The sequence below is a fragment of the Pseudoalteromonas sp. DSM 26666 genome (assembly GCF_900116475.1).
Taxonomy (GTDB): Bacteria; Pseudomonadota; Gammaproteobacteria; order Enterobacterales; family Alteromonadaceae; genus Pseudoalteromonas; species Pseudoalteromonas tetraodonis.
In genome coordinates, this window is record NZ_FPAR01000003.1 from 296,702 (window position 1) to 354,372 (window position 57,671).

The following is a 57,671-nucleotide window of genomic DNA, read 5'->3' on the forward strand; positions in this document are numbered from 1 at the left end:
AAAGTGGGCGCATAGCTCAGCTGGATAGAGTACCTGGCTACGAACCAGGCGGTCGGAGGTTCGAATCCTCCTGCGCCCACCACTTTCTATTACTATTAAAGTTAATAGAAAAGAAACCGACGAAAGTCGGTTTTTTTATGTCTGAAATTTGAGAAAGCTTTCAGATATCAGTTAAACCTAATGATACATACTGCCAAATCTTCCATTCAGTCACTTCTCTAAAAGCGCAGCGCCTCTTAACCTCTTTGTGAATAACCCCCTTAAAAACTTAAATGCACAAAGAGAAATGAAAGAGGAGTAAATGAGAAGTTCAAAATCACCATTTAAAAGCCTGTAAGCTGCGGTCTATAAATAATATCACCGCAACTTTTTATGTAGACGTAGAGCTTGCGACTTATAAAGTTTTAATTACTTCTCTAAAAGCGCAGCGCCTCTTAACCACTTTGTGAATAACGCCCTTAAAAACCTAAATGCACAAAGAGAAATGAAAGAGGGGTAAATGAGAAGTTCAAAATCACCATGAGTATTTAAACGCCTGTAAGCTACGGTCTATAAATAATATCACCACAACGTTTTAATGTAGACGAAGAGCTTGCTTGCTCACGTAGATGTGCCGTTTCCTCTAGCTACGAACAGGCTATCATAGGTTAACCCTTACAAGAGATATCCTGCGTCTACCGCTTTTATAAATAAGCCGACACTAAGTCGGTTTTTTTGTGTCTGAAATAGAATCAAAAGGCTAAACTACGAGGAAAATACTTGAGGTTTATCTGGCTTTAGCTTCAAAAATTAGAAGGTGATTTCGGTTTGTATTATATCTAACTCGTCTTGGCGTATTTGACTAGTAATAAAAATAATCGATATGGATACTATGAGACTGTTAAATAAAAGTAACAAAGTTTAACGTTTACACACACATCCAAAAGGTCAAACATGCACACAATAAATAAAACAGCACTATCAATAGCCGTTGCGTTGGCTTGTTCAATGCCATTGAATGCTCAAGAAGCTTCTACGGATAAAGAGCAAGCGTCAGAAAAAGAAACAGTTTCATTAGAAATCATTTCGGTAACAGCAACTAAGCGAAAAACAAGATTAATGGAAACACCTGTTGCCATTACAGCATTAACTGAAGCCGAGCTGAAAAGAAACGGTGTTAATAGCGTTAAGGATATTGCTAACTTAGTCCCTGGCTTAGATATTTCAACTGCAACAGATCAAGCTGCGCCGGTTATTTCAATGCGAGGTGTACGCTCTACTAATATTACTGAGCTTGGCGATCCGGCTGTGGGTGTTCACCTTGATGGTATTTACTCACCACGTATGCAAGGTGCCCTTGCATTGATGTACGACATAGACAGAGTTGAAGCTCTAAGGGGTCCACAAGGCACTCTATTTGGTCGTAACTCAACGGTGGGTAGTATTAATGTTATTTCAGCAAAACCAGAGTTTACCGGTTTATATGGCAACGTCAGTATTGAAGCGGGAAACTTTAATAGTAAAAATATTGATGCAGTCTTAAATATTCCTATTAATGATGAATTTGCCGTTAGGTTTTCAGGAAAAGGCTTGAAACGGGATTCTTATTTAGAAGGGTATTACGATCCTAACCAATATGACTCAAGACGCTTAAGCGACGATATTCTTAATGCGCCAGTAATCTCTGAAGATTCTTATCAAGGCGTGGGTCAAACAATTACCCAACGAGAAAACTGGTGGATAGATGGCGCTGGCACAGATCCAGAAGCGCAAAAAGTTCGCGCGCTAACACCGGCTGATAAAAGCAATTTTTACAATAATGCTGATGAATATTCATTTAGAATTAGCACATTGTGGGAGCCTTTGGACGGCAATTTTTCAAACCACACTGTTTTTCAAAAGTATGTAAATGACAGCAATAACAACCTAGATTTAGTTAACTGCGATAAAATTCGCGGCAGAAGTGCTGAACTAGGGGGAGACTGCACTAACTTTTTACCCAGCGATAATACTTATCAGGCGGTTGTAAATGTGCCCGGTAAGCTTAATTTAGATATCACGTACTTAAGAAACACCCTTAATTACAACATAAACGATGAATATTCACTTGTCTGGTTATTGGGCTATGAAGATATGGAACGCTCTTCAGCACAAGATAGTGAAGTAGGTTTAGACCCTTGGGATGGCGCAACTTACTTTTTAGACGGCACTGGCGCAGAGTCTTTTTCAACTGAGCTGCAAATACAATCTGATGAATATGGCGACTTTATCTGGATTGCAGGTATTAATTACTTTCATGAAAGAACAAAAACCTTAGGTTATTACGATAATCCTATGGATGACAAAGCGTTTTGGGATCAACCCGATCGTTCTACCGACGCCCTCGCATTATTTGGTCAAGGTACATACAACTTAACTGAAAAGTTACACCTAACACTTGGCTATCGATTTAGTGATGAAACAAAAGAAGATAAAGGCGGAAAAACCTATCGCTGTTCTAATGCTGATGGCTGCGCCGTAGGTTGGTTAAATAGAACTGATTTAAATAACCTTCCTGTTGACTACTACGAAGATCCTTCTATTTATGCGTCATACTTTGAAAACGACAATAAGGGAGGTTGGAAACACCATGATTTTCGTGTTGGTTTAGATTATGACATTTCACCTGAAACCATGGTTTATACCTATCTTGCCAGTGGCTTTAAAGCCGGTGGTATTGGTGATGTTTACGAAGTGGTAAATGACAGAACCGGTGACGTTACTCGTTTTGAAACCAAGTTCGACCCAGAAGAAGTACTAACATGGGAATTGGGTGCTAAATCGAGCTTTTTTGATAACTCATTAAACCTAAAAGCCGCATTTTTCTACACAGATTACACCGACATGCAATACGCATCAGTGGGCTCTATTGGTAACGTAGAGCGTTTATCTGTGGTAGAAGATGAAGATGGCTCTCCCGTTTTAGACGGTAATGGCGAGCCTGTACTCGATTTTCAAAACAAGCCAGTTATAGCTTACTACACACAAAATGTCCCTGGCTCAACAATAAAAGGGATTGAGCTTGAGTTTGATTGGAAGCCGTATCCAAATGGTCGAATTAGTGGTTACGTAACGTGGACTGATGCAAAAGTTACTGAAGATTGGAATACTAAATGGGATTACGACGCGGAGTATCTGTTTGATATTTCTTATGAAGAATCAAAAAATCCTGAAAATACCCTGTTAGCTACCAATCTTAAGGGGAATAATTTAGCAATGACCCCTGAGTTTACCGCCAATATCAGTTACACACATACACTCAACTTAGGAGAGTATGGTTTTGTTCACGCATGGTTAAATGCCAGTTGGAAAGATGAGTCGTACTCAACGGTATGGAATGTTGATAAACATTTAGATGACATGGATTTTCAAGTGCCAGATGAAGCAACAAAATATATCGATGATAGCCGCGATGCGTTTGCCGTATTTAACGCCTCTATTAAGTATGAGCCGCAAGGACAAAACTGGTTTGCAGAAGTGTTTGTTAATAATGCTTCAGATGAAACTATTCAATACTGGAATAATACTGGTAAGGGGATCCCAAAAGGCAGCTTTGGTATGCCGAGATACTACGGTATGAGAGCGGGTTTTTCATTCTAAACAACCGAGTAAAAGTTACCCTCCTACAGGCTAAAGTACTGTAGGAGGTGCTTGATTAAATAAGGATTTAATAATGAAAACGAAGTTAATTTCAACCTTAGTTGCTGGCCTTATAGTTATTTCACCCGCCACATACGCTAACTATTTTAAAGACGATTTTTCGTGGGGATTTGACACGACTCTTTGGAGTGCACGTAGTGGCGATAATGGCTCACCTTTTGGCTGCGAATTTGTCCCAAGAATGATTAACCCAAGTCAACACGGCATCACCCTTTCTCTATCACAAGGTGCATGTGCTGAGCTGCAAAGTAATCACTTTTATAGTTTTGGTAAGGTACAAGGCAGTGTTAAGTCGGGCAATATCGCCGGTACCGTGTCTTCTATTTTTACTTATACCTCATGGTGGGATTCGCCAGGACGCGCATGGCAAGAAATAGATATCGAACTATTACCTTCTTTAGGCAATGTTGTTCATACCAATGTGATTTACCAGCCCCAAGGAGGCACGTATCAAAGTTGGGAAAAGGATATCGATTTAAGCCAGTTTGGGCTTGATTACAGAGAAAACTTATTAACCATTGGCTTTGATTGGTCAAGCTCATCAATTCGTTGGTATCTGTACGACTCACAAGGAAACGAGAAAACAATTAGAGTGATGTACAAAGACAATGGGGATGGCGTAATAGCCGATAATGAAATTCCCGGCTATGCATGGCCAATTGATAAAACAAAAATAATGATTAACCAGTGGAATGGTGACAACTCGACTCAAGGGAATTACTTTCCGGGTCAATACTACGACAGCCCTTCATGGGCATATTATGATTTTATTGAATATATTCCACACTAAATTAATCAGTCCGTATTTTATAAAACAGTATTTAATCTCGAAGGTTTTAAATGTCGAAAATAAAACACCCTAAATTATTACTTTGCTTATTGCCTGTTTTTGGCATGTTCAACTGTCAAAATGTATTGAGTGCAGACAATCAGCAAGTTAACTGGCCTTATGTGAATACGCAACTTAAGCGTGATCCAGCCGTTGAAAAACAGATTGATAAACTGCTCGCAACAATGACTTTAGAGCAAAAAGTGGCGCAAATGATCCAGCCAGAAATTGGTTATTTAAGTGTAGAGCAAATGAAAAAGTATGGATTTGGCTCTTATCTAAATGGCGGAAATACTGCCCCTTACGGAAATAAACGAGCGGATCAAGCTACTTGGTTAAAATACGCAGATGAAATGTACCTAGCCTCTATGGATTCGACCATAGATGGTATTGCGATCCCGACGGTATGGGGAACCGATGCCATGCATGGGCATAGTAATGTGTATGGCGCTACGTTATTTCCGCACAATATTGGCTTAGGAGCTGCGCATGATGCTGATTTAATTAAACGCATAGGCCAAGCAACAGCAAAGGAAGTATCTGCTACAGGGATTGAATGGAGTTTTGCGCCTACTGTTGCTGTAGTTAGAGATGATCGCTGGGGCAGAACTTATGAAAGTTACTCAGAAGACCCTGAATTAGTTAGGTTGTATGCAGGTAGTATGGTGACCGGTATTCAAGGTGACATAGGCGCTGACTTTTTAAAAGGCAGTAACCGTATTGCCACCGCTAAGCACTTTGTGGGTGATGGTGGCACTGAGCGAGGCGTTGATCGCGGAAATACGCTTATCGATGAAAAAGGATTAAGAGATATTCACAGCGCAGGTTATTTTTCTGCTATTAATGAAGGCGTGCAATCAGTGATGGCATCCTTTAATAGTTGGAATGGCAAACGTGTACATGGCGATAAGCATTTATTAACGGATGTACTTAAAAACCAACTTGGCTTTGATGGGTTTGTAGTTAGTGATTGGAATGCGCATAAGTTTGTAGAAGGCTGCGATTTAGAGCAATGCGCCCAAGCCATAAACGCAGGTGTTGATGTAATCATGGTGCCAGAGCATTTTGAAGCCTTTTATCATAATACTGTTAAGCAAGTGAAAGAGGGGGTAATAGCCGAATCAAGAATAAACGATGCGGTTAGACGCTTTTTAAGGGCTAAAATCCGCTGGGGGGTGTTTACAAAGGGTAAACCATCAGCACGACCTGAATCACAACACCCGCAGTGGTTAGGCGCTAATGAGCATCGTACTTTGGCAAGAGAAGCGGTTCGCAAGTCACTCGTTCTATTAAAAAACAACGAAAACGTTTTGCCAATTAAAGCGCATAGTCGCATCTTAGTTGCCGGTAAAGGCGCCAATGCAATCAATATGCAAGCAGGTGGCTGGAGCGTTTCTTGGCAGGGCACAGACAATACTAATAGCGACTTTCCAAATGCGACCTCTATTTATGCAGGTTTAAAGTCACAAGTATTAAAAGCAGGCGGTGAAATAAGCTTAAGTGAGTCTGGTGACTATAAAACCAAGCCAGATGTAGCCATTGTTGTTATTGGTGAAGAACCTTATGCTGAGTGGTTTGGTGATATAGAAATGCTAGAGTTTCAGCATGAAAGCAAACACGCTCTTGCACTGCTGAAAAAACTTAAGGCAGACAATATTCCGGTAGTTACCGTATTTTTAAGTGGTCGCCCGCTTTGGGTCAATAAAGAACTCAATGCATCAGATGCCTTTGTTGCTGCATGGTTACCAGGCTCTGAGGGTGAGGGAGTTGCAGACGTATTACTAACAGATAAAAACGGTAACAGCCAGTTTGATTTTAGCGGTAAGTTGAGTTTTTCGTGGCCTAAATACGACGATCAATTTAGCCTTAACTTAGGCGATGTAAATTACGACCCGCTCTTTGCCTATGGCTACGGGCTAACTTATCAAGACACAGTAAACATACCTGTTGTGAGTGAAACTACAAGCCCTAAAAAAATCGTTAAAAGCGATGCACACCCATTGTTCGTAAAAAGTTTAGCTAAAAATCTCACTTGGGCGTTAGCTGATACAACAGCAAAGGTTTTAACTAGTGGTTCATCGGCCACCAGTGGCGATAAAAAAAGTTTGTTAATGCAATCGGTTAATTTATCGTATCAAGAGGATGCAAGGCAGTTTAAGTGGCAATCTCAATCCTCAGATGCAACGCTTAGCCTAAGTTACTTAAAACCTACGCTACTCGAACGCAAATTTAAATCAGGTTACCTTGAACTAAAGATGCGATTAGATAAAGCTCCAGAGCAAGGTGCTCAGTTACAAGTAATGTGTAATTTAGATAACTGTTTAAGAAGTATTGATTTTTCATCGTTTGAAAAAACAATGGCAGATAAGCGCTGGCATACTTTATCAATCGCACTCAATTGCGCCGATAGCGAACTGATTGAACAATCTATGTCAGATGTAATTCGTATTTCAGCTCAGCGTTTAAGTTTAGCAGTTGCAGATATCGCGTTGACTGCAAAACCTAATAATGACGCATTATCAATCACGTGCTCAAAATAAATAAGGCAAAGGCAGTTGATAATAAGTAAGCTATTCAACTGCCTTTAAAGTTGGACGTATTAATTTGAATTCCAAAAATCCCAGAAGTCATCTTTTCTGGTTGTTTCAGAGCTGCGGTTGGATTGTGTATGCAATGCTGACCGAGCTAATGATAAAAATACCAAGCGACGAGCCATGGTCGATACATATTCCGCATTTAGTTATTGATGTAGCGTGTGGCTTTTTAATCACCTTACTTTTAAGAAGGGCTTATAACTGCTCAAATAGGCAAGGGATTAAAGTTAAAATAGCACTGCATCTGGTGCTACTGTTAACTGCCACATTAATTTGGACACAAATTAAATGGGCGTCTTTACAGTGGTTATATGGCAATTGGTGGCTTTCCATGTCGTGGTTTGACTTTGGTACATGGACGTCTGCATCGTTAACTATGCTCTCAACATGGACTGCTTTTTATTACGGGATCAAAATATATCTCGACAATTTAGAGCAAACTCAAAAAGCCGCCGAAGCAACACACCTTGCTAAAGAATCACAGCTTAAAATGCTTCGATATCAGCTTAATCCGCACTTTATGTTTAACAGCATTAATGCTATTTGCACCTTAATCTTAAAAAAAGAAAGTGTGCAGGCAGTGAATATGCTCGAAAAGCTTTGTGATCTTCTGCGCCATAGTTTGTATACCGATCCGCTTGAAAAAGTAGCGATTAAAGAAGAAATTGCCATTTTAAAAACTTACTTAGATATAGAGCAATGTCGATTTACTGACCGGTTAGAGGTTAATATTAACGTTGATGAACCATGCAACGATTTATTAATACCTTCTTTATTAATTCAACCATTGGTAGAAAACGCGTTAAAACATGGTATGCGAGCAGATCAAAAAATGGTGATCACAATTAAAGTTGAAAAAACAAAAACCGCATTGCTCATTAAAGTTGCAGATACTGGTAAAGGGTTTGACGATAATAAAAAATCGAAAAGGGGCATTGGCTTGGCTAATTGCGAGCAACGCTTAAAATTAATGTATGGAAATAGCCATCGCATTGAGAAAGGCAATGGCAAATCAGGCGGCGCATGGCTTTGTATTTCTCTTCCTATTAATGGTTTGCAATAATGATTCAATTAAAAACATTACTTGTTGACGATGAATACAGCGCTATTGAAGGGTTGCGTATTCGTTTAGAGGCCTTTGCTGAAATTGAAGTGATTGGCAGTGCACAAAGTGTTGATGACGCTATTAACGTACTTAACAAACATGACGTTGATTTAGTGTTTCTAGATATAGAAATGCCAACAAAATCAGGCTTTGAACTAATTAAATATTTTCAACCAGAAAGCTGTCCAGCGGTTATTTTTGTTACTGCGTTTCACCAGCATGCCGTTAAAGCATTTGAGGTAAGAGCCCTTGACTACTTACTCAAGCCCGTTAAGTTAGCTCGCCTTGCAGAAGCCATAGAAAGGGTAGTAAAAACAGAGCAACTCCACAGAAAAAACACATTGATTGAAGTACACCAATCGCTGATAGAAAACGAACATCAAGAATTAGAAAGCTCAAAAAACTCAGAATATAAATTTGAAGCCGAAAACTTAGTCATCCAAGATGCTAAAAACCCAATTCAAATAATTCCGTTTAAAGATATTTTATGGATTGATGCCGCAGGCGATTATATGTGTGTTCATACACTGGCTGAAACCCATGTAATGCGTGCGCGTTTAAAAGATCTTGAAAAAAATACCCTGCCAGAAGACTTCTTACGCATACATAAATCAACCATTGTTAATTTAAGCCACATTAAACAGCTCAACCCATTACGTAATTCTGAATATATGGCGGTGTTAGATAACGAAAAAACACTCAAGGTAAGCAGAACGTACAGTAAAAACTTAAAGAGCTTAATAAAACAATAACGGTGGTTTTTTGGTAACACCACCGCCAACATTATCAATGTGGACGGAGAGCTTGCTTAAGTTAGAGGCGCAGCTTCTGATTTATAATGTTTTAATCACTTCTCTAAAAGCGCAGCGCCTCTTAATCTCTTTGTGAATAACGCCCTTACAAACTTAAATGCACAAAGAGAAGTGAATGAGGAGTAAATGAGACGTTCAAAATCACCATGAGTATTTAAACACCAGCAAGCTACATTCTACAAATAATATCACCGCAATTTTTCAATGTGGACGTAGAGCTTACTCACGTTAGAAACACAGTTTCTCATTGCTAAAACCTGCGCGAGGTAAACTCCCGCCTACAATATAAAAATTGCGCTTGCAAAAGGCTCGGTGTTTTATTTTTATTACCTGACCGCTGACCGCTGACCGCTGACCGCTGACCGCTGACCGCTGACCGCTGACCGCTGACCGCTGACCGCTGACCGCTGACCGCTGACCGCTGACCGCTAATTCTTAAAACCTAAGCTGCTCTTTAAACTTAGCTGTGTTATTTTAAATGCCTTGTTTAAAAGGATCTTGCTGTATGTTTAAAACCGTGTTTTTTACCTTCTTTTTTATACTAAGTGCACTTTTTACCGTTGCTACACATGCAAATGAGGCTAAACATGCAATCGCCGTTGGTGCAGAGCAATTTGCTTTGTATGCACCCCAATTAAAAAACAAACGTGTAGGGCTGGTGGTTAACCAAACCTCTCTTGTGGGGCAAACGCATTTAGTTGATAGCTTGCTGGCTAAAAACATCAACATCACTAAAATTTTTGCACCTGAGCATGGCTTTCGAGGCGATCACGATGCCGGTGCTCATGTACAAAACGCCGTTGATAGCAAAACCGGTATTGCGCTTATTTCTATTTACGGTAAAAACAAAAAGCCAACCCCCGAGTCATTGCAAAATGTAGATGTAATTATTTTTGATATTCAAGACGTGGGCGTACGCTTTTATACCTACATAAGCTCTATGCATTACATGATGGAAGCCGCGGCCGAGCAGGGTGTTGAATTTATAGTACTCGATAGGCCAAACCCAAATATTGCTTATGTTGACGGCCCATTATTAGAAGCAGAATTTAAATCGTTTGTGGGTATGCACCCAATCCCTGTACTGCATGGTATGACGGTAGGCGAGCTTGCTAACATGATCAAAGGTGAGGGGTGGATCAATCAGGCTCGTGATCTAAAGCTAAACGTGATCCCTGTTGCAGACTACACCCGCACAACGCCATACAGTTTGCCGGTAAAGCCAAGCCCTAATTTACCCAACGATCAATCAATTGCGCTTTATCCATCACTTTGCTTTTTTGAAGCCACTCCTATTAGTATAGGTAGGGGAACTGACTTTGCCTTTCAGGTTATTGGTTACTCGCCAGTGGCGCTTGGAGAATTTAGTTTTACCCCGCGTTCAATAAAAGGCGCAGCGCTTAATCCAAAGTTTAAAAACCAAATGGTGAAAGGGATTGATTTACGCCATAGTAATATCACAGGCTTAAACTTAAATTATTTAATTAATGCTTACCAGCAGCTTACACAGGCTAAACAGCTGTTTTTTGAACGTGCCGATTTTATGGATAAGCTCGCAGGAACTGATAAATTAAGGCTCGCCATAGAAGCAGGGCACTCAGTTGAGGAAATTAAACAAAGTTGGCAAGCCGGGCTTAAACAGTTTAAACAGCAAAGAGCGCCTTATTTGCTGTATTAATAAAAGGGATGCGTGCATTGGGCTTTAAAAATGATAAACAATAAAACGTACTATAAAGTAGTTATATTGCTGCTGAGCATTATTATTGCAGGCTGTAGTCGCTCTACAGCAATTAAATCAGAGCGCCCTTTAACGGCTAATCATATTAACGCGTTAGCTAATGCGCAGGTGATTGCTACCTTTCCTGAGCCAAATCCCAGCAGCAGAGAATATGTAAATAACCGCGGCACTTTTAAAGCCTACCGGGGCCGTGGACAACTATTGCTACAAAATGTCAGTGCGGTTAGCGCCGATATATACATCAATAATAAAAAGCTCTCTCTTAATGAGCCTTTACGCGCTGACACCGAGTACGACTTTAATTTAGGGCACTATACGCATAACGGCGTGAACACCTTTAAGGTAGAGAATATTCAACCTGCTGGCGGCAGTTTAACTCTGCGCTTTGCATTTGCTACCTTAGAAAATACCGCCACAAAAGAAATCGATTTTAGCCAAGTTGATACCTTAATTGAAAACGATATAAAAGCAGGCTTTCCAGGAGCAGTATTAGCGGTTGTTAAAGCGGGTAAGGTATTAAAATTAACCGCGTATGGCGATGCAAAACAATATCAGCAAAGTGATTTAATGCTTCTGCGCCCAGAGCCTATGCAAACCAATACCTTATTTGACTTAGCCTCAAATACTAAAATATTTGCTACTAACTTTGCATTAATGAAGTTGGTCAGCGAGGGACAGTTAAACATAAATCATACGGTGCATTCATACCTAAAAGAGTATCAGGGTAATGGCCGAGAGCACCGCCAAGTAAAAGACTTACTAACTCATAGTGCCGGTTATCCGCCAGTGTTTGATTTTCATCGAAAAGACACCGCTTACGGCGATGCGTTTTTCTCACAAACAAGCGAAACCACTAAACAGCTATTATTAACAAGCGTGCCATTAACCGCTGAACCTACAGCACCGCATGTTTACTCTGATATTGATTACATGATTTTAGGTGTTTTAATTGAGCGAATTAGCGGCCAACCACTCGATGAATACCTAGAGCAGCATATTTACGCGCCTTTAAAACTCAATAACACCTTATTTAATCCGCTTAAAAAAGGTTTTAATCGTCAGCAGTTTGCTGCCACGGAGCTTAGCGGTAATACTCGAGATGGGCGTATTCATTTTGTTAATATTCGCACCAATGTACTGCAAGGGCAGGTGCATGACGAACGTGCTTATTATTCGCTCGATGGTGTTGCAGGCCATGCGGGATTATTTAGTAACGCTCCCGATTTAGCTGTGCTGTGCCAAGTGCTGCTTAACAAAGGTGGTTATGGCGATACGCAAATTTTTAACGCTAGTAGCTTAGCGCAATTTTTAACGCCACAAAGCAGTGATGAAACCTACGGGTTAGGCTTTCGACTTGCTGGAAATAACCAAGCGCGGCGTTGGCACTTTGGCCCTTATGCCAGCGCTCAGGCCTATGGCCACACAGGGTGGACAGGCACAGTCACCGTGATTGATCCGGCTTACGATTTGGCCATTATTTTACTCACTAATGCGCGGCATACTCCTATTAAAGGCACTGAAAAGCGCTATCAATTCGTAGGGAAAAATTTTGAAACAGCGCAATACGGCTCTATTGTGTCGCTTGTTTATGAGGCATTATTAAATCAATAAGCGTTAGTAAGTGACTTAAGTGCTTATATCTATTAAGTTAAGTAAAGCGTCGTCATTATAAAAATAAATAAGGTTTGTTTATGCATTGGTATTCTATTTTACCGCCACTGATTGCCATTGCTATCGTGTTTTGGCGTAAAGAAGTGATTATGGCTCTTTTGGTGGCAGTGGCTTCATCAGAGTTTTTACTGGCCATTCAGGGCGAAGGAAATAGCGTATTTAATACATTTTTAAATACCATAGAGCGCATTATTTCGGTAGCAAGTTCGCCAGGTAATACCCGTATACTCATATTTAGTATTTTAATAGGCGCATTACTGGCTTATATTCGCGAATCTGGCGGTGTTGCTGCTACCGTTAATTTGCTAATGAACAAAGGTGTTGCTAAAAGTAAGCGCCAAGTGGGCTTTTTAACTATGTTTACCGGCGTAGCGGTATTTATAGAGTCAAACTTAAGTGTGCTTACCTCGGGTATTTTATCTCGCGGTCTGTTCGACAAATTTAAAATGAGCCGCGCGCGTTTAGCCTACATAATCGATAGCACCAGCGCCCCTGTGTGTATTTTAATATTACTAAACGGCTGGGGGGCATTCGTACTGGGCTTGCTAGGTAATTACGAATTAGGCGAGTCGGCCGTATCGGTGCTGTGGGGCAGTGTAGGCTATAACTTTTACGCCATAATCACCTTGGTTATTGTTTTTTATACCATTGCGTTCGATAAAGTACATGGCCCAATGAAAGTGGCTGAACAAAAACTAGAGCTACAAACAACCGAACTAAAAGAAGAAGTAAAAGGCTCTAAAGCACGTTTTATGCTAGTGCCACTGTTAACGCTAATTGTTAGCATGGTTGGCTTTATGTTTTACACCGGTAACGGGGTACTTGCCGAGGGTAGCGGTTCAAAATCAGTATTGTACGCCACGGTACTGGCTATTGTTGTGGCCTATTGCTTAATGATTAGTTCGCGTCAATTTACCCACCACCAACTTGTTGATACCGGCTTTAAAGGCATGGGCGAATTAATGCCGTTAGTGGCCATAGTGCTGTTGTCGCTTACACTGGGTGCAAGCTTAAAAGAGCTAGGTACAGGCGTGTTCGTGGCATCTTTGGTTGGCGATTACTTACCAATATATTTAATAGTGCCAGTACTGTTTTTAACCGGTGCGGTTATGTCGTTTACTACAGGCACCTCGTGGGGCACATTTGCCATACTTATCCCCATTGGCGTGCCGCTTATTCAAGCACTTGGTTTACCGCCATCGCTGGTGGTGGGCGCTATTTTAGGTGGCGGGATATTTGGCGATCACTGCTCGCCTATATCCGACACCAGCGCAGTATCGGCCATCGCCTCAGGTTGTGATTTACTCACCCACGTTAAAACTCAATTACCCTATGCATTAGTAGGCGGTGGCCTAACGTTTGTAGCTTACTTAGTAACGAGCTTAATTGTGTTGTAAATACATTTCAGAGCAAGACAGTTCCAAACACTCAAAAGCCTGCTTATTCGCAGGCTTTTTTGTTTACACGTAGGTTGGGTTGAGTGACATTAAACCTAACGGATCGCCAATCCACTTTGCAGCTTTAACGTTAAATATATGCATTATTTTTGTAGGCGCTTAGCTTGCTAGCGCGTCGGGCGTTAGCCCGAAATAAATTCAATATATAATTACTTAAAGTTGAGCCTAAATTTATGTTGTGTTGAGTAGTCTTTAAAATCAACTTCATGAAAATAAAATTTTTCACTTTCAGATCTTGCAGGAATAGTTTTGAATTTAGCTTTTTCTGTAGTAACAAATGAAAAAGGGAGTAAAATAAATAAGTTATTAAATTTACCGCTTAACATGTACCTCAACTTATCTTTAGAGCTCTCTTTAAATAACGTCACGCTCAACAGCTCCTTATTGTCACAACTCGGTAAACGGTACCCTATATTCGCCACAGCAGTATAATCAAAATCTCTAAATCCTTTATTAGATATAAGCCATTTAATTACGTCATCAAATATTGCTACGTCTTGATCTGGTAATAAAGATATTAAGCACTTAAGGAGTGCTTTGTAGACTTTAACATTTGAGAATTTTTGATTTGATATAATTACTTCTTTTGAAAATATGTCTGGCTCATCTTTTACCTCTATGAAATTACTTGTAGCAAATATTTTTCCGCCACCCTTAACATAAGAATTACTGTAACCCTTTTTACCTTTGATCTGTGTTATGAAAGAAGGAGGGATAAAGCGGCTTAAATGATTTTCAAAGTCAGAGAAAATAGAGTTACATTTATCACACTCATTTATTGTGAAGATACTTTTATTTCCTAAAAGCTCAGGCAGAGAGTGAGATAGGTTATTGTACGTTGCAGATCTTGACTTGCAAAACCTACACTCTGATGTATTTTTACCAATCTCTAAACGAGGATAAATACAATAATTTTTTTGGTTATGATCTAGTAAAATCTCTTTCATATTAAATTCATTTTATTTGAATATGATACTTTATATTAAGTGTTTTACTCGCTGGTTTGCGAGTGATAATTGTAGTTTTTAATTATAATTTGTAAGTTTAATTACATAGCTTTTTAAATTAAAAACTTAGTTTTAAGCGTAGATGTTACTACTACTTTTATGCCCCACACTGCCTAACTCCAACCCCCGCATGTTTAAGCCCTACAATCTGCCCTTTGCCGTTATGTGCCATAGCGAGCATGTCGCCGGTATTGATATTACTTTCAACTGCATGCTTTCCTTTTAAATCACTGAGCAGTGATTGTTTAATGTGTACCAGTACCTCGTCATTGCAGCTGGCTATGTACCAGTCATTATCGACCTTTACGAGCGTGCCGTATTCTATGTGGTGTTGCTGGTGTAGGCGTAAGTCGTTTGCTAGTTGGGTGTCGAGCGCGCGTTTTTGTTGCGTTATGGTACTTGCGTAGTTACCTGTTTGATCTATTTCATGCGTTGTTATAAACGAGTAGTTGTGTATGTCTATGGTGTTTAATACGGTTTTAGGGGAAGTGTTTATCACGTCGTTACTGTCGAGCACTATAAAAGCCAGTAAGCCCAATGCGCAGGTAAGGCTTGTGAGTTGCAGGGCAAAGCCAATCTTTTTAGGTTTTTTTTGAGCTACGCTGTGTTTTAACGCCTGTTGTTGAGCATGCGAAAGAGTGGTACATGCTTTTCGCTCGTTATAATGTTGTGTGAGCTTTTCATTAAACTGCTCATCAGGCTTGTTCATTACGGTCTCCTAATAATTGTTTTAGGTTTTGTTTGGCGTAGCGTAGCCTTGTTTTTATGGTTTGGGCGTTGCTTTGCGTTATAAGCTCTATGTCGGCAAGGCTAAAGCCTTCTTGTTGTAAGGTGATGGCTTCGCGCTGCACAAAGCTAAGTTGCTTGAGCGCAGTGTTAAATGCTTCGTAACTTATGTGTGTGTCGCCTATATGCGAATCACTACTTGTTAATTCACTTTGATTGTTATTTTGTGCAAGCCGTTGGCTGTTTTCGTCAAGCTCGACAAAGTGTTGCTGTTTGCGGTATTCGTCTATCAGAGTGTTACGTGCGAGTCGAAATAACCAGGCTTTAGGCGTGGTTTGTGCTTGGTAAAGGTGGCGCTTTTCAATAACCTTTAGCCATGTTTGTTGGCTTACGTCGTATGCTAAATGTGTATTAGATTGTGTAACTAGGTAGTGATATAAATCGTTACTGTATAAGGTAATAAGCTGCTCTAAGTGGCGGTTGTCGCCACTTTTTGCATACCGCGCCATGCAGTCTTTGCTTGGCGCTTCAAATAACCATGACTTAATACTCAATAGCATAGGCGCTTATTCCTTTACTGCGAACTGTCTAATTTAAAATCAAGCTGTACGGTTTGACCTGTTTGTAATTGTGCCACACCTTCAATTATTTTTGGACGATATTTCCAGCGTTTAATAGCGCGAAGTGCTTCGCGATCAAATATGCGTTTTGGTTCGGCATTTACTACTGTGGCATCAATGACTTCACCTGTGGGTGAAATATTAAAGCTAAGTTGCACCCAGCCTTCTATACCATCACGTGCTGCGCTAGTTGGGTATTTAGGATTTATGCGCACAATGGGTGAAGCATCTCCCGTAGGGCGGGCAAGTGTTTGCTTCATATCGTCACCAAGTCTGTCAATTACTATGGGTGGTGCTGTGCTTACTGCTGTTATTGGATCATTACTAGGTGTTACACGTGGTGGTGCTTTAGGCGGCATTTTAGGTGTGGGTGGAGGCGGTATTCTTTTAATATGCGTGGTTTGTTTATCTTCTGGTGCTTGAAAAATCTCAACAGTAATATCATCACCCAATTTGATAGGCGCTCTTTGCTCGCCACTAATTAAGTATTGCATAAAGGCAAATGCGATAAAGGTCATCGCAGCACCGCCAATAACAGCTGTTGATGTTTTGAACATGGGGTTTTTAGGGAATTCAAGTGTGTGCATAAGCCGCTCCAAATTAACTTATTATGTTGTTTCAGAGCTATAACGGCTGGCAAATAGAAAAGGGGTTAAATAGTTTTAAAATTTAATTTATTAAAAAGCCGAGTTAGTATTTAACTCGGCTTTTGTATATTTAATTACAAACTACTGTTTCTTTTCACTTAGCGCGGGCTGGCCGTAGTTTGGCGAGCGTGGGCCATACAATAAACCATTGTATGCATCTGATGAAAGCAAACGATTAGAAGTAATTGCAGCAATTTCAAAGCCTTTATCACTCACTGTTTCAGCAATTTGATTAATAGCTGCAACAACTAGCATTCCGACTAAACCACCACCAGTGTTGTTGTTTTGTTGCTCAGCAGACGATGCTCTTGCCTTATCCTGCCATAGGACTTCGCCAGTGCGTAAATCAACAAGTTTTGCTGATACAGTGACCGCTGTTTCACTTGAAATAACGACGTAGCTAGTACCGTATTCTTCAATGTTGATATATAAGGCTGAATCAGCACCAAAAATATCATGTAGCTTTTTAACGGGCACTTGGTGGATATCGTTTGCAACCGTTAAGCCATTACCTTTAAAGGTTTGATCAACAACCGCAACAGGAAATACATAAAAACCAGATTCAGCGATAGGAGTCATCATTTGTGTCATTACGCTATATGGCGCGATTACTTCTGGTGTGTTGTTTAAAGGAGGCAACACAAGAATTGAATGAGGATCTGCTTGTCTAAATGCACTGTAATCATGGCTCGGTGGCGGTGATACACAGCCTGCGAGTGCTGTTAATAATGTTGCGATAGAGATTATCTTTAAATAACGCATATTAAGCACCCTTTGCCGATTTTAGAAGAAAGTCGATGTACTGAACTGATTCAGGAAATAATTGTTTTTCTGTTTCAAAATGAGCAATACCTTTCACAGCATTGCCTGTATCAAAATACAGCATACCTAAATGAGCATGTAATCCTGGTGCTATTGCTTTACTGTTATTAGCTGCATCAGCAATAACCTGCTCTAGAATGGTTATTTGCTCTTCAACCGAAACTTCATCTGCTTTTAAATAAGCATAAACGGCGCTGTTGTAGTCACCGTAATAATAAAGAGGCTCTTTGGTGTTATTACATCCAGTAAGCGCAACGCATACTATAGCGGTAGCGATTAGCTTTTTCATGCTTTACTACCCCATTGACCCGATTCAAGACCAGTAACGAGCTTGTTTACCACTTCACGAATCGCTAAATCGAGTACTTTTCCGTTTAATGTTGCATCGTATGAAGCTGTGCTACCAAAGCCAACTACTTCACGCTCTGATAAGCTGTACTCACCAGCACCTTGTACTGAGTAAATAACTTCTGATGTTGTTACATCAACAATGTTAAGTGTTACTTTGGCGTATGCAATTTGCGACTTGCCTTTTCCTAATAAACCGAATAATTGGCGATCACCTATGGCTTTACGGCCAAATTCAGTTACATCGCCAGTTACTACAAACTTTGCACCGCTAATTACTTGCTTTGCGCCCGTTAATTTAGCTTCTTCTGCAAGTGCTTGCATATTGTCGCGGTCTAGCACACTAAAACGATTAGTTTGTTGTAAGTGGCTCATTAAGGTTGTTTTTGCTTGGCTACCTAAACGATCTTGGCCTGATGAAAAAATACCATTTTGAAAACTTGAGCGATTTACAAACTGACCCACAACCAATTTACTCTTGGTGCCAGAGTAAGTGGTGTTGTAAGTTGCTACTGTTGGTGTGTCTATTGCTTTTGAAGATGTTGTAGCACAACCAGATAAAGTAGCAGCTGCAAGTGCAGCAATAAGAGTTGTTGCAAGATGTTTTTTATTTTTTAACATGAATTTTCCAATGTTCGTAGAGGATATAGTTAAACGAACGCTTGGAGATGTGTTTACACTGATAAGCTTATGACATTGTTCAAGAATCCGTTCCGAGATCATTTATAAACAAAAAGTGGTTAATATGCAATTATTATTGTTTTTAATTGTAAACAACGTTAATTGTTAGGTGTTTGTTATTGCTATTATTAGCTTAAAAATTATTGATATTTTCTCTAATTTTGTTGGCTAACTTTTGAGACGCTTCATTTAATTGAAGCTGAAAGTGAAGCGCTATGCACTTTTTTGCTCGTTTTCTAGATCTTTAAACAGCTCCCCTTGAGGATGTTCAAAAAACTCATCATCTATTTCTTCGTCATCCACAACCAACATTTGATCTTGTGCGGTAGTTTCTTCAATACGGGGATCCATAGTGGCTGCCAGTGGCGAGTTAGTTACATCGGACGTACCGACCACATAATCACTGGGTTCAGGCTGCTCTACTTTTTGTTTAGAATTAATAAACGTGAGTAATAAATACATGGTTACGGTTAATAGCGAAATAGACGCATACAATGCTTGGTGACCAAAGTAGCTCATGATCTGTGCGTTAACTGTTGAGCCTATTGCTGCACCGGCGCCAAAAGCAACCAATAACGCTGATGACACGCCCACGCGCTCTTCGTCTTCAACTCGCGAATTGGCCAGTGCCGAACAAAGCGGATATAAAGTAAAGGCAAACAAACCAAATATAAAGGTGAGTATGTAAGCAATTAACTGTGAGCTTGGTAATAAAAACAATGCCAAACTCACAATGCCTATGGCTATGGCATTAGTACGAATTAATAAACTACGGCGAATACGGTCAGAAAGCATGCCCATTGGCCACTGTGCTAGCAGGCCGGCTAAAATAGTTAGCGACATAAAAATAGCAACTTCAGCGGCGTTAAAGCCTGATAACTTGGCAAAAATAGGTGCTAGACCATAAAAGCTACCATTAATAATGCCTGCAAAGTGCACCGCAGTAAGCGATTGTGGCACTTTTTTAGCGTAATCAAATAGGCTCATTTTTATCGGTTTTAAGGGTTTTGGGTGAATTCTACGGGTGATAGAAATAGGAATAATACCGATTGCTAACGCCATGCACACCAAAAATAGCGGCGCATAACCTAGCTCAGGAAATTGTGCGAGCGCTAATTGCCCTAAAATCATCCCCAAGTATGAAGTGATCATATAAAACGAGAATACGCGGCCGCGTGATTCGGGGGCTGACTGTTCATTCAGCCAGCTTTCTAGCACCATGTAATTACACATCATACCTAAGCCAACAAAAAGCCTAAGGCCTAACCATATATAAAGATTATCACTCACGCCGTGAGCAGCCACACAGGCTGTCACTGCAGCAGTACTGGCGGCAAAGGTTCTGATGTGACCTACCGATTTAATAAGATGATAGCCAAGTTTTGAACCCAGTAATAAGCCAAGGTAATAACACGAGGTCATTAAGCCTATCCAAAACGTAGACGTGCCTTGTTTACCTAAATAAAGCGCTAAATAGGTAGTAAGTAAACCGGTACCAATAATTAAAAATAAATTGGCAAAGTACAGTGACGGAAATGATTTCATTAAAATGCAAATTATGAGCTAAGACAACTAGATACTAGAGCAAGCGAGAAGGTTTTCCAAGCTGTAAAAGGGAGTTTTATATGGCGCAACCCTATGCAGGCTTTAAATAGAGGTTAATGAATAAAATAATCATTTAATAATATTTTCATTTCACCGTTTTGCAGATATTCGGTAATTTTTTTGTTTATTTTTTCAAAGTCTTTTTTATAGCTTGGGTGGCAAATAATATTATCGTTAATGCTCACCGGTGAGTAGTTATTACTATAGGGTAGATGGGGGTGTATATTTAACGCTTTATAGGCAAAGTTAATATCGGGGTAAAACGCTAATATTAAGTCTACTCGCCCGAGTAATAAAAGTTGTAAGCTTTCCATTTCGCTATTTACTTCAATTACTATTTTGGCTTTTTCTTTTATTCTATCTAGCTCACGACTACTGGGCACCCCTCGAACAATGCTAATAATATCGCTGTTATTAATTTGGCCTACGTTTGAAATAACTCGCTTTGGGTTATTAGAAACCACTTTGATCAGTGCTTTGTTAAAAGGTGTGCTGTGTAAAATGTTTTTAGGTAATGTAATCCCTTCTGAGCCATCAAAGGTGTCCTCACCTGGTGCATAGCAAGCAACAGTTTGTTTTAAAAACTCAAGCTTAGCGCGTTTCATTGGCATGACTTCAATTATGTATTGATCACTCAGTTTTGTATCTGCGAGTGCTTTGGTTAATAACGCATGATAAACCCCTTGGTGTTGATTATTAGCAGCGTGTTGAAACAGTCCACTTAATTCGGCAACAGCAATAATTTGTTTGGCAGCGGCCTTTTGATGCACACAAACCATCAATAAAAATAACCAAAAGTACGATGTAGATAAATACTTACTACTGAGCATGACTTTAAACTAATTTATTTTTTGTAGCTTTAATATAGTCTTTGAGGGCTGAAAATACGACTGGTGATTTAATTAACGCCTCAATTTATACCTATATTACTGCAGAGTAAGCGCTACATAATAAAATAATATGACTAAGTGCCATGCTAGAATAGCGGGCTTATTGCGGGTATTATGCAAAGAAGCAATATTTAGCATTATTTATTCCACATTAGGGGAAATTAATGGCAGCAGTAATATTTTTTGGAACTAAAAATGACCAGTAATAATCAAGCCACAAATAAGCGTAAAAAAAATAATCCGCTTATCGAAATAGTCTTTAATATCATCATCCCTTCAGTCATTTTAATGAAGTTTTCTGGCCCTGAATATTTAGGCAGTGTGACTGGTTTAATTGTCGCGCTTATATTCCCTATTAGTTACGGTATTTATGATTTTATAAAAGCGGGCTCATTAAACTTCATCTCGCTATTAGGCTTTTTAAGTACTTTGCTTACCGGTGGTATTGCCTTGTTTGAGCTAAACGTTGAGTGGTTAGCTATTAAAGAAGCAGCTATTCCGGCAATCATTGGTTTTACCGTGCTGATGTCGGGCTTTTTTGGTAAACCCCTGCTAGCCAAACTTTTATTAAACTCACTTTTATTTAAGCTAGATACTATTTATGATGCCTTAGATGCACGAGGCAATACACAAAGCTTTAAACAAAAAATCACCAATGCTAATTACCTCTTAGCGCTGACCTTTGTGTTTTCATCTACGATGAATTACATCCTTGCTAAATGGATTGTTACCAGCCCTGCAGGCTCCATTGAATTTAACGAACAGCTTGGTGAAATGACGCTATTGAGTTATCCGGTAATTGCTATTCCGTCTATGCTCATGCTCATTGGTATTTTTGTTTATGTAATTAAAGTACTGACTAAGTTAACCGGTATGAAGTTTGAAGACATGGTTAATGCTGAATAGGGTTATCCATAATCTATAATAAAAAGCCGTTGTTTAATAACGGCTTTTTTGTTGATGTTTACTTATAAGTATTTATTTGTAATCTGAGTACTTCGTTCTGTGATAAGGAATAAGTTTATAATTTGGTTGTAAAAAGGTCACTAAATCAGTGAGTTCAGAAACGGTCATGGTGTCGTTAAATACCGTCATTTTAGATGCTCCATCGGGGGTTCTAGCATCAGCTCTGTAAGGCCTCGAAAAGCGGTGCGAAGGGTTAATAACCGATGTAACTAACTCAGCATAAGTGACTATTTTGGTTTTATTTCCGCCTAGTCTGATAGAAATATCGTCATGTTTTTTTATACTGTCATCTTCTACACCTGCAAGCGTATGGCATGCCAAACACTCATACTTAATAAAAACGGCTTTACCTTTTTCAGCATTTCCCTCTGGTAAGCTAAACCCCCTTGGAGAATCAACGCCTTTATCGCAACCTGCAAGTGCAATTAAGCATAAAATTATTAATGTATATTTCATGGTAGCTCCTTTGTCTTTCATTGGGTTTAGTGAGCGGCAATTGATAAACCATAGCCATAAACAACTTATGGCTAATTAGCTAAAACTAAAAGCGACCGCATTAGCGACTAAACTATGTATTTACTGCGCTGTATGATATTTGCATCTGGCTATTGTTTGTATTTTTAAGGCTTAGTAAGTAGCAAGAAAAGGTAATAAGGCTACGCTTATTATCAAGTGTTGATTTATTAAAATGCTTGAACACTCTATTGTTTTTATAAAGAGTCATTCACAATAAATGACTCATCTAGGGTCTGTTGACCTTTCAAGGTTAAATTTGCAGCAGTCTGTTTGGTATTTAGGCAAGACAGAGCCTATGTGGTGTGGTTATTCCCCATAAATAGGCGATAACGTAGCATCAATGCCAAACAGGCGCTGCCCGAAGGGTTCTGCCTAGGGACGATTTACTCTTTGTTACTCGGTTTTTACTTAGCCCACTAGGTTACAAACCTCGCGCCGCGATTAAACCGCCCCTAGTTTGAACAAATTTTAATCCACAAAGGTCAACAGACCCTAGTGTAGTTGAGGAAAAATAATAACCCTAATTATTACCTGCATTTATCTCTTCGGAGTTTTGCGATTGAAACATCGTAACCTCGTCGACATGCTGACTGACGCTGTTTTTTTGTAAGGCAATGTATAAGTCTGAATGAATATAAATACCGTCTTTACCTGAGGCGATACCAGCGGTTTTAAACCAAGAAAGTAGCTGGCGTTTTCTTCCTGCTAGCTCTAATCGAATACCTCGTTTTTTAAATATCACATCTAGGTCTGCGAGCATGGCCATAACGCTTAAATCAAGATGAGTGAAGCAGGGCACAGCATCAATAATGACACATTGTGTGTCGTCTTTTTGTCTTGCATATTGCTCTAACAAGCGGCGTTTAAAATAACTGGCATTAAAATAGGTTAAAGGAGAATTAAAACGATATATAAAAACCCCTTGTACTGCTTTGGCTTTATCTGTTTCGTCTAAGCTTCTTACTACGCCTTTTATATCCACACCTAAAATGGTGTCTGATGGGCGCATAACAGTTCGAATAAATTGAAATAACCCTAGTAATACAGCAAGGGTAATTCCTGGTATAACACCAATAAACAGCACAGCAAAAAGTGTGGCTGAGGCTAAGTAAAATGCCTGCTTATCTTTAAATTTTAATTGCCAGACTGCCTTTAAATCAAGCAGGTGAACAGAGGCAATTATTAATACAATCCCGAGTGCAGCACTGGGAATAAATTCAAGCGGCGCCGTTAAAAAAAGAGCGATAACGCCAATAATAGCGGCAGCTATAATCGAAACTAATTGGGTTTTTCCGCCAGAGTCGTCGTTTACGGCTGTGCGTGAGTCGGCACCACTAACGGCAAAGCCTTGTGATAATGCTGACGCTAAATTAGCGATGCCCAAGGCTCTAAATTCTTTATCGGCATCGATGTCGTAGCCATTCTTTGCTGCAAAGCTTCGCGCCGTTAGCATCATGCTGACAAAGCTAACTATGGCTAAGTTGAGTGCCGGTACAACAAGTTCTCGAATAATACCCACGTCAAATACTGGAGTGTTAAACACAGGCAAACCACCGGTTACTGTGCCTATGGTTTTTATTTCAAACTGCTCTAAATTAAACAACCAAACGAATACCGCACCTAGTGCAATGGCAAACATAGAGGCTGGCCATGTAGGTTTTAAGCGCTTTAACACAAAGTAAACGCCGAGGGTAAATAAAGCCATTAGCAAGGTGGGAATATGAGTTTGCGATAAATACGTAGGGACGCCACCTAAACGCTCAAGCAAGTAGCGCTCATCAAAGGTAAAGCCAAATACTTTAGAAAACTGACCAACAATAATGGTAATAGCCACACCGTTTAATAACCCCATTAAAATTGGTTTAGATAAAAAGTCGGCTAATACACCTAGCTTAAAGCGGCTGGCAATAAAGCACCAAAAACCGGTCATTGCGGTCATGGTGATCACTAATTGCCAATGTTTAAAGCTATCGCCTGCAGCAAGTGGAGTAACAACGGCTGCAATAACCGCACATGTTGCGGCATCAGGGCCAATAATAAGCTGTTTAGAGGTACCAAAAAGTGCATAAAGCATCATAGGTAATACGCAAGAATACAGGCCAACTGCAGCATTAACGCCTGTAAGTTGCGCATAAGCTATAGCAACAGGTAAAGCAACGGCTGCAACCGATAATGCCGCTCTAACATCATCTGCAAACCATTGGCGTTGATAATTAAATAAGGTGTGTAAACCTGGCATAAAGCTATATAGACGCGACAACACTTCAAATTCCCTGCTAATAATTAGGAGTCGATAGTAAGTTCTCTTTAATAATAAGTATAGTAACTAAACGTGTTAGATGCGCTAAATAGGGGGATTTCTAGTGTATTAATAAGAGGAATATAGTTTAAAAATAAAAAAGCCCAGTAAGTTACTGGGCTTTGTAAGTCAAATGACAGCTTTAAAAATTAGCTATTCAATTGACCAGTAGATGATTCTATGTGGGCGCGAACAAACCACTGATATTGCTCAAGCTCTGCAAGTTGCGCAATGATCATATCTTCAGATACCGGATCAAGCTCAGCAAGTGATTCTATGGCTTTACGGTGATCACCGTTAACGCCGTTATATACTTTGTCTAATGCGGCTAAGTGTTCAGTTACTAAGCCTTTACCTATGGCATAATCTTCCCATGAACGACGCTCAACAATCGATTTTGGTGTGCCAACTGGGACGCCGCCTAAAGTGGCAATACGTTCTGCTATGGTGTCGGTCATTTCACGGACGGTTTCTACTTGTGGGTCTAGCATTTCATGTACGCCAATAAAGTTTGGACCTACTACATTCCAATGAATATGTTTTAAAGTTAGCTGTAAATCAATTAGCGCTACCATGCGATTTTCTAGTACAGATATTGCTTTATTTGCTGATTCGTTTTTTACACCGGGAGCGGTAAATTCAGCGACTTTATTTGCATTATTACTGTTACTCATGATTCCTCCTACTATTTCAAAAATAGTGCTCGCTTTACTCTAGTGAGTATTTAAATTGCGATAACGAACACCTCTTGTATTTATAGAAGCAATCGTCATGCCGATAGTGATATAGCTTTAACTAACTGAAAAATAGCAGTTTAATTTTTATTTATAGTACTTGATAAAGCAGTAAGATTAAGTGCATATGAAAAATATGCACTTTTTTGTAAATTCTGCAAAACAGCAGTACTTTAAAGTGTTAGCGAATAGCGTGCCCTTTATAGTGGTTATAATGAAGGTATTATCATTGTTGATTAATGTCCTGTTACATATACTCAACTTAAAGATTCATTAAAGGAGAAGTGTATGTTGAGGTTTTTTTCCATCGAGCAAGGAGTGATCAAAGAGTTAGCGCCTTTACCTGATACCCCTGTTGAAGTATCCATAAAGAATGCACATTGGATTGATACTATTAATCCAACACCGCAGGAGCAAAATGCGCTTGCAAAAACGCTCAATATAACTTTTCCAGATTCGGTAGATGTAGAAGAGATTGAAACGTCGTCTAGGTGCTTTATCGATAATGAAGGTTTACATGTGCATGCATTGTTTATGTCACCTAATGAAGGGCGATTTAATACTGTAACGGTAGCTTGTTTGTTGCAAAACAATTGCTTACTTACTATTCGTGATGAGGAATTGGCTGATTTTAGACTACTGCGCTTAAGAGCGCGCAAAGGTCAGGTGGCATGCGATACAGCAAAACAATTATTAATCACTTTATTTGATCAAAAAGTTGAAAACCACGCGGATATGCTCGAAGACATGCATCATCAATTAGAGAAGCTCAGTGCTTATGTACTTGAAGAAGATAACTCAGACTTAGAAGAGGCGGTTGGTCGCATAGCTCGCTTAGAAGATGCTAATGGTAAAGTGCGTTTATGTTTAATGGATACGCGACGCAATATTTCGTTTTTAATACGCCGTATAGGCGCGCAAAATGACGAGCGCGAATCTCTTCGAGAAATTGTACTCGATATAGAAACTTTAATGTCGCACTGTACCTTTTTGTTCGACAAGGTGAACTTTTTGATGGATTCAACACAAGGCTTTATTAATATTGAACAAAATCAAATTATTAAAACCTTTTCTATTGCCTCAGTGGTTTTCTTACCGCCTACAGTAGTGGCTAGTGTTTATGGTATGAATTTTAATATAATGCCTGAGCTACAATGGGAATGGGGTTATCCATTTGCAATTGGCATTATGTTGCTGTCGGGCTTTGCCCCTTATTTATTTTTTAAACATAAAGGGTGGTTATAATACTTTAATATTGCAAGCTGAGCGCTCAAATCATTACCCGGTATATTGATGTGCTTTTAATACTTCAAGGGGAATAATATCTAGCGCTTTTTGGTTTGTTGCTTCAAGTACAACAGGAGGAGCAACATTTGCAGCAATGGCATGATACCAACGAATCGCACATAAGCACCACTTATCGCCAGCTTTTAAGCCCGCAAAATCATACAAAGGATTAGGGCTAATTAAATCGTTACCTTGCGCCTTAGAAAATTGCAAAAATTCGTCGGTCATAATGGCGCACACACTGTGATTACCAAAGTCTGAATCTGGCACATAGCAAAACCCTTCGCGAGTATAGCCGCCATTGCCACAACATAGCTGTAGGCGAGTTCCCAAGACATTTAATTGATTAGCCATATGACAAATTACCTTTTAGTAATAACTGCTGAAAAGAGCTGTTTACCATAACAGGCTGTTAGTGACTTAGCTATATACGAAGAGGCTTCTGGGTAGGTATTTGTTTATAAAAATAGCTGCGCTTTGAGTAAATTCAAAACGCAGGTTTTTTATTGTGCTATTAATTAAGATAATAGCGCCGCAGCTAAGCGCACAAAATCAGAAGAGGTTAAAATACCTACCAGCTGACCTTGCTCGCTAACCACAGGCATACAGCCATGGCGATTCTCTACAAAAAACTTAACCACATCTGATAATGGCTGAGTTGGAGTAACACTAATAAAGTCACTCACCATAATATCTTCTACTTTTGTGAGTTTTTCTTTGCGTTGTAGTGCATTTGCGCCAAAAGTAGCCATGATCCCCATTACTTTGGCGACCATAATTTTTTGCGTAAGCATGCCAACAAATGCGCCATCTTCGTCGATAACGGGAATGTGACGAACATTTTTTTCTTTCATTAAATTATGTGCGTCGTGCAAAGTACTTTTTATATTCACTGAGAATGGGTTAGGTGTCATTAAGTCTGCAACGTTTTGACTCATGTTTATTCCTTTATAAAGCGTGTGGTATATCACATTATATTAGCGCGCTTTTTAAGCTTTGCACCTTATTGAGATCAAGGTTTTTGCAGATTTAAGTCACAGGAGGGAAACAGGCATCACTTAATAAAACACCCTAAAGCGTTTTATTAAGTGATAAAAAATGACTATGGATGAATGTTATTCGTAACCACGTTCTTTTTTAGTTTTAATAACCGCAATGTAACCGTGCCAACTAGCGTAACTAAGTAGTGGCATAATAATAATGAATCCAGCGGCACCCGCAGCAAAGCCCAGTGCCACAAGTACAAATATACAAATAGACCATACCAGCATGGCTGCAAAGTTTTCTTTAACTGCATGGATTGAAGAAACCACGGCAGTCATTATATCAACGCGTCTTTCCATCATAATTTGCGGGGTAAATGCCGAAATTGAAAACACACTAACCAGTAAAATACCGCCAATAATACTGCCTATGGTTAAAAACGCCGAAAGCTCTTCAAATGTTGGGTTTGCATGGCTTGGGTACAATGCATGAACAATTGCAGCTAAGCGCATCCAAATAATCATAATTACCATAAGTAACACGGCAAAACCCCACTCACCTACAGGGTTACGAAACATCGATTTTAATGAATGGCTTAAAGTAGGTTTATGGCCTTTTTCAAGCTCCCAAGCCACATCGTACAAACCAACCGCAAACACAGGACCTATTAAGGCAAATGCAACCGTGGCTGGCAGTATGGCAAGGTGGCTGTCGGTAAGTACAACAGAGTAAACAATCGCTACGGGAATAAGTGTGAAGATTAAACCGTAAATTAAGCTCAGCATGGGCGCGCGCGCCATATCCTTAAACGCTAACGAAAGCCAATGAAAAGCGGCAAATGTATTTACTTTGTTGCACTCTAAACAACGTGCGAATTTGGTGTCTTTGTCTATTGTGTTTGTAGTTGGCATAAAGATGCTCCTTTTTTAGTCACCTTTTAGTTTTAGAACATAGATGTTTTATTTACAACTCATAAACAACTTATACGCAAGATTTAGTTGCATTGTTCATTTGTTAATCATTTTTATTGCGTGTTAGCGATTAGGTATATTTTTGAGCACGTACTTAAAAAAGTGGGTTCGTATTTCTTTTACACAGTGGTAATCTAAACGCTGTAGCTAATTTTAAGAGACCGTAATGAAGGAAAATAAACAACAATATCAAGGAGCTTTACTGAGCAGTAAACGGTTTTTACCTCTGTTTGTGACACAGTTTTTCTCCGCTTTAAATGACAATGTTTACAAGCAATCAATCCTCCTTATTTTAATTTTTCAGGCTGCTACGGTGGCCGATGGTGCTTTTTATTCTAACGTGGCTGCGGGATTATTTATTTTGCCATTCTTTTTATTTTCGGGCATGGCTGGTCAAATTGCAGAAAAGTTGGAAAAATCAAAGTTGATCAGCATCGTAAAGTTTTGCGAAATTCCAATAATGCTGGTGGGCGTGGTATCTATTTTAACCGAGCAGGTTTGGTTAATGTTAGGTACTGTGTTTTTAATGGGTTTACAAAGCACTTTTTTTGGGCCATTAAAATACTCAATTTTACCGCAGCATGTCGCTCCTCATGAATTAACCAAAGCTAATGGGTTAGTTGAATCTGGCACCTTTGTGGCTATTTTATTGGGCACCGTATTTGGCACTTATTATATAACTCAAGCTGCAGGCCCTGTTTATATCAGTATTGCAATAGTGAGCCTGGCGGTTATTGGTTATTTGAGTAGTCGTTTTATACCAAAAAGTGCTGCGAATGATGCTAATTTAAAGGTATCGCTTAACCCTATTTCCTCGACCAAAAGTGTATTTAATGCGCTTAACGCACAAACCGAGTCAGTGGGTAAATCAGTATTGGGGATCAGCTGGTTTTGGCTGATTGGTGCAGTGATATTAACCGCGCTCCCTAACTATGTAAAACATGTAATGGGAGGTGATGAGCTGGTGGTTACCTCAGCTTTAGTGGTGTTTTCGTTGAGTATTGCATTGGGGTCTTTACTTTGTGAGAAGCTATCGCGCTCACGTATTGAGTTAGGCATTGTGCCTTTTGGGGCGCTTTTAATTAGCTTGTTTTTATATTTATTAAGCCAAGAGCCAAGCATTGAGTTTTATCGCCAAACTAATGAATCGCTGCTTACCCTTGAGCAAGTGACTAATACCGGCGATATGCTCTGGCACTTTATTTGGATGGCCGGTATTGGTATTGCCGCGGGGTTTTATACGGTACCTTTGTATGCACTCATTCAGCAGCGTACTCACCCCGATAGCCGTTCACGAGTAATTGCAGCTAATAATGTATTAAACGCACTGTTTATGGTCGGCAGTGCCGTTTTAAGTATTGTAACTTTAACGCTATTACACTGGGATATTTCACAATTACTATTGTTATTAGCAGGGCTTAATTTACTCATATCGCTGTACATATATAGCAAAGTGCCTGAGTTTTTCTTACGTTTTATTATCTACATTTTAGCGATTTGCATGTATCGCGTGCGCACTAAAGGCGAGCTCAATATTCCCGATGAAGGGGCTGCCGTGGTGGTGAGTAACCATGTTAGCTTTGTTGATTGGATGTTTATTTTAGCCGCGTCACCTAGGCCAATTCGGTTTGTCGTGTTTGCCCCTATTTATTATTCACCAGCACTTAATTGGTTGTTTAAAATGGCCAAAGCCATTCCAATTGACAGCGAAAAAGCAAATCCTAAGGCGTTTAATAAAGCCTTTGACGATATCGCTCAGGCACTAGAGCGTGGAGAGCTGGTGGGAATTTTTCCTGAAGGCAAGCTCAGTGGAGATGGCGAGGTTGATGTATTTCGCCGTGGCATTGAAAAAATAATTCAGCGCACACCGGTGCCTGTTATTCCTGTCCATTTAGATGGACTATGGGGCAGTATGTTTAGTCGAAAAACGAAGTGGCGATTGCCTAGACCAAAGTGGTCGTTGGTCAGTGTGACTATTGGTGAAATGGTGGCTGCACAGAAGGTTAATGCCGATGATTTGCGCGAGCGAGTGGTTGCTTTAAAATAGCTTAATAATAAAAAAGCGCTGCAATTAATTGCAGCGCTATGGTTGTATTACTTAATGGTAATTAACGGTCTAAGTTCATTACTTTAGTCCATGCCGCAACAAAGTCTTCTACAAACTTTTGCTTTGATGTATCAAAGGCATACACCTCAGCAACTGCACGTAGTTCTGAATTTGAACCAAAAATCAGATCAACCGAAGTAGCAGTGTACTTTTGCTCGCCTGATTGACGATCAAAGCCTTGATAAATCCCCGCATCTGATGACTTTTTCCAAACCGTCGACATATCTAATAAATTAACAAAGAAGTCGTTATTTAGAGTGCCTGGCTTGTCAGTAAATACGCCGTAGTCAGTGCCTTTGTAGTTTGCATCAAGCGAACGTAAGCCGCCTACTAACACGGTCATTTCTGGCACGGTTAGGTCAAGCTGATCCGCTTTATCTATTAGCATTTCAGTTGGCGATTTATAGCTTTTTTCTGCATCAAAGTAGTTTCTAAAGCCATCGGCTGGCAGCTCTAATAAACTAAATGCATTAACGTCAGTTTTCGCTTGCGTAGCATCGCCACGGCCAGCATTAAACGGTACATCTACTGTGTAACCTGCATCTTTGGCTGCTTTTTCAATCGCTGCATTACCACCTAACACAATCAGGTCGGCTAGTGACACTTGGCTTTTGCTAAAGAAACTATCATTAAAGTCGGCTTGAATCGCTTTTAATACGTTAAGTACTTTTGCGGTTTCGGCCGGATTATTTACCGCCCAATCCTTTTGTGGAGCAAGCGCAATGCGTGCACCGTTGGCACCGCCTCGCATATCAGAGTCACGGTAACTGGCAGCAGAAGCCCAGGCTACACGTACTAACTCAGGTACACTTAAGTTTGAGTCTAAAATAGCGGCTTTAAGCTTTTTCACAGCACCAGCATCAATGTTTGATTTAGTCTCTGCTGAAATTGGGTCTTGCCAAATTAAGTCTTCTTTAGGAACTTCTTTCCCTAAAAAGTTACGTGGTGGTCCCATATCTCTGTGAGTTAATTTGTACCATGCTTTAGCAAAGGCCAGTTGATACTCTTTAGGGTCATTTAAAAAGCGCTCAGCAATTTTGCGATACTCTGGGTCAAATTTTAATGCTAAGTCGGCCGTAGTCATTACCGGTGCGTTAAACTTACCTTTAATATGAGCGTCAGGTACAGCGTTGTGTAACGATTCATCCGTTGGGATCCACTGAATGGCACCTGCAGGGCTGCGAGTTTGTTTCCACTCAAAGTTAAGTAGGTTGCTTAAGTACAGTGATGACCAGCGAGTAGGAGCTTGTGTCCATGCGCCTTCTAAACCACTAGATACGGTATCTTCAGAGTGGCCTTTACCACATTTGTTTTTCCAGCCTAAACCTTGCTCTTCAATACCGGCTGCAGCAGGCTCTGCACCTACACAGTCTTTAGGTTTATGCGCACCATGCATTTTACCAAAGGTGTGACCACCGGCGATAAGTGCCAGTGTTTCTTCATCGTTCATCGCCATGCGAGAAAACGCAACGCGAATGTTCTTAGCTGACCCAATTGGATCAGGAACCCCTTTAGGGCCTTCAGGATTTACGTAAATTAAACCCATGTGCGTTGCACCTAATGGGCGTTCTAATTTGCCGCTAGCATCTTCACGGTCGCTGGCAAGCATTTCTACTTCTGGACCCCAGTAAACCATGTCTGGTTCCCAGTCGTCAGTTCGCCCGCCGGCAAAACCATAGGTTTCAAATCCCATGTTTTCTAGAGCAATGTTACCTGCTAATACGATTAAGTCTGACCATGAAAGTGCTTCTCCGTATTTTTGTTTAATTGGCCAAAGTAAACGGCGTGCTTTATCCAAGCTTACGTTATCTGGCCAGCTGTTAAGCGGTTCAAAACGTTGTTGACCACCGCCTGCGCCACCACGGCCATCAAGCGTACGGTAGGTGCCTGCGCTGTGCCATGTCATACGAATAAAAAATGGGCCATAGTTACCAAAATCCGCTGGCCACCAGTCTTGAGATTGCGTAAGTAGGGCGTCAATATCACTTTTTACTGTGTCTAAATCTAGGCTGTTAAATGCCTCTGCATAATTAAAGTCTGCACCATAAGGGTTTGAACGTAGATCATGATCACGAAGAGGAGATAGGTTTAGTTGATCTGGCCACCAAAATTGGTTTGTTCTGGTTGCGCCCATTTTAGCCTCACCCATGCCAACAGCACCTTGTGGCTTAGACATTTGTGGTTTTTCTTGGCTAAAAGCAGAGCCAGACATAAGTGCCATACTTATAAATCCAACAAGTGCTTTTTTAGTAAATGATCGGTTTTTCATTGTCAGCTTCCTTAAAGTTAACGAATTTCGTTATATACAAAGCGTATTACTATTATTAAAAATAGAATCTAATAATTTAAAAATTAGTGAGCTTTTACTCCATTCAAGTTGTTGTTTACCAAGCTTGAATGACTAAGCAGTGCGAATAGTATAGTAGAGGGGCTAAAAACCGTGTGCGAAATAAACCGATTGATACAATCTATAAAAATGATTTATTAAAGTTAAATGATTAAATAAACAAATCACTAAAGAGCTTTGAAAGTGGCAGACATAAAAAAGCCCAGCGTAGGCTGGGCTATTAGATTAAAATCTGTGTTATTGATTTTTCATTAATTTACTGGTGATCACACCTGAGGTCATAGAGCCCGATACGTTGAGTGCTGTGCGTGCCATATCTATTAAGGGTTCAATAGAAATAAGTAAAGCCACAACCTCTATAGGTAATCCCATGGTAGGCAATACAACCAACGCTGCGAAGGTAGCACCACCACCAACACCTGCAATACCAAACGAGCTAATAACCACAATACCAATTAGCGGTAAAATAAACTCAAATGTAAGTGGGTCTATCCCCACACTTGGCGCAACCATCATTGCGAGCATCGCAGGATAAATACCAGCACAGCCATTTTGACCAATAGTGGCACCAAAAGAAGCCGATAAGTTCGCAATTGCCGGTGGTACTTTTAACTGGTTAATTTGCACATCGACATTCATAGGAATGGAGGCCGCTGAGCTACGTGAGCTAAATGCAAAGGTCAGTACTGGCCAGATTTTTTCAAAATAATGCTTTGGATTTACACCCACAAAGCTAAGCAATAAGCCATGCACAACAAACATCAATAAAATAGCTACATACGAGGCAACAATAAAGGCAAGTAAATTTAAAATATCGTTACTGCTAGAGTTTGCCACGACGCTTGCCATTAGGCCCGCAACACCATAAGGCGTTAGTGCAATCACCATGCGAACTAAGCTCATTACCGTAGCTTGTAGGGCGTTTACACCGTTACGAATTGGGCTGGCAAGTTCTGTTTTTTCCAGCATTACTTTACGTGCAGCTATACCAACAAGGACACCAAATATAACCGTGGCAATAATAGAGGTTGAACGTTGATTACTTAAATCCGCAAAGGGGTTTTCAGGAATAAAGCTCAGTAGCATTTGCGGCACGCTTAAGTCGGCTACATTCGCAGCTTTGCTTTGTAGGGTGTCCATTCTAGCGGCTTCTCGAGTACCCGAAACAAGCCCTTCAATACTGAGGTCAAATCCATAGGTGACAGCAATACCCACCAAAGCGGCAATTGCTGTGGTAAAGAGTAAAACAGAAATACTAATAAATGATATTTTACCTAAAGAGCCTTGGTTTTCGAGCTTTACCACTGCGGCAATCATAAAAATTAATACCAATGGCATGATGATCATTTTTAATAAACCGACATAGCCTTTACCCACCACGCTTACCCAGCTGAGTATTTCTTTAATCGTCTCTGGAGAGTGGGCAAATAAAAACTGTAGGGCTAAGCCAAAGGTGCTACCAAGCACTAAGCCAAATAAAACGGTAGGAGATAAAGAGCTGCTTTTTTGCGAAAAAAGATAAATCGCGAACAGCAAACCGACAAATAATGCCAACATTAATAATACAGCAAGCGACATAGTACCCTCTTTTGTAGCTGTGAATTAGCGCGGCACTTTAACGCTTTGTAAGACGTTAACAAAATACGCTTTCGCTATGGTATAGAATTAAAATGAATATAGTAATAATATTAAAGTATAACGAATGAGCACATTGTTGAAAAAATTAGCCCATATGATTGTATTTTCTTTAATTTATGGCGTTTACTAGATGAAAGTAAGATCTTAACTACAAATAAAATCGTAACCCTAATACGTAGTAATAAATTAATTTGTTCACTTTAGTTTTTATTTAAAAGAGGGAGTAGAGGTATGTTAAAGGCAATAATGGCACTGGTGATGGTTTTAGTGGTTAGTGGGTGTTCAACCCAATACCCAAACCAAGCACTACTTGGTAAGCAATTTCCTACTGTGACGGGAGAAAGCTTAGAGCAAAAGTCATTCACCATTCCTGAGGACTTTAACAACCCAAATACGTTGTTATTAATTGGATACAAACAAGATAGCCAGTTTGATATTGATCGTTGGCTTATTGGTTTAGATATGAGCGCAGTGAATGTGACCGCTTATGAGTTGCCCACTATTCAGGGTATGGTTCCTCGCATGTTTAGTACCTTAATCGATAGCGGTATGCGCAAAGGGATCCCAAAAGAGTTGTGGGGTGGGGTGATCACAATTTACAAAGATGGCGATAAGGTTCAGGCATTTACTGGTAACGAAAACCCGAATAACAGCCGCGTAATACTGCTTGATGAGAGTGGCAAAATTATTTACTTTTACGACCGTGGCTTTTCGGTCTCCGCGTTAAATAATTTAAAAGCGGTGATTGAAAAGCAATAGGTTGCAGATAAAATTAGTTGCCTTTGGGCACGCTATGACTAAACGTTAGCGTGCCACGTTATAAAAGCATTATTCGCTTACGTTGTTTCTGCCTTTCTTTTTAGCTCTATAAAGCGCTAAATCAGCATTTTTTAGAGCCTCGTCAAAGGTTTGTTTTGCCGTTCTTTGTGCTACGCCAATAGAAACTGTGACGTTTACCGTTTTATTGTCGTTTGTCTGTTTGCCCTTTCGGGATTTTTTATCTGTGCGTTTTGGGTTTCTGATCACCATGTCGTAGGTTGCAATATTTTGACGCAGTGTTTCTAGTTCAGGAATTGACTGCTCAGCTGTTTTTCTTGGAAATACAACGGTAAATTCCTCTCCGCCATAACGGTAAATCTTGCCACCGCCTTTAACGCCACTCATTTTTGCTGCCACTAGCTTAAGTACCTGGTCGCCAATATCATGGCCATAGGTGTCGTTGAATTTTTTAAAGTGGTCAATGTCGAGCATAGCAACGGTGTATTTTCGCCCTAATGATAGAGCAAGCTGATTAAGTGCGCGGCGCGTTGGTAAGCTCGTTAAATCGTCTCTGTAAGCTAAATAATAAGAGTCGGTACTCACCGCTAATAAATACAGAGAAGCCATAAGTACAGCAATGACAGACCAAGGAAAATCAATAACATGTTGTTGGTTAAGGCACCACACAATAAAAGTGATGAGTAACGCCGTTTGCGTCAGGTTATGTGTTCTTACGCTTTGCCAAATGAGTAAGCTGCCAATGAGCGACAGTGGTAAAGCTATGGGTAAATAAGGAAGCAGTTGAGTATAAACAGAAGGTTGTAATGATAGCCCTTGTAAATGCAGACTCAGTGCCAGCCACGCAAACGCTGCGCCGCCACATAGAATAATTAATAGGGTTCGGGTCGCAGTGTGTATTGATAAAAGTGCGCGATCTTTAATCACGGCTAACAACATTAATAAACTTGCAGCGCATAGTAAAACCCAATCAGATTGCGCTTTAAGCCAACTTGACCAAGGCAAAGCATACTCAAGTGAACATAAATAAAGTAACCAAAACGCGCACAAAATAGCAACTCGACTTCGATTAAACTGAGTGGCAAATATAGCGGTAATAATCAGTAATGGATAAACAAGATTATTAATAAGAGAGAGCTTACTTTGCCATTGGGTTTGAAATTGAGTTAATAACAAAAATAATCCACACACGGCTAAAAGACTCAAAGAAGTTGATTTAACTCCTGCTAATTTTAACAACCCATGCTCCAAAGGCCGATGCCTAAAAAAATAAAAGCTTATTGTATTGATATATAAAAATATTACTACTTTAATGCTTGTTAATTATTTAAAAACAATACTTTAAAACTAATTTTAATGCTTTTTATCGACATTTTTTAACCAAATGTATGACATTTTAGTAAATGTAAAAATAGTGAGCAGATTAAATTCAACAAAGTGGGAGACGATGTAAAAAGCGTTTAAACATTGAATAAGGCCATCCATGGCCTATTAATTAATCGTTTTTGTAGTAAGGGTAGTCACTGTAACCTTGCTCAGTCCCGCCATACATAGTGGCTGCATCGGCTTCATTTAATGGCCATTGATTTTTTATGCGCGCTGGTAAATCAGGGTTTGCAATAAAAGGGCGACCAAAAGCAAATAAATCACCGTAGCCTTTAGCTAACATCGCCACCGCTTTTTCAACAGTGTACTTACCAGCGTAAATAATACGCCCAGAAAATTCAGCTCTAGCTGCTTGATAAAATAGCTCTGGTAAATCAGGAGCATTGTCCCAATCAGCTTCTGCAATTGAAAGGTAGGCAATACCGGCTTGTTCAAGTACTTTAATCGCTTCAATGTAGGTATGGTGTGGGTCTGATTCTACTAACCCTAAATAAACACGGGTTTCATCAGTACTGCTAAATAAGGGCGCAAATCTAACCCCTAAGCGCTCAGGGCCTACTACGTCACTTACTGCCGCGACAATTTCTTTTAAAAAGCGCAGGCGATTAGTAAGAGATCCGCCGTATTCATCATCTCGTTTATTGGTGTGCTCAGAAATAAACTGATTTACTAAATACCCATTAGCACAATGCAGTTCTACACCATCAAACCCCGCTTCTTGCGCATTACGGGCAGCTTGTGCATACATGCCAACAAGCTCTTTTACTTCATCGGTTGTCAAAGCTTGTGGTTCACTTGGGTTGGCTAAAGCGCCTTGAGCCGGTCCTGTTTCAATAAAGACTTTAACGCTATCAGCTATTAGAGCTGAGGGGGCAATAGGTTTGGCTTCATTAGGCTGTAAGCTGGTGTGTGAAACGCGGCCAACATGCCAAAGTTGAGCAAAAATAATTCCACCTTCTGCATGTACTGCATCAGTTACTTTTTTCCAACCAGCTATTTGTTGATTAGAATGAATGCCCGGTGTCCAGGCATACCCTTGTCCTCTTGGTTCAATTTGAGTGCCTTCGGTAACCATAAAACCAGCACTAGCACGCTGTGCATAATATGTGGCCATCACCTCGTTGGGGATATTGCCAGGAACTGTGCTGCGTGAGCGTGTAAGTGGCGGCATTACAATACGGTTTTTAAGTGTGTATGGGCCTAAATTGATTGATGAAAATAGACTGTCGATATTTTTACTTGGTTGACTCATTTTAATACCTTTTAAATTAATAATGCTGTTTAGTGCCAATTACAATGCTGGTGAGCATAGGGATTAAAAGGTACAATTTGAAACAATGCTTTTTTGTTTAAGATACAATTATGAATGGTATATCTCGGCTTGATATAAAACAATTACGAATATTGAGTGCATTACTTAAACTAAAAAATGTGTCGGATGTGGCCCGCAAAATGGGCTTAACCCAGCAGGCTATTAGTGAGCAGCTGCGAAAATTGCGTGACTTATTTGACGATCGGCTTTTTATTCGCCAAGGCAATACAATGGTTGCAACACCTAAAGCAATTGCACTAGAGAAGCCCATTAATCAAATATTAACTCAGGTAGAAGCGTTATTAATACCTAAACAATTTACCCCAAGTAGTTACAAGGGCGTATTTACAATAAGTGCGACTGATTACGCTATAGCAGCTCTTTTGCCACAATTATTAGAAATAACAAGACGCGAAGCGCCAGGATTAAAGCTGATTATTCGTGACTTTGCCTCTGATAATGTTAATCAATTAATAAGTGCAGGAGAGCTGGATTTATTAATTAGTTTTCCTGAATTTATCCCTACAAACTTAATCTATGACACATTATTTGAAGAACAACATATTTGTATTGCGGGGAAAGACACGGTGTTTTCTTCATCGACGTTGAGCCTTGCTGAAGTGGCCGCACACCCTCAATTAGTGGTTTCAGCGTCACGTGCTAACTTACGAGGCTCTCACGACCAATGGTTTGCTGATAAGGGCTATGCGCGCAATATTGTTATGTCAGTGCCTGGCTTTTCATTTGTCCCCGATTTGCTTTGCAGTACTGACTTAATTGCTTTTTACCCATCGCGTTTACTGCCAAACGCCAAAGTGAAACAGCTTGAAGTTGAATTATTACCACCGCCATTTAAGGTGATTGCAGCGTGGCATCCACGTTCAAATAACAGCGATATTCACCAGTGGTTAATAGCGCAATTAAAACGGATTTAGTGACTATTTAATTAGTTGACGAATATCGTTCCCTGTTGGTGCCTCATGGGCACGTAACGAAAAGGCGGGTAATATCGCTAATATATGGTCAAATATATCTGACTGAATATTTTCATACTCACCCCAATTAGTTGTATTGGTAAATGCATAAATCTCAATGGGTAAGCCATTTTTAGTTGGCTCTAGCTGCCTTACCATCAGTGTCATTCCCTGATGAATATGTGGATGCTGTTTTAATAGCGCGACTAAATAATGACGAAATGTGCCAACATTAGTGAGCCGACGACCATTTAACGTACAGCTCATATCTATTTTTTTCGTGGTATTTTGCTCGTTAATAGCCGGTAGGGTAATTTCGAGGTAGTGACTTAATAAATCTGCTTTTTTCAGCGCGGTGATCTCTTGCTCATCTAAAAAGCGCACACTGCTCATTTCTATATGGATACTCCGTTTTATGCGCCGCCCACCGGATTCTGACATACCGCGCCAGTTTTTAAATGAGTCAGAAATTAGCGCATAGGTTGGAATAGTGGTAATGGTTTTATCCCAATTTCTTACTTTAACTGTGGTCAAGGCTATATCAATCACATCACCATCTGCGCCGTATTTGGGCATTTCTAACCAATCACCAATCGCAAGCATATTGTTTGCTGAGAGCTGAATACCGGCCACCAGCCCTAAAATAGCGTCTTTAAACACCAGGAGCAGTACAGCCGATAGCGCACCTAAACCACTGAGTAATATTAACGGGGATTTATTCATTAATAATGAAATCGCTAAAATACCGGTTAATACGCTGGCGATCAGTTTAATTGTTTGTAAAAAACCACGTAATGGAAAGTGAGCTGCAATGGGTTGCCTGTCAGATATTGCTTGAAAAATATTAAGCAAAGAGAACAGCGAGAGCAGTGCAAATAAAATGATCCACTGATCAGTAAACATCTCAATGATATGTAAAAAAGCCGTTCCTTCGGGAATCCAGAGCCTAGCTTGTATAACAACCACAGCACCTTGTAAAACAAAGGAAATATTACGTGTTAATTTAAGCGCTAAGTCGGCAGGCGTGTGGGTATCGGTTTGAACAACTTTATCACTAAAGCGGCCTTTAAGTAGTCGTTTTGAAACTGACCTTAAGATGAGGTGCAATATGAGCGCAAATAAGCCAACCCAGCACAGTACTAATATGTTGTACCATAAATGCGCACTCCCAGGAAAATAAAGACTAAACCATTGCAGTAAAAATTCTCGCAGCTGCGATCGTATTTCAGTCATTTATATTCCCAAGAGATTTATTTGCGTGAGTTTCATCTATTTAATGAAATCTAGTTAAGCAGATGGGGCGAGAAAAGTCTATTTAAGCCGCGCTTAAATAGACGTTTTAAAAATAATATTTATATTTTATTTTCAGCAAGTTGCAGAGTTAACTCCTCAAAAATACTCGGATCGTCAATGGTTGATGGAATTTGTAGTTCTTCACCATCAATAAGTTGACGTAAGTTTTTGCGTAAAATTTTACCTGAGCGTGTTTTTGGTAAGCGCTCTACACACATAATATTTTTAAGACACGCAATAGCGCCGATTTGATTACGCACGGTTTGCACCAATTGCTGCTCTACTTCTTTATGCGATCCATGAAAATCATTTTTTAATACCACCATGGCCATGGGGTTTTGACCCTTGAGCGCATCATTAACACCAAATACGGCACATTCAGCAACCGCGGGATGAGCGGCTACAATTTCTTCCATTTCACCGGTTGATAAACGATGCCCCGCGACATTAATCACATCATCGGTGCGGCCCATAATAAATAGGTAGCCATCATCATCAATATAACCGCCGTCGCCAGAGAGATAATAGCCTTCATATTCACTTAAATAACCGGCTTTAAAGCGTTCGGTATTTTGCCAAATAGTGGGTAAACATCCTGGCGGTAAAGGCAGTTTAATAACGACTGCACCTTGTTCATTGGGGGCGCATTCGTCACCATTCATATCTAAAATACGTACGTCAAACCCAGGAGTCGCAACCGTTGAACTGCCTGCTTTTGTAGGTAGGTGCTCAATGCCGACAGGATTACAGGCTATCGCCCAACCAGTTTCGGTTTGCCACCAATGATCAAGCACAGGTAGGCCTGTTTTTTCTTTGAGCCAATCGTAGGTGGGGGGATCTAAGCGCTCGCCTGCTAAAAACAAGCGTTTCAGACTTGAAGTATCGTATTGTTTAAACCCATCGGCATTGGGATCTTCTTTTTTTATCGCTCTAAAGGCCGTTGGTGCGCTAAATAAAGCCGTTACTTTATACTGTTCAACCACTCGCCAAAATGCACTGGCATCTGGGGTTCTAACTGGTTTACCTTCAAATAAAATAGTGGCGCAGCGGTACATAAGCGGTGCATACACTATGTACGAATGGCCTACAACCCAACCAATATCCGAAGCGGCCCAAAACACGTCACCGGGTTTCATTCCGTATACGGTTTCCATACTGTAATGCATGGCCACGGCATGGCCGCCATTTTCACGAACAACCCCCTTGGGAGTACCCGTTGTGCCTGACGTGTATAAAATATAAAGCGGGTGATCGCCACTTACCGGAACGGGATCAACGCCAGTAGCTGTTTGCATTGCAACAGCCCAGTCAATATCACGCTCAGGCATAAGTGGTGCAGTTACTTGCTCACGCTGATAAATTATACAATTTTCTACTTTATACGAGGCTGATTCGAGCGCGTTATCAAGTAACTCTTTGTATTCAATTACGGTATTCACTTCCACACCGCAAGAAGCACTGAGTACTAACTTAGGCTTGGCGTCATCAATTCTTACGGCAAGCTCATGCGCTGCAAACCCGCCAAATACGACCGAATGAATAGCGCCGATGCGGGCGCAGGCTAACATACCAATTACGGCCTCGGGGATCATGGGCATATAAATAACCACGCGGTCGCCTTTTGTTACGCCTAAAGACTGCATTACTCCTGCGAATTTAGCGACCTCTTGTTGTAGTTCAAAGTAGCTGTAGCTGCGCGCGGTATTGGTTACGGGTGAGTCATAAATTAACGCTGTTTCATCACCATGGCCGGCAATAACATGCTGATCTACCGCTAAAAAGCAGCTATTAAGTTGGCCGTCGGCAAACCAGTGATATAAACCGTTTTCATCTTGTGTGTAAGCTGTTTCGGGAGCCTGGTACCAAGGGAGGCGTTTACTTTGCGATAACCAAAACGCTGCCGGGTTTTGTTTAAACTCGTTGTAATGTTGTTTGTATTCACCTGACATAAAGGCTCCTGAGCAAAATTTAATATAACTTTATTTAAAACTAAGCGCTTTTTATCAGGAGTGATATTCGACTATGGTCGGTTAAATAATGAACGAGTTGTTTGGTTTTTAGCTAACGCTATGGTTTATAAAGAACTAACGACTAGTTTGATGATTTAAATGAGGTAACATATAAAAATGATGAACTATTTAATGTGGTAATAATGAGTCAAGTTGTCAGAGTAGGCGTTGCAGTGATAGTAATGCATGATAATAAAATTTTACTCGGTGAACGGTTAGGTGCGCATGGTGCAAATACGTGGGCAACCCCTGGGGGGCATTTAGAATTTGGTGAAACGGTTGAGCAATGTGCAGTACGCGAAGTCGCAGAAGAGACAGGGCTTAATGTTACTAATATTCGTAAACTCGATTTTACCAACGATATTTTTAGCGCCGAGAACAAGCACTATATTACTTTATATGTACAGGCAAAGTATGAAGGTGGCGAGCCTGTGAATAAAGAGCCTAACAAATGTTTACAGTGGCGTTGGTGCGATATTAATAACTTACCTTCACCTTTATTTACTTCATTGAAAAATTACTTAACGCAAGGCGTTTTACCTACTCAAGACTAAAGGCGCGTTGGAATAGGGAGCTGCCATTTATTTAAAATTTGTTGGTATTCACCGCTTTCTTTTATCGCGTTTAATCTATCAGTAATAATTTTCGCTGTTTGCGGGTTAAGCTGCTTACTTGCTGCAAAGTGAAGAGAAGAAGGTAGCTCATCTAAATGTATACGCTTAGTAATTAAGTTTGGGTCGAGCCCTGCTCGCTTTAACTCGTTTTCAAGGGTGAGGGTGTTAGTCACCACAAAATCGATACGATTTTTATACAGCATTCTCCATAGCTGCTGGTAGTAACTGACTAAGACTAAATTCTCACTTTCAGTAAAGCCTTGAGCTTCTAAATAAGCTTGTGCAGAATAACCGCGAATAGTGGCTACTTTGTATTCTTTGGCAAAGTTTAAGTGAATCACTTCATCGTTATGACTGCGTAAACTTACTAGGTATGCATCTGCAAAATACACTTTTCCCAGCCACTTAAACTGGCTGTTTCTGTTTGGCGTTTTTAACAGTGACAGCATGATGGCATTAGGATTGGCTTGTTGTTGTTGAAACATACGCGCCATCGGCATTATTTCAAACGTTGCTGTTAAAGCCGTGCCTTTTAATACTGCTTTAGCGATATCTACTAAGGCACCCTGCGCTTCACCTTGAGGGTTTTTAAAATGATAAGGGGGCAAATCTTCAGCGATGAAGGTAACCGGGTTTGCGTGACAGACCGCACTATAAAAAACCAATACAAAAACAGTTAACATCATACGCAAACGCATAAATAATTGTCTTTAAAGCAATACATGAGGCTAGTGTAAATAAAATCAATAAAAAGGTACACGTTAAATGTGTGTTTTAGGTAATCAAATTGTTTAATTATTGTTTAATTATTGTTTTTTATAAATTGACGAGGTGAGCATTGATACCAGCGCTTAAAGGCGCGATTAAAAGAGCTTTGATCATTAAACCCCAACATAGTTGCAATACTGCTTAGCGAATAATGAGGAATATATGTTAACAAACGGCGTTTTTGCTCTTGCTCAAGGAGAGCGGCAAAATTGGTGTTTTCTTGCTTTAGATGACGTTGCACTGTGCGCGGGGTCATATTTAAAGCACTAGCCGTTCTGATCAGTGAACAGTCCTGCAAATCATATTTAGCCATTAAAATATGATTAATTTTTTCTGTTAATAATTGCTGACTTTTAAACTGGGATAGCTGTTGCTCTGACATTTGCTTTAGCACAGCGTTAATCTGGGAGTTATCGGTTTTAAAAGGAAGGGTTAAGTAACTACTTGGAAACTCTACTTGATTAAAGTTAGCGCCAGCTTTTACTGGGCAATTAAACCATTGCGCTAATTGTTGTAACTCACTGTCTGAAAAATGTGCTGTAAAATAAACGCAACTAGGCGAAAGCTGAGGATTAAGCAGTTGGCGTATAACACTTACCCACGCGGTCATATTTCGTAATACGGCTTGTGGACTGCACTGTGGGTCTGCTAACCAGGTTACCTTGCAAAGTGTTTGTTGCTGTTCAAACTCAGCACGCCCTATGTTAGCCACTAAACTGTCGTAGCTCAGTAATGCAGTAATGGCACTGGCTAGATTAGTACTCGATTCAATTAAATACCCAAGTACACCAAAATCAGCGGTACGTATTTGTTTTCCTAATTCAAACCCGAATAAGGAGTCATTTAGCGTTTGCTGTGCATAACTAAGCAGCGCATTATAGCTTTTTAAGCTAATACGAGGCGCTAATTGTTGTGTTTGCTTATTTGTATATTCATCAAATTCAATGGCAGTTAGTATCTCTTGGCTATCTAATCCTGTGCTTTGAAGATAATCCAAACAGCTAGAAAAGTAATGATCGGCTAAGGTTTTCATTTGTCGCCTAAAGCTAAAAAATAGTCATCTAATCGCAAGTTTGCCATGCAATATTTTTATATGCTAGAGATCTATAAAAATAATATGGGCACACAATGATTGAGATAAACGTTAAACATAGTGTGGCAGCAACGCCTGAACAATTACGCACCTTATTATTAGCGCATGCTGATTTGGGGCGCTTTTTTAATGCGCAGTTTGAAGTGTTAACACCGCAAGACTCGGGTGAAATAAGTGGTGGAAAAGGCACCATTAGACAAATAAAAATGCAAGGTACAACATTTAAGGAGCAAATAATAACGGCCGATAATAGCCACATTTGTTACCGCATTTTAGGGGATAAACCCGTTGCACAGCACCGTGGTGATATTTACTTAAAAGCCAATAATACTCAGCCATCACTCACCGAGATCAGCTACCATATTCGTTGTATTGCGCCTTTGTGGTTACCCGACTTTATACTGGCTTTTTTTATAAAAAAAGATGTTAGCCAAGCACTTAAAAAAATAGCCAGCTATTTTCAGGAGAAACGTCATGAGCATTGAAATTATTTTATTGGCACTGAGCCCTATTTTTTTGCTGTTTGTAGGGGTTGAGTTTATAAAATTTAGACGTTACTACGATATAAAAGACAGCTTAGCCAACGCGTTACTTGCTTTATTACATCAAGGCGCTGATGCCATTGCGTTATTATTATTAATGCCGTTTTTTTATTGGTTGTATCAGTTTCGGCTATTTGATATTGAATTGACGCTATTTACTGTATTAGGCGCTTTTTTACTGCAAGACTTTTTATACTATTGGTTTCATCGTGCATCACATCATATTCATTGGTTATGGGCCGCTCATGTAGTGCATCATAGTTCTACTAAAATGAACTTTACCACGGCATTTAGGCAAAGTTTAATGTATCCGCTGGCGGGAATGTGGCTATTTTGGTTGCCGATGATATTAATAGGCTTTGAGCCTGTGATTGTTTTTGCGGTGGTGGCACTTAATTTGGCTTATCAATTTTTTGTACACACGCAAGTGGTAAAAAAGCTCGGTTGGTTTGAAGCATTATTTAATACCCCATCGCATCATCGGGTGCACCACGCTATAAATAATGGCTACTTAGATAAAAACTTCGCTGGCGTTTTAATTATTTGGGATAAATTATTTGGCACTTATGTAGAAGAGGATGAAAACAAGCCCTGTAAATACGGCATTATTGGTCAATTAAACAGTAATAACCCAATCAAAATCACCTTTCATCAGTGGCAGTATTTATTTAAAAGTACTTACCAAGCTAAAGGGTTAAAAGCCAAGTTAAACGTGTTGTTTGGCTACCCAACAAGCTCTCAAAGTAGTAATAAGTAAGCCTATTTTTATATAAAAAAAGCCAGGAGCAAATAGCATCACTCCTGGCTTATCTCACAGTAAAATTTAGTTATTTGGCCGTTGTGATCACTGTATCAATTAAGTGTACAACGCCATTACTAGTGTAAATATCAGTGGTTGTTACATTGCTGCCAGCTACTTGTAGTGATGTAGCCGGTAAGCTTACTTGCCACCAAATATCGTTCACAGCTTGACCATTATTCTGACCAACTGCCGTATCACCTGAGAATGTATATAAAGGGCGGCCAAGGTAAGCGACTTGCATGCTGTCATCTGAGCGAGCAATCAATGATAAACCCGGAATATTTTCGATAGACGCCGCAGTGCCTAACACGGGTGGCCACGTTGTTGCACAAGCTGCTTCACATACGCTCATTGCCTCACCTAAGTCGTTATCAAATACATACACTGTTTTACCAGGCATTGCATCGGCCATACCCGTTACTAAACGATTATTTGTTGCATCATAAGCTACGCTGTCTGTTGCTGTATTTTCGGTACTGGTAAAATCTACCACGTTTACGCTTAGCATATTATCAGCAAGTGTAGTGACCATTTTACCATTGGCTGCAAATGCATCGGTACTTCCAACTTGAGCGCCTAATACATGTTGAGTCAAAACACCTGTTAGTGCAGCGGTGTCAGCCAATAAGGCATCTAAATCAGCGGAAGGGATTTTACTAAATGCCGCATTTGTTGGTGCAAATACAGTAAATGATTGAGTGGTATCGTTAAACGTATCAACTAACCCTGCTGCTTGCAGTGCAGTTACTAATGTAGATAATGCAGGCGTTTCTGTGGCAACTGTTGCAATAGTTTTAGTTGGTGTGCCGACTTCAGCCGGTGGCATAATCACTTTATTTAATACATGAATAACGCCGTTGCTAGCGGTTACATTTGCCTCTGTGATTGTCGAATCATTGATAAATAGCGAGCTATTTACATAAGAAATAGCAGCCATGTCGCCATTGGCCATTTCTACTTTGTTACTATTGCTATTAGCAATGGCTACAGCGTCATCAGATAAAACAGTGGCGTCAGGGAATACATGGTAAAGCAAGATATCACGAAGTGTATCTGTATCAGCTAACAGCGCATTAATTGTATCCTGACCGAGCGCTGCAAATGCATCATCCGTAGGAGCAAATACACTAAAAGTGTTATCTGGATCAGCAACTAACGTATCTAAGCCTGTTGCCGTTAGCGCAGCAAGAAGTGTAGTAAAGTTACCATTTGCACTGGCTATATCAGCAATTGTTCCTGCGCTTTGCGGTAAGGTTACATCAGAAATAATAACCGAATCGATTACATGGATAACACCGTTAGAAGTCATAATATCTTTAACAATGATGTTTGCACCGCCAAACGACAACATATTTGTATCTGCGTTTATCGCGATTGGAAGTGTATTGCCTAATAGCGTTTCAGCTGATTGGCCGTTTAAAGACATTGCAGTGACTGAATCAACTGACCCAACAAGTACATGCTGCTTTAAAACATCCGCTAAAACGGTTTGGTTTGCCAGCAGTGTATTTAAAAAACCACTACCAATTGCTTCAAATGCAGCGTCGGTTGGAGCGAAAACGGTGAACTCTTTCGACGTATCCGCCAGTGCCGATGTTAAGCCTGCAGCGTCAAGTGCGGCAAGCAAAGTACTAAAGTCGCCTGCTTGTTGAGCTGTTTCAACAATATTGTTGGTTGGCGGTGTTTCTGAAACCGTTTTTGGTGTAAGTACTGCGTCAATAACATGAATAATACCGTTGTCGGTTTTAATGTCGGTCATTGTTACCGTGCTGGTATTAACTAATAAGCTTTCACCATTTAAAGACAGTGCAATACTTTGTCCGTTTACCGTTTCAACGGTTGACCCAGCTAAACCAATTGCTGCTTGCGCATCTACTCTGCCAGAGATCACATGGTAAGTTAAAATTGAGCTTAAAGTATCAGGATCAGCTAATAAATTATTGATAGTTTCTTCACCTAATAACGCAAATGCATCATCAGTAGGAGCAAAAACTGTATAGCTGTTAGTTAAGTCGTCTAGTGTTTCATCTAGACCTGTTGCTTCTAAAGCTGCAACAAGGGTAGTGAATTCTCCAGAGTCCTGTGCGGCATCAAAAACAGAAACGGCTGGTTGTGGATCTACAGTGACAGGGGCGTTGTTATCGTCGTCGCTACTACAACCTTGAATGAGTAACAAGGGAAGTATGATAGCACCGAGCTTAAATACTTTATTCATAATTTTTCCTTTAATTGAATGTTACAGTGTTACAGCTTTGTGAACTGTACGTAGCCAAACTCTGTATTGATCAAAAAAAGGAGCGTTATTTTTGTACGATTTAATAGGTGTAAGATTTAATTGAACTTTTATTCAAGTAAGTCTTAAATTTTAGTTTTTTTACTGCGCGGTGCACCCAGTAAAATAAAAAGGTGGCAAATACACACTGATAAAAATGCACTAATTCCCAAAGCGCCACCAAAGCCATCAAGAATGGGAACCAAATAGGCAAAAAACAATGAAAATATAATTGCTGAACTGGCAAGCGTATAAACACCAAAGCGGTGAGGGGCGCTCATGCCAATAAAGGTGCCGCCAAAAAAAACGATACTATAGAGTTCTGCGTTGAGGCTCAGCTGTGCAAAAATCAGATAGGCAATAATTGAGAGTGCAGCGGAGGCTCTTATAGCATCAAAGCGGTTATGCTTTGCTAAATAAAAGGTAAAAAAAGCACCAGCCAAGGCTAATACTGGGTATGTAATAGTCATATCAGCAATCCTTTAGCTAAAACAAACAGGGCTACACTGGCAAATGCAATACTGCCTAATCGTCCGCCAAATCCTGCAAATACATTAAGTGTCAGTGTATATAAAACAGCGCCAATGGCAGAAATAATAGCGATTTCCCAATAGTTGCTAATTAAGCTGGTGGAACACATACCGGCAAAACTACCTGCATAAATGGAGGCATAAGGGTGGTTTTGATAACGTGCAGGAAACGGAATAAATGAGCCGATAAGGCCTATTAAAGCAGCAGACAAAACAATAGGTAATGCCAATGTGGTATGCATTATAAAGCACGACAAGCAGCCGATAAAAAAGGTGATGAATTTTAAAAGTATGAATTTAGTCATAAGGCGCACATCATAAAGGTTCAGTTTTAGCTTTAATAGTTAAAATCGACGATTTAAGACTAAAAGCGATATATGGCTCCCAAAAGAGCAAATAACCGTGGCTTAAAATTAAATGTACGCAATGAATGACTAAAAATAATGCCGTTAATGTTCTATAAATTACAAATTATGTATAATGCAGCATATTTCATATATTAAAAGTTATAACCTAAGGTAATTTATGTCTAACTGTTTGCATTTGGCTATTCCAGCTGGTGATCTTGAAAAAGCGAAAGCGTTTTATTGTGACGTGCTTGGTTGTAAAACGGGTAATAGTGAAGCTGGGCGATGGGTAGACATTGATTTTTGGGGTAACGAGTTAACGCTTCATCAAAGCACAGAGCGCTTACCAACAGTGCGTCATGATGTTGATATGGGCGCAGTAGCTGTACCGCATTTTGGTATTCACTTATCTGAAGATGAATTTCAGGCGTTAAAAACTCGGATTGCGGCTGCTGGTCTCGAATATTTAGATAAGCCTTACCGCCGTTTTGTAGGTGATGAATTTGAGCAAGAAACGTTTTTTATTGAAGATCCAAATGGTAACGTTTTAGAAATGAAAACTATGGTAAACCCAGAAGTATTATTCAAAAAAGGCGAGTAATGATTATGCGCCTAAACGATTACTTTAGGCGTTTTCTCTTGTGTAGGTTTGCTTAGCCTGCGCTTTTCGTAATGACTTTTTTTGATACATTGCTTCATCACCGGCTTTTAAAACCTCATCTAAATTTTTAGGCGCTTCGCTATAGTTTATTTGCCCTACGCTTGCGTAAATAGCGATGGTGTTGCCTTGGTGTTCTAAGCTAAGCGCATTTAATTTTTGTTCAAGGGTCGCAACTCGCTGGTTAATTTTATCTTTGCTGGTAAATAATGCGATAGCCACAAACTCATCTCCGCCTAAGCGGCCAACTGCGTCTTCACTGCGCATATGCTGACTAATTGACTCTGCCACCGTGCAAAGTACTTTATCGCCAACATCATGGCCGTAGGTATCATTTATTGCTTTAAATCGGTCTAAATCGATATATAAAAAACACAACACGCCACCACGTTGAGCGTGTTTTTTTAATAACTCATTGGCTTTTAAACTCCAGCCTCGGCGGTTATAAATATGACAAAGATGATCGTAATTAGCGTGCTGTTCAGCCTGTTTTTTAGCATAACTGAGTCGTTGAATTCGCCTACCAACTGCAATAGCAAGAAGCAGAGATTCAATTGTAAAAGCAATCACAAACCCATAACGCTGTATAAAAGGACTGTATTCGGTTAGTAACACTCTAAATATCATGCTGATAAATACACAGCTTAAGGCAATAAATACCAAGCTGGCTTCGTTAACGCCTTGTTTAGCTTGCACAGCTGAGAGTATAAAAATGGTCATCACAATCAGTAGTGACAAATAGCCAGTAACGATTGTGGTGATATTAGTAATAGCGGGTAAATCTAAAGCTATTTTTTGTAAGCACAAAGTCAGTACACATAACGCGGTAATTTTTAATGCATAACTTAATTTGCGCCAATACTCAGGTAGCTCTAATAGTGCGCTCATAAACCAAGTAGCACTGACTATAGTTAAACCAATGCTTAATGTATAAAGGTGGCTGATATATGCAGAAAAGTAGCCATTGGTAAATAAATAGGGCTGGCCTTCTTGTAAAAAAATAAAGCTAGCGATACAAAAAAGATAGATGCCATACAGTTTAAAAATAGCGTCTTTAATGCCATAACCTATTATTAAAGCATAAAAAATAAGCGTTGCGCATAATCCATAAAACACCCCAAATATTAAATTGTACAATTGCACCTTTTCAATAAATTGCTGTGAGTCTAGCCAAGTAAACCGGGGGTTATAGCTGGCAGTAGTGGTTAAAGTTAGCTTTGCATTAAAGCTGCCTTGTTCCATTAAAATAGCCATTTGATTTGTTTTTAAAGGGGCTTTTAATTGGTTATTTTGTTGCCACGAAAAACTTTCAAGTGCAGGGCGAGTAAACGTAAAAACACCGCTTTGGTTTAGCGTACATACCAACTCAAATTGGTTAATGCCTTTTTCTAGTTTTATGTCTGCAGCAATACCTTGCGATAAGGGAATGGATACACTGTTTGTGATAGATTTTAAATTGCAGCTATCTTTTGCAATAGCTGTATTGCAGATAAGAAAAATAAAAAATAAAGCACCGCAAAATTTAACACATAAGGAGGTGGTTGTATGTAAGTGCTTCCTTATTGTTACGGTGTTATTGAGCATAGTAGGGTTATAAAAATGGCAGTTACCCTATATTAACAAAGCGTGTTATCTTTGCTAGTAAAAGTTAATAATAAAGTTTGATATAGCGCATGAATGGGTAAATCTTATTTTTATAACTGTATTTCACTCGGAGTTTTATTAAAGTGGCGTTTAAACTCACGGCTAAACTGTGATGCACTGGTGTAACCTACCTTAAAAGCAGCTTCATTTGCTTTGCTTCCCGCTGTGGTAATTAACTCTTTTGCTTTAGCTAAACGTACTTTTTTTAAGTATTGTAAGGGAGATTCAAACGTTACCTGTCTAAATGCACGATGAAAAGAGGATACGCTCATATTTACCTCTTCTGCTAAACCTTCAACAGTAATAGGGTTTGCATAGTCCTGATGCATCGTTGCTAGTGTGCGAGCTATACGCGCATAATGGCCATCATGCATAGCTAGGCCTATTAAAGTATTCCCTTGGGGGCCGCAAAGGACACGATACACTAGCTCTTTTACTATATCTTCGCCGAATACCTCAGCCTCAAGTGGATTATTTAAAACCGTTAGTAACCTACATGTCACCTGCTCCATTGCGCAATCTAGCTTTGCTGATTGTACTGCGCCAATGTGCGCGCTGGAGACAGATAAAGGCTGGTGCTGCATCATCTGATTAACCAGTTTGTGCAACATGACAGGGTTTATATCTATAGCTATGCCCATAACCGGTAAGTCATTATCGGTAAACGCTTCACACTCTAATGGGACCGGTACACCTAGTACCAAGTAATCACCTTCGCCGTATTTTATTTGATGTTCTGGGAAATGAATTATTTTATGGCCTTGACCAACCACGATTATGCCTGAATTATAAATAAGCGGCTGGCGCGGTGAACTTTTGGTAGCGCGATGAAAATACACTCCAGGAATAATTGTTTCCATGGTGCCCTCAAAGCTTAGTAAATTATTGTGCTCGGCGTATTGTTGCAACATTTTGGCTATGATGGGCATAAAAGTATCTGTAATTAAAATATTTTGCGTAAAATAACAGCGCTGGTAGTTTTAGGCAAGCTTTAGGTAGTTATTGGGCTTTTTATATATTAACTTTGCTACTAATATGCATCCATCAAAGCTTTACTTGATATGTGACTAAGTAAAGCATTATGAAATTAACCGTCACCTAGGAGCAAAATAATGAAATTTAGCTACGTAAATCCCACTCTCATCCAATTTGGCCAACAGCAAATTGCCGCACTTAGCGACTTGATCGCAAAAGATCAAAAAGTATTAGTTGTTTATGGCGGCGGCTCAATTAAAAAGAACGGCGTGTATGACCAAGTTGCTACTGCACTTGAAGGTTTTGATTGGGTAGAATTCTCGGGCGTGGGTGCTAACCCAACAATTGAAGTACTTGACCAAGCGGTTAAAATTTGTAAAGAACAAGATATCGACTTTGTATTAGGTGTCGGCGGCGGCTCTGTAATAGACGGCGTTAAATACATTGCGGCTTCTGCAGTATACGACGGCGAAGGTTGGGACATTCCTACTGGTAAGCATACAATTACTAGCGCATTACCAATTGGTGCCGTATTAACGCTACCAGCTACAGGTTCTGAATCTAACCAAAACTCAGTGGTAAGCAAAGAAGCGACTAAGCAAAAATTGCCGTTTGCTTCACCAGAAGTACTGCCTAAATTTGCGATTATGGATCCTGATGTAATGAAAACATTACCACAGCGCCAGCTTGTAAATGGCTTAGTTGATGCGTGGGTGCATACTTGTGAGCAATACCTTACGTTCCCTGAAGGCGCATTGGTACAAGAAGGATACGCAGAGGCACTGTTAAAAACGCTCAAAACACTGGGCGATAACTTTGAAAACCAAGACGATGCATGGCGTGCAAACCTTATGTGGGCAGCTAACCAAGCACTTAATGGCTTAATTGGTTCTGGCGTATCGCAAGATTGGGCAACCCACATGATTGGTCATGAGCTTACTGCTGCCTATGGTGTTGACCATGCGCGTTCGCTTGCTATTGTTCAGCCTTCTTTATTGCGCAATCAATTTGCAGTTAAAAAAGCGAAACTAGAGCAAATGGGTAAAAACGTATTTGGCCTTGAGCAAACAGACGATTTAGCGGAGCAAACAATTCAAGCGATTGAAGCGTTTTACCACAGCCTTGAGGTTGCAACACAGCTAACTGAACATGGTGATGATAAAGCGGCTGCCATTGATAATATTATTGGCAAACTAGAAGCACATGGCATGGTTGCCCTTGGTGAAAACCAAGCGATTACGCTAAAAGAAAGCCGTGAAATTTTAGAACACGCGGTTGCTTAAGCGTTAATTTTAAAAAACCACTGGCTATTAAAGCCGGTGGTTTTTTGTTTTATAGTTAACCTCAGTAAACGCAATTGGCGCCATTAATTGATAAAAAGCCCTTTATTGTCGTTTGCCGCTAATATACTATGTGGCTTCAATTGGTTAGGTTTATTTAAGTCAATTTTAGGCTGAGAAGATAGCTAAATTATGCGCTCAAATCGTTTGTTAATGGTCATGTTACTCGTGCTTGTGCACAGCTTTATAAGTTGTGATGGCGCTGCATACCATTTACAAGAAGACGTTGAGCATGTAAGTAACGTATTATCACAAAACACTATAACCGCTGATAAGGACCAAGGACAAAGCGATAATCAGCCACCGGTTGAGATTCATGCACACCAACATTGTCACTGTGGCTATTACAGCACACTTAGTCACGCTATTATTCCTCAACAAAGTAAACCCTCAGTACTTGTGTATTACCATGGTTTAAATTATCCACCTGATGTACCCCCACCGAATTCATTTAGCTAGTTTTTAATTTAATTTCAATTAATTATTGTGCTTTTAGCTGCCTGCGCGTAAGCGTTTTATGGGCTGTTATAGGCATGTTTAAATTGCTAACTATTTTACACTGTCGCTGTTTTTAGCGTAGGTTGTGAATGGTTTGCAAGTGAACTCTGTTTATTAAAAAACGGACAAGCTATATGAATAAAAAACCAATTATGCTGGTGGTGATGCTGTGCGCGCTACCTGCTTTTAGTGCGTTTGCAAATGTTAAAACGTTAACCCTAAAACAAGCGTTGATAAATACCGAGCAACAAAATCCGCTATTAAAGCGCTATCCTTATCATCAAAAAATACTCAGCGCGCTTAAATCTCAAGCGGCGCTTTCGCCTAATCCTGTCTTAAATGTAGAAGCCGAAAACCTATTAGGAACTAACGATGCGCGTGGTGTGCAAGGGGCTGAAATAACCTTGGCATTTAGCCAGCTTATAGAGCTTGGAGATAAACGCCAAAGCCGTATAAATTACGCAACGGCGAACATTAAAGCCCAAGCAATACAATATCAACATACTCGGTTAGCTTTATTAGCAACCACTGGTGAGCGATATTACGAGGCGCTTAAATTTCAAACCTTACTTACGCTTAACAGTGAACGACAACACGTGGTGAGCCAAGCTCTCAAAGCAATAAAGCAACGGGCTAACGCTGGGGCTGTATCGCAAGCCGATGTAACCCGTATGCGTTATGCGCTAAGCCAAGTTGAGCTTGAGACAGCTAAGCTAAATAGCGAATTTGAGCGAGCGCGTTTATCGCTCAATGAGCTGTGGAATGAGCAACATGACTACACGAATTTCGCAGGGAATATGGCTACCTTAATACCGCTTAAATCTGAGCAAGCGTTACTCAATGCAGTTAACCAAGCGCCTGAGTTTGCCATGTTGCAGCAACAATACTTACAGCAAGCGGCCAACTTAACGCTGCAAAAAGCTAACGGGCAAAGCGACATTAATGTAGGTGCGGGCCTGCGCTACAATCAGCAAAGCGATACTAGTTCGTTACTGTTTTCGTTTTCTATGCCGTTGCAATTGAGTAACTCAAATAGCGGTAATTTTGAAGCGGCTAACAGTCAGTTGGCATTGTTACGTGAGCAGCAAGGACAGTTACGGATTAAATTACGTCAGCAAGTTCGTACCTTGTACGCCTATTACCAAGGCAAAACATTACAGGTGCAGTTGTTATCTGAGCAGGTTATTCCACAAGCCCAAACACTCATTGAGCAAAGTTTAAAAAGCTATCAACGCGGACAAATTTCGGTGTTGCAATTACTCGATGCCCAACAAGCCCTTTTTGATTCTAAACGCGCGCTTATCAATACCTATGCAGCGTTATATCAAACGCACCTTACTCTTGAGCGTTTAACTGGCCAATCTTTAACTGGGACTTTTCAATCATGAACAACACGTTTATCGCACTATTAATATTTCTTTCGTTTACAACGAGCGTTATAAGCACACATGTATTTGCCTCAGCAGAGCATGGGCAAATGCAGCAATCCCAAAAACAAGGTGCCCATGGCGGCTTTTTATTAACCAACGCAAAGCTCACTCTTGAGTTAAAGCTGCGAGAGTTGGCAGGTAAAGTTGAGCTGCGCGTATATGGTTATGAGCAAAATCAGCCAGTAGATATAAACGATTTAAGCATCGAAATGAACTTAAAACGATTAGTAGAAGCGCCGCAAAAAATACAATTTACGCGTGAGAATGAGTACCTTGTTAGCACGCAACCCATAAATGAGCCACATTCGTTTGCGCTTTTCATTACTGCCAATTATAAAGGTGAACACGTTAGTTTTGAGTACACCCAACACGAAGGCCGCACTATGCTTAGTGAGCGAGCGATTAAAGGTGCGGGTATTGAAACGCAGATAGCAAAAAGTGGCGAAGTTGATATTTCTGACACGCTGTTTGGTGTTATTGCACCGACACAGCACGGCACAGTAGAAGTGATGGCGCCATATACCGGATTGATCAGCGATATTTTTGTCAGCATTGGTCAAAAGGTTCAAAAAGGTGAGGTACTGGCCAGTGTCACCAACCGTGAAACATTGCAAAACTACAGTATTAAAAGCCCCATTAGCGGTGTGGTAACCGAGCAATATTTAAAGCGTGGCGAACTGGCAAGTACTCGTGCGTTAATGCAAGTCGTGAACCTTGATAAAGTATGGGTTGAGCTCTCAGCCTTTCCTGAAAACATCGAAAATCTAGCCATTGGTCAAAGCGCCACGGTGTACGATTTACATCATCATTTAAATGCCCAAGGTAAGGTGTTTTTTATAGCGCCTATGATGACCGGCGGGCACATTGCACGTGCCCGTATAGCGCTTAATAACCCAGATGGTCATTGGCGCCCAGGTATGCATGTTAATACTGATGTCAGTATCGATAAGGTTAATGCTCGCGTGCGTGTAAAGCCTGAGGCTATACAAGAGTTTAACGGCATGGCGAGTGTGTTTGTGCGTAAAAATAATGTGTTTGAAGTACGCCCGGTTACTTTAGGCGCAAAAAATAGCGAGTGGGTTGAAGTCATCGCAGGTTTAAGCCCAGGTAGCGAGTACGTCACTGCCAATAGCTATGTGATCAAAGCCGATATTTTAAAAAGCGGCGCAAGTCACGCTCACTAGGAGGTACCATGATTAACTGGATTGTTTCTTTTGCGGTTAAACGCCGCATGATGGTGCTTGCGCTAACATTTTTATTTGCTGGGTTTGGTGTGTATAACATCCAAAACTTAGCGGTAGATGCTGTCCCCGATATTACCAACGTGC

Annotated in this window: 50 protein-coding genes and 1 tRNA gene (1 of these 51 cut by a window edge); 23 read left to right on the top strand and 28 right to left on the bottom strand. The window is 40.1% G+C overall.

The window, feature by feature from the left end:
- Positions 1-5 precede the first annotated feature (5 nt).
- The 9 genes from BM380_RS07545 (at position 6) to BM380_RS07585 (ending at position 13,824) form a co-directional block, all read left to right on the top strand.
- Positions 6-82 (top strand) — tRNA-Arg (locus BM380_RS07545).
- An 851-nt stretch (positions 83-933) separates the two neighbouring features.
- Positions 934-3,618 carry a TonB-dependent receptor gene (locus tag BM380_RS07550; RefSeq protein WP_090493800.1) on the top strand — a complete coding sequence of 895 codons (2,685 nt, stop codon included), beginning with the start codon at positions 934-936 and terminating at the stop codon, positions 3,616-3,618.
- A 73-nt stretch (positions 3,619-3,691) separates the two neighbouring features.
- Positions 3,692-4,468: a family 16 glycosylhydrolase gene (locus BM380_RS07555; RefSeq protein ID WP_024600785.1), complete on the top strand. Its 777-nt coding sequence runs from the start codon at positions 3,692-3,694 to the stop codon at positions 4,466-4,468.
- A 50-nt stretch (positions 4,469-4,518) separates the two neighbouring features.
- Entirely contained in the window at positions 4,519-7,047 is a 2,529-nt protein-coding gene (locus BM380_RS07560) for a glycoside hydrolase family 3 protein (RefSeq protein WP_090493802.1), read from the top strand.
- Positions 7,048-7,180: 133 nt separating this feature from the next.
- Complete coding sequence (locus BM380_RS07565) at positions 7,181-8,164, top strand: sensor histidine kinase (protein ID WP_033102579.1); 984 nt, start codon at positions 7,181-7,183, stop codon at positions 8,162-8,164.
- Positions 8,164-8,958 (top strand): LytR/AlgR family response regulator transcription factor, encoded by a 795-nt coding sequence (locus BM380_RS07570; protein ID WP_024600782.1) that lies wholly within the window; start codon positions 8,164-8,166, stop codon positions 8,956-8,958. Before BM380_RS07565 ends, BM380_RS07570 begins: the two co-directional genes overlap by 1 nt.
- 565 nt (positions 8,959-9,523) lie before the next feature.
- Entirely contained in the window at positions 9,524-10,696 is a 1,173-nt protein-coding gene (locus BM380_RS07575; protein ID WP_090493805.1) for an exo-beta-N-acetylmuramidase NamZ family protein, read from the top strand.
- A gap of 30 nt (positions 10,697-10,726) precedes the next feature.
- Entirely contained in the window at positions 10,727-12,367 is a 1,641-nt protein-coding gene (pbp4b, locus tag BM380_RS07580; RefSeq protein ID WP_090493931.1) for a penicillin binding protein PBP4B, read from the top strand.
- A gap of 80 nt (positions 12,368-12,447) precedes the next feature.
- Complete coding sequence (locus tag BM380_RS07585; protein WP_016900520.1) at positions 12,448-13,824, top strand: Na+/H+ antiporter NhaC family protein; 1,377 nt, start codon at positions 12,448-12,450, stop codon at positions 13,822-13,824.
- Between the two features lie 209 nt (positions 13,825-14,033).
- Here BM380_RS07585 and BM380_RS07590 read toward each other — a convergent pair whose 3' ends face one another.
- The 9 genes from BM380_RS07590 to BM380_RS07630 form a co-directional block, all read right to left on the bottom strand.
- A complete protein-coding gene (locus BM380_RS07590; protein ID WP_090493807.1) occupies positions 14,034-14,831 on the bottom strand; it encodes a hypothetical protein in 798 nt (265 codons plus the stop codon).
- 157 nt (positions 14,832-14,988) lie between these two features.
- A complete protein-coding gene (locus tag BM380_RS07595) occupies positions 14,989-15,600 on the bottom strand; it encodes a hypothetical protein (RefSeq protein WP_090493809.1) in 612 nt (203 codons plus the stop codon).
- Positions 15,587-16,177 carry an RNA polymerase sigma factor gene (locus BM380_RS07600; RefSeq protein WP_090493811.1) on the bottom strand — a complete coding sequence of 197 codons (591 nt, stop codon included), beginning with the start codon at positions 16,175-16,177 and terminating at the stop codon, positions 15,587-15,589. Before BM380_RS07600 ends, BM380_RS07595 begins: the two co-directional genes overlap by 14 nt.
- Positions 16,178-16,191: 14 nt before the next feature.
- Positions 16,192-16,824 (bottom strand): energy transducer TonB, encoded by a 633-nt coding sequence (locus tag BM380_RS07605; RefSeq protein ID WP_090493813.1) that lies wholly within the window; start codon positions 16,822-16,824, stop codon positions 16,192-16,194.
- Positions 16,825-16,965: 141 nt separating this feature from the next.
- Positions 16,966-17,646, bottom strand: coding sequence for a DUF799 domain-containing protein (locus BM380_RS07610; protein ID WP_090493815.1), 681 nt, complete (start codon positions 17,644-17,646; stop codon positions 16,966-16,968).
- Position 17,647: 1 nt separating this feature from the next.
- A complete protein-coding gene (locus tag BM380_RS07615; protein ID WP_090493816.1) occupies positions 17,648-17,995 on the bottom strand; it encodes a DUF4810 domain-containing protein in 348 nt (115 codons plus the stop codon).
- Positions 17,992-18,675: a CsgG/HfaB family protein gene (locus tag BM380_RS07620; RefSeq protein ID WP_090493818.1), complete on the bottom strand. Its 684-nt coding sequence runs from the start codon at positions 18,673-18,675 to the stop codon at positions 17,992-17,994. Before BM380_RS07620 ends, BM380_RS07615 begins: the two co-directional genes overlap by 4 nt.
- Before the next feature lie 273 nt (positions 18,676-18,948).
- Complete coding sequence (locus BM380_RS07625; protein WP_090493820.1) at positions 18,949-20,280, bottom strand: MFS transporter; 1,332 nt, start codon at positions 20,278-20,280, stop codon at positions 18,949-18,951.
- Between the two features lie 113 nt (positions 20,281-20,393).
- Positions 20,394-21,170, bottom strand: coding sequence for a type 2 periplasmic-binding domain-containing protein (locus tag BM380_RS07630; RefSeq protein WP_024601439.1), 777 nt, complete (start codon positions 21,168-21,170; stop codon positions 20,394-20,396).
- Between the two features lie 255 nt (positions 21,171-21,425).
- Between BM380_RS07630 and BM380_RS07635 the strand changes: the two genes are divergently transcribed.
- Positions 21,426-22,136, top strand: a complete 711-nt coding sequence (locus BM380_RS07635) for a VC0807 family protein (RefSeq protein ID WP_090493821.1) — start codon at positions 21,426-21,428, stop codon at positions 22,134-22,136.
- A 72-nt stretch (positions 22,137-22,208) separates the two neighbouring features.
- Here the strand turns inward: BM380_RS07635 and BM380_RS07640 are convergent, their stop codons facing one another.
- The 3 genes from BM380_RS07640 to dps all read right to left on the bottom strand — a co-directional run bounded on the left by BM380_RS07640 (position 22,209) and on the right by dps (position 25,685).
- Positions 22,209-22,652, bottom strand: a complete 444-nt coding sequence (locus BM380_RS07640; protein ID WP_028835688.1) for a c-type cytochrome — start codon at positions 22,650-22,652, stop codon at positions 22,209-22,211.
- A gap of 580 nt (positions 22,653-23,232) precedes the next feature.
- Positions 23,233-24,975, bottom strand: coding sequence for a SulP family inorganic anion transporter (locus BM380_RS07645; protein ID WP_024601437.1), 1,743 nt, complete (start codon positions 24,973-24,975; stop codon positions 23,233-23,235).
- A 185-nt stretch (positions 24,976-25,160) separates the two neighbouring features.
- Positions 25,161-25,685 carry a DNA starvation/stationary phase protection protein Dps gene (gene dps / locus BM380_RS07650; RefSeq protein WP_090493823.1) on the bottom strand — a complete coding sequence of 175 codons (525 nt, stop codon included), beginning with the start codon at positions 25,683-25,685 and terminating at the stop codon, positions 25,161-25,163.
- A gap of 348 nt (positions 25,686-26,033) precedes the next feature.
- On the opposite strand from dps, the gene corA reads away from it, so the two are divergent.
- Positions 26,034-26,990, top strand: coding sequence for a magnesium/cobalt transporter CorA (gene corA, locus BM380_RS07655; RefSeq protein ID WP_016900502.1), 957 nt, complete (start codon positions 26,034-26,036; stop codon positions 26,988-26,990).
- A 33-nt stretch (positions 26,991-27,023) separates the two neighbouring features.
- On the opposite strand, the gene BM380_RS07660 is transcribed toward corA, so the two are convergent.
- The 3 genes from BM380_RS07660 to BM380_RS07670 all read right to left on the bottom strand — a co-directional run bounded on the left by BM380_RS07660 (position 27,024) and on the right by BM380_RS07670 (position 28,927).
- On the bottom strand, positions 27,024-27,386 hold the full coding sequence (locus BM380_RS07660) for a DUF2237 family protein (protein ID WP_016900500.1): 363 nt from the start codon (positions 27,384-27,386) through the stop codon (positions 27,024-27,026).
- Positions 27,387-27,550: 164 nt separating this feature from the next.
- A complete protein-coding gene (locus BM380_RS07665; RefSeq protein WP_013465784.1) occupies positions 27,551-27,970 on the bottom strand; it encodes a CBS domain-containing protein in 420 nt (139 codons plus the stop codon).
- Positions 27,971-28,147: 177 nt separating this feature from the next.
- A complete protein-coding gene (locus tag BM380_RS07670; protein ID WP_013465783.1) occupies positions 28,148-28,927 on the bottom strand; it encodes a DUF2189 domain-containing protein in 780 nt (259 codons plus the stop codon).
- A 226-nt stretch (positions 28,928-29,153) separates the two neighbouring features.
- On the opposite strand from BM380_RS07670, the gene BM380_RS07675 reads away from it, so the two are divergent.
- The gene (locus BM380_RS07675; RefSeq protein ID WP_090493825.1) at positions 29,154-31,034 is read left to right on the top strand and encodes an MFS transporter; all 1,881 of its coding nucleotides are present in this window, start codon (positions 29,154-29,156) and stop codon (positions 31,032-31,034) included.
- A gap of 61 nt (positions 31,035-31,095) precedes the next feature.
- On the opposite strand, the gene katG is transcribed toward BM380_RS07675, so the two are convergent.
- Positions 31,096-33,363 carry a catalase/peroxidase HPI gene (gene katG, locus BM380_RS07680; RefSeq protein WP_090493827.1) on the bottom strand — a complete coding sequence of 756 codons (2,268 nt, stop codon included), beginning with the start codon at positions 33,361-33,363 and terminating at the stop codon, positions 31,096-31,098.
- Positions 33,364-33,678: 315 nt separating this feature from the next.
- Positions 33,679-35,019 carry an L-cystine transporter gene (locus BM380_RS07685; protein WP_090493829.1) on the bottom strand — a complete coding sequence of 447 codons (1,341 nt, stop codon included), beginning with the start codon at positions 35,017-35,019 and terminating at the stop codon, positions 33,679-33,681.
- Between the two features lie 291 nt (positions 35,020-35,310).
- Here BM380_RS07685 and BM380_RS07690 point away from each other — a divergent pair, with 291 nt between their 5' ends.
- On the top strand, positions 35,311-35,838 hold the full coding sequence (locus tag BM380_RS07690; RefSeq protein WP_008111407.1) for a hypothetical protein: 528 nt from the start codon (positions 35,311-35,313) through the stop codon (positions 35,836-35,838).
- A 69-nt stretch (positions 35,839-35,907) separates the two neighbouring features.
- Here the strand turns inward: BM380_RS07690 and BM380_RS07695 are convergent, their stop codons facing one another.
- Both BM380_RS07695 and BM380_RS07700 read right to left on the bottom strand, forming a co-directional pair.
- Positions 35,908-37,095, bottom strand: coding sequence for a GGDEF domain-containing protein (locus BM380_RS07695; RefSeq protein WP_254772060.1), 1,188 nt, complete (start codon positions 37,093-37,095; stop codon positions 35,908-35,910).
- Between the two features lie 256 nt (positions 37,096-37,351).
- Positions 37,352-38,494, bottom strand: a complete 1,143-nt coding sequence (locus BM380_RS07700) for an alkene reductase (protein WP_175527453.1) — start codon at positions 38,492-38,494, stop codon at positions 37,352-37,354.
- 110 nt (positions 38,495-38,604) lie between these two features.
- On the opposite strand from BM380_RS07700, the gene BM380_RS07705 reads away from it, so the two are divergent.
- On the top strand, positions 38,605-39,489 hold the full coding sequence (locus BM380_RS07705) for a LysR family transcriptional regulator (protein ID WP_033102881.1): 885 nt from the start codon (positions 38,605-38,607) through the stop codon (positions 39,487-39,489).
- A gap of 3 nt (positions 39,490-39,492) precedes the next feature.
- On the opposite strand, the gene BM380_RS07710 is transcribed toward BM380_RS07705, so the two are convergent.
- Both BM380_RS07710 and BM380_RS07715 read right to left on the bottom strand, forming a co-directional pair.
- A complete protein-coding gene (locus tag BM380_RS07710) occupies positions 39,493-40,761 on the bottom strand; it encodes a mechanosensitive ion channel family protein (RefSeq protein ID WP_090493835.1) in 1,269 nt (422 codons plus the stop codon).
- 119 nt (positions 40,762-40,880) lie between these two features.
- On the bottom strand, positions 40,881-42,770 hold the full coding sequence (locus BM380_RS07715; RefSeq protein ID WP_090493837.1) for a propionyl-CoA synthetase: 1,890 nt from the start codon (positions 42,768-42,770) through the stop codon (positions 40,881-40,883).
- A gap of 203 nt (positions 42,771-42,973) precedes the next feature.
- Between BM380_RS07715 and BM380_RS07720 the strand changes: the two genes are divergently transcribed.
- Entirely contained in the window at positions 42,974-43,384 is a 411-nt protein-coding gene (locus tag BM380_RS07720; RefSeq protein ID WP_090493839.1) for a nucleotide triphosphate diphosphatase NUDT15, read from the top strand.
- On the opposite strand, the gene BM380_RS07725 is transcribed toward BM380_RS07720, so the two are convergent.
- On the bottom strand, positions 43,381-44,142 hold the full coding sequence (locus tag BM380_RS07725) for a substrate-binding periplasmic protein (RefSeq protein WP_024601316.1): 762 nt from the start codon (positions 44,140-44,142) through the stop codon (positions 43,381-43,383). The genes BM380_RS07720 and BM380_RS07725 overlap by 4 nt on opposite strands.
- Positions 44,143-44,246: 104 nt before the next feature.
- Positions 44,247-45,245, bottom strand: a complete 999-nt coding sequence (locus BM380_RS07730) for an AraC family transcriptional regulator (RefSeq protein ID WP_013465771.1) — start codon at positions 45,243-45,245, stop codon at positions 44,247-44,249.
- Positions 45,246-45,340: 95 nt separating this feature from the next.
- Here BM380_RS07730 and BM380_RS07735 point away from each other — a divergent pair, with 95 nt between their 5' ends.
- Both BM380_RS07735 and BM380_RS07740 read left to right on the top strand, forming a co-directional pair.
- On the top strand, positions 45,341-45,790 hold the full coding sequence (locus BM380_RS07735) for an SRPBCC family protein (protein WP_090493841.1): 450 nt from the start codon (positions 45,341-45,343) through the stop codon (positions 45,788-45,790).
- Positions 45,780-46,604, top strand: coding sequence for a sterol desaturase family protein (locus BM380_RS07740; RefSeq protein WP_008111422.1), 825 nt, complete (start codon positions 45,780-45,782; stop codon positions 46,602-46,604). Before BM380_RS07735 ends, BM380_RS07740 begins: the two co-directional genes overlap by 11 nt.
- 70 nt (positions 46,605-46,674) lie before the next feature.
- Here BM380_RS07740 and BM380_RS07745 read toward each other — a convergent pair whose 3' ends face one another.
- The 3 genes from BM380_RS07745 to BM380_RS07755 all read right to left on the bottom strand — a co-directional run bounded on the left by BM380_RS07745 (position 46,675) and on the right by BM380_RS07755 (position 49,693).
- The gene (locus tag BM380_RS07745; RefSeq protein WP_090493843.1) at positions 46,675-48,864 is read right to left on the bottom strand and encodes a fasciclin domain-containing protein; all 2,190 of its coding nucleotides are present in this window, start codon (positions 48,862-48,864) and stop codon (positions 46,675-46,677) included.
- Positions 48,865-49,007: 143 nt separating this feature from the next.
- A complete protein-coding gene (locus BM380_RS07750) occupies positions 49,008-49,391 on the bottom strand; it encodes a hypothetical protein (protein ID WP_008111424.1) in 384 nt (127 codons plus the stop codon).
- The gene (locus BM380_RS07755; protein WP_090493845.1) at positions 49,388-49,693 is read right to left on the bottom strand and encodes a hypothetical protein; all 306 of its coding nucleotides are present in this window, start codon (positions 49,691-49,693) and stop codon (positions 49,388-49,390) included. Before BM380_RS07755 ends, BM380_RS07750 begins: the two co-directional genes overlap by 4 nt.
- A gap of 283 nt (positions 49,694-49,976) precedes the next feature.
- On the opposite strand from BM380_RS07755, the gene BM380_RS07760 reads away from it, so the two are divergent.
- Positions 49,977-50,399, top strand: coding sequence for a VOC family protein (locus BM380_RS07760; protein WP_024601311.1), 423 nt, complete (start codon positions 49,977-49,979; stop codon positions 50,397-50,399).
- Positions 50,400-50,423: 24 nt separating this feature from the next.
- Here BM380_RS07760 and BM380_RS07765 read toward each other — a convergent pair whose 3' ends face one another.
- Together BM380_RS07765 and BM380_RS07770 are read right to left on the bottom strand one after the other, a co-directional pair.
- On the bottom strand, positions 50,424-52,040 hold the full coding sequence (locus tag BM380_RS07765) for a sensor domain-containing diguanylate cyclase (RefSeq protein ID WP_090493848.1): 1,617 nt from the start codon (positions 52,038-52,040) through the stop codon (positions 50,424-50,426).
- 110 nt (positions 52,041-52,150) lie between these two features.
- On the bottom strand, positions 52,151-53,029 hold the full coding sequence (locus BM380_RS07770) for an AraC family transcriptional regulator (protein ID WP_058155197.1): 879 nt from the start codon (positions 53,027-53,029) through the stop codon (positions 52,151-52,153).
- A gap of 183 nt (positions 53,030-53,212) precedes the next feature.
- Between BM380_RS07770 and BM380_RS07775 the strand changes: the two genes are divergently transcribed.
- The 5 genes from BM380_RS07775 to BM380_RS07795 form a co-directional block, all read left to right on the top strand.
- The gene (locus BM380_RS07775) at positions 53,213-54,358 is read left to right on the top strand and encodes an iron-containing alcohol dehydrogenase (RefSeq protein ID WP_090493851.1); all 1,146 of its coding nucleotides are present in this window, start codon (positions 53,213-53,215) and stop codon (positions 54,356-54,358) included.
- A gap of 189 nt (positions 54,359-54,547) precedes the next feature.
- A complete protein-coding gene (locus tag BM380_RS07780) occupies positions 54,548-54,874 on the top strand; it encodes a hypothetical protein (RefSeq protein WP_069440138.1) in 327 nt (108 codons plus the stop codon).
- 173 nt (positions 54,875-55,047) lie between these two features.
- Positions 55,048-56,301: a TolC family protein gene (locus tag BM380_RS07785; RefSeq protein ID WP_090493852.1), complete on the top strand. Its 1,254-nt coding sequence runs from the start codon at positions 55,048-55,050 to the stop codon at positions 56,299-56,301.
- Complete coding sequence (locus tag BM380_RS07790) at positions 56,298-57,527, top strand: efflux RND transporter periplasmic adaptor subunit (RefSeq protein WP_090493854.1); 1,230 nt, start codon at positions 56,298-56,300, stop codon at positions 57,525-57,527. The genes BM380_RS07785 and BM380_RS07790 overlap by 4 nt, the downstream gene beginning before the upstream one ends.
- Positions 57,528-57,535: 8 nt before the next feature.
- A protein-coding gene (locus BM380_RS07795) for an efflux RND transporter permease subunit (protein WP_090493856.1) crosses the window boundary here: on the top strand, positions 57,536-57,671 show its 5' end (the start). The gene runs 3,002 nt beyond the window's last position; 136 of the gene's 3,138 nt are visible here — the first part of the coding sequence; it begins with the start codon at positions 57,536-57,538; its stop codon lies off the right edge, out of view.

Bases quoted from the DNA above. Each gene is read 5' to 3' on its own strand.
- BM380_RS07765 (WP_090493848.1), bottom strand. From the start codon at position 52,040: ATGCTCAATAACACCGTAACAATAAGGAAGCACTTACATACAACCACC.
- BM380_RS07635 (WP_090493821.1), top strand. From the start codon at position 21,426: ATGACCAGTAATAATCAAGCCACAAATAAGCGTAAAAAAAATAATCCG.
- BM380_RS07705 (WP_033102881.1), top strand. From the start codon at position 38,605: ATGAATGGTATATCTCGGCTTGATATAAAACAATTACGAATATTGAGT.
- BM380_RS07620 (WP_090493818.1), bottom strand. From the start codon at position 18,675: ATGTTAAAAAATAAAAAACATCTTGCAACAACTCTTATTGCTGCACTT.
- corA (WP_016900502.1), top strand. From the start codon at position 26,034: ATGTTGAGGTTTTTTTCCATCGAGCAAGGAGTGATCAAAGAGTTAGCG.
- BM380_RS07715 (WP_090493837.1), bottom strand. From the start codon at position 42,770: ATGTCAGGTGAATACAAACAACATTACAACGAGTTTAAACAAAACCCG.
- BM380_RS07630 (WP_024601439.1), bottom strand. From the start codon at position 21,170: ATGCTCAGTAGTAAGTATTTATCTACATCGTACTTTTGGTTATTTTTA.
- BM380_RS07615 (WP_090493816.1), bottom strand. From the start codon at position 17,995: ATGAAAAAGCTAATCGCTACCGCTATAGTATGCGTTGCGCTTACTGGA.
- BM380_RS07700 (WP_175527453.1), bottom strand. From the start codon at position 38,494: ATGAGTCAACCAAGTAAAAATATCGACAGTCTATTTTCATCAATCAAT.
- BM380_RS07550 (WP_090493800.1), top strand. From the start codon at position 934: ATGCACACAATAAATAAAACAGCACTATCAATAGCCGTTGCGTTGGCT.
- dps (WP_090493823.1), bottom strand. From the start codon at position 25,685: ATGAGTAACAGTAATAATGCAAATAAAGTCGCTGAATTTACCGCTCCC.
- BM380_RS07595 (WP_090493809.1), bottom strand. From the start codon at position 15,600: ATGAACAAGCCTGATGAGCAGTTTAATGAAAAGCTCACACAACATTAT.
- BM380_RS07585 (WP_016900520.1), top strand. From the start codon at position 12,448: ATGCATTGGTATTCTATTTTACCGCCACTGATTGCCATTGCTATCGTG.
- BM380_RS07745 (WP_090493843.1), bottom strand. From the start codon at position 48,864: ATGAATAAAGTATTTAAGCTCGGTGCTATCATACTTCCCTTGTTACTC.
- BM380_RS07730 (WP_013465771.1), bottom strand. From the start codon at position 45,245: ATGAAAACCTTAGCCGATCATTACTTTTCTAGCTGTTTGGATTATCTT.
- BM380_RS07760 (WP_024601311.1), top strand. From the start codon at position 49,977: ATGTCTAACTGTTTGCATTTGGCTATTCCAGCTGGTGATCTTGAAAAA.
- BM380_RS07590 (WP_090493807.1), bottom strand. From the start codon at position 14,831: ATGAAAGAGATTTTACTAGATCATAACCAAAAAAATTATTGTATTTAT.
- pbp4b (WP_090493931.1), top strand. From the start codon at position 10,727: ATGATAAACAATAAAACGTACTATAAAGTAGTTATATTGCTGCTGAGC.
- BM380_RS07720 (WP_090493839.1), top strand. From the start codon at position 42,974: ATGAGTCAAGTTGTCAGAGTAGGCGTTGCAGTGATAGTAATGCATGAT.
- BM380_RS07660 (WP_016900500.1), bottom strand. From the start codon at position 27,386: ATGGCTAATCAATTAAATGTCTTGGGAACTCGCCTACAGCTATGTTGT.
- BM380_RS07600 (WP_090493811.1), bottom strand. From the start codon at position 16,177: ATGCTATTGAGTATTAAGTCATGGTTATTTGAAGCGCCAAGCAAAGAC.
- BM380_RS07735 (WP_090493841.1), top strand. From the start codon at position 45,341: ATGATTGAGATAAACGTTAAACATAGTGTGGCAGCAACGCCTGAACAA.
- BM380_RS07610 (WP_090493815.1), bottom strand. From the start codon at position 17,646: ATGCGTTATTTAAAGATAATCTCTATCGCAACATTATTAACAGCACTC.
- BM380_RS07790 (WP_090493854.1), top strand. From the start codon at position 56,298: ATGAACAACACGTTTATCGCACTATTAATATTTCTTTCGTTTACAACG.
- BM380_RS07640 (WP_028835688.1), bottom strand. From the start codon at position 22,652: ATGAAATATACATTAATAATTTTATGCTTAATTGCACTTGCAGGTTGC.
- BM380_RS07750 (WP_008111424.1), bottom strand. From the start codon at position 49,391: ATGACTATTACATACCCAGTATTAGCCTTGGCTGGTGCTTTTTTTACC.
- BM380_RS07755 (WP_090493845.1), bottom strand. From the start codon at position 49,693: ATGCATACCACATTGGCATTACCTATTGTTTTGTCTGCTGCTTTAATA.
- BM380_RS07775 (WP_090493851.1), top strand. From the start codon at position 53,213: ATGAAATTTAGCTACGTAAATCCCACTCTCATCCAATTTGGCCAACAG.
- BM380_RS07690 (WP_008111407.1), top strand. From the start codon at position 35,311: ATGTTAAAGGCAATAATGGCACTGGTGATGGTTTTAGTGGTTAGTGGG.
- BM380_RS07625 (WP_090493820.1), bottom strand. From the start codon at position 20,280: ATGAAATCATTTCCGTCACTGTACTTTGCCAATTTATTTTTAATTATT.
- BM380_RS07725 (WP_024601316.1), bottom strand. From the start codon at position 44,142: ATGCGTTTGCGTATGATGTTAACTGTTTTTGTATTGGTTTTTTATAGT.
- BM380_RS07770 (WP_058155197.1), bottom strand. From the start codon at position 53,029: ATGCCCATCATAGCCAAAATGTTGCAACAATACGCCGAGCACAATAAT.
- BM380_RS07560 (WP_090493802.1), top strand. From the start codon at position 4,519: ATGTCGAAAATAAAACACCCTAAATTATTACTTTGCTTATTGCCTGTT.
- katG (WP_090493827.1), bottom strand. From the start codon at position 33,363: ATGAAAAACCGATCATTTACTAAAAAAGCACTTGTTGGATTTATAAGT.
- BM380_RS07665 (WP_013465784.1), bottom strand. From the start codon at position 27,970: ATGAGTCAAAACGTTGCAGACTTAATGACACCTAACCCATTCTCAGTG.
- BM380_RS07670 (WP_013465783.1), bottom strand. From the start codon at position 28,927: ATGCCAACTACAAACACAATAGACAAAGACACCAAATTCGCACGTTGT.
- BM380_RS07575 (WP_090493805.1), top strand. From the start codon at position 9,524: ATGTTTAAAACCGTGTTTTTTACCTTCTTTTTTATACTAAGTGCACTT.
- BM380_RS07780 (WP_069440138.1), top strand. From the start codon at position 54,548: ATGCGCTCAAATCGTTTGTTAATGGTCATGTTACTCGTGCTTGTGCAC.
- BM380_RS07710 (WP_090493835.1), bottom strand. From the start codon at position 40,761: ATGACTGAAATACGATCGCAGCTGCGAGAATTTTTACTGCAATGGTTT.
- BM380_RS07740 (WP_008111422.1), top strand. From the start codon at position 45,780: ATGAGCATTGAAATTATTTTATTGGCACTGAGCCCTATTTTTTTGCTG.
- BM380_RS07685 (WP_090493829.1), bottom strand. From the start codon at position 35,019: ATGTCGCTTGCTGTATTATTAATGTTGGCATTATTTGTCGGTTTGCTG.
- BM380_RS07675 (WP_090493825.1), top strand. From the start codon at position 29,154: ATGAAGGAAAATAAACAACAATATCAAGGAGCTTTACTGAGCAGTAAA.
- BM380_RS07605 (WP_090493813.1), bottom strand. From the start codon at position 16,824: ATGCACACACTTGAATTCCCTAAAAACCCCATGTTCAAAACATCAACA.
- BM380_RS07785 (WP_090493852.1), top strand. From the start codon at position 55,048: ATGAATAAAAAACCAATTATGCTGGTGGTGATGCTGTGCGCGCTACCT.
- BM380_RS07570 (WP_024600782.1), top strand. From the start codon at position 8,164: ATGATTCAATTAAAAACATTACTTGTTGACGATGAATACAGCGCTATT.
- BM380_RS07565 (WP_033102579.1), top strand. From the start codon at position 7,181: ATGCTGACCGAGCTAATGATAAAAATACCAAGCGACGAGCCATGGTCG.
- BM380_RS07555 (WP_024600785.1), top strand. From the start codon at position 3,692: ATGAAAACGAAGTTAATTTCAACCTTAGTTGCTGGCCTTATAGTTATT.